General features: G+C 44.8%; 60 protein-coding genes and 1 riboswitch (2 of these 61 running past the window's edge). Of the genes, 7 read left to right on the plus strand and 53 right to left on the minus strand.

Annotated features, from left to right (window positions below):
* From atpF to spoIIR, 20 genes are all read right to left on the minus strand, one after another.
* Window positions 1-249 carry the 5' portion of a F0F1 ATP synthase subunit B gene (gene atpF, locus AC0VYE_RS32210; protein ID WP_076266256.1) on the minus strand. 234 nt of this gene lie to the left of the window's left edge, so only the first 249 of its 483 coding nucleotides appear in the window; its start codon is at window positions 247-249; its stop codon lies off the left edge, out of view.
* An 85-nt stretch (window positions 250-334) separates the two neighbouring features.
* Window positions 335-550, minus strand: a complete 216-nt coding sequence (atpE, locus tag AC0VYE_RS32215) for a F0F1 ATP synthase subunit C (RefSeq protein ID WP_053373757.1) — start codon at window positions 548-550, stop codon at window positions 335-337.
* Window positions 551-626: 76 nt separating this feature from the next.
* Entirely contained in the window at window positions 627-1,391 is a 765-nt protein-coding gene (gene atpB, locus AC0VYE_RS32220) for a F0F1 ATP synthase subunit A (protein WP_076266257.1), read from the minus strand.
* A 22-nt stretch (window positions 1,392-1,413) separates the two neighbouring features.
* Window positions 1,414-1,782 (minus strand): ATP synthase subunit I, encoded by a 369-nt coding sequence (locus AC0VYE_RS32225; protein ID WP_076266258.1) that lies wholly within the window; start codon window positions 1,780-1,782, stop codon window positions 1,414-1,416.
* Entirely contained in the window at window positions 1,775-2,008 is a 234-nt protein-coding gene (locus AC0VYE_RS32230; RefSeq protein ID WP_076266259.1) for an AtpZ/AtpI family protein, read from the minus strand. Before AC0VYE_RS32230 ends, AC0VYE_RS32225 begins: the two co-directional genes overlap by 8 nt.
* A gap of 190 nt (window positions 2,009-2,198) precedes the next feature.
* A complete protein-coding gene (gene wecB / locus AC0VYE_RS32235) occupies window positions 2,199-3,347 on the minus strand; it encodes a non-hydrolyzing UDP-N-acetylglucosamine 2-epimerase (protein WP_054025466.1) in 1,149 nt (382 codons plus the stop codon).
* A gap of 38 nt (window positions 3,348-3,385) precedes the next feature.
* Complete coding sequence (gene upp, locus AC0VYE_RS32240; protein WP_076266260.1) at window positions 3,386-4,015, minus strand: uracil phosphoribosyltransferase; 630 nt, start codon at window positions 4,013-4,015, stop codon at window positions 3,386-3,388.
* A gap of 168 nt (window positions 4,016-4,183) precedes the next feature.
* Window positions 4,184-5,281, minus strand: coding sequence for a glycine-rich domain-containing protein (locus tag AC0VYE_RS32245; protein ID WP_475444874.1), 1,098 nt, complete (start codon window positions 5,279-5,281; stop codon window positions 4,184-4,186).
* A 517-nt stretch (window positions 5,282-5,798) separates the two neighbouring features.
* Window positions 5,799-6,761 (minus strand): ABC transporter ATP-binding protein, encoded by a 963-nt coding sequence (locus tag AC0VYE_RS32250; protein WP_076266262.1) that lies wholly within the window; start codon window positions 6,759-6,761, stop codon window positions 5,799-5,801.
* Complete coding sequence (locus tag AC0VYE_RS32255) at window positions 6,758-7,756, minus strand: ABC transporter ATP-binding protein (RefSeq protein WP_076266263.1); 999 nt, start codon at window positions 7,754-7,756, stop codon at window positions 6,758-6,760. The genes AC0VYE_RS32250 and AC0VYE_RS32255 overlap by 4 nt, the downstream gene beginning before the upstream one ends.
* Window positions 7,757-7,769: 13 nt before the next feature.
* On the minus strand, window positions 7,770-8,693 hold the full coding sequence (locus AC0VYE_RS32260; RefSeq protein WP_076266264.1) for an ABC transporter permease: 924 nt from the start codon (window positions 8,691-8,693) through the stop codon (window positions 7,770-7,772).
* Window positions 8,690-9,625, minus strand: a complete 936-nt coding sequence (locus tag AC0VYE_RS32265; RefSeq protein WP_076266265.1) for an ABC transporter permease — start codon at window positions 9,623-9,625, stop codon at window positions 8,690-8,692. Before AC0VYE_RS32265 ends, AC0VYE_RS32260 begins: the two co-directional genes overlap by 4 nt.
* A gap of 134 nt (window positions 9,626-9,759) precedes the next feature.
* Window positions 9,760-11,442 (minus strand): peptide ABC transporter substrate-binding protein, encoded by a 1,683-nt coding sequence (locus tag AC0VYE_RS32270; protein ID WP_076266266.1) that lies wholly within the window; start codon window positions 11,440-11,442, stop codon window positions 9,760-9,762.
* 721 nt (window positions 11,443-12,163) lie between these two features.
* Window positions 12,164-13,411: a serine hydroxymethyltransferase gene (locus AC0VYE_RS32275; protein ID WP_144376684.1), complete on the minus strand. Its 1,248-nt coding sequence runs from the start codon at window positions 13,409-13,411 to the stop codon at window positions 12,164-12,166.
* Between the two features lie 98 nt (window positions 13,412-13,509).
* Window positions 13,510-14,115 (minus strand): TIGR01440 family protein, encoded by a 606-nt coding sequence (locus AC0VYE_RS32280; protein WP_475444877.1) that lies wholly within the window; start codon window positions 14,113-14,115, stop codon window positions 13,510-13,512.
* Window positions 14,116-14,131: 16 nt separating this feature from the next.
* The gene (rpiB, locus tag AC0VYE_RS32285) at window positions 14,132-14,590 is read right to left on the minus strand and encodes a ribose 5-phosphate isomerase B (protein ID WP_076266268.1); all 459 of its coding nucleotides are present in this window, start codon (window positions 14,588-14,590) and stop codon (window positions 14,132-14,134) included.
* Window positions 14,591-14,688: 98 nt separating this feature from the next.
* A riboswitch (ZMP/ZTP riboswitch) is annotated at window positions 14,689-14,769 on the minus strand.
* Between the two features lie 83 nt (window positions 14,770-14,852).
* Window positions 14,853-15,431 carry a low molecular weight protein arginine phosphatase gene (locus AC0VYE_RS32290; protein ID WP_475444878.1) on the minus strand — a complete coding sequence of 193 codons (579 nt, stop codon included), beginning with the start codon at window positions 15,429-15,431 and terminating at the stop codon, window positions 14,853-14,855.
* A 141-nt stretch (window positions 15,432-15,572) separates the two neighbouring features.
* Window positions 15,573-16,133 (minus strand): manganese efflux pump MntP, encoded by a 561-nt coding sequence (locus AC0VYE_RS32295; RefSeq protein WP_076266270.1) that lies wholly within the window; start codon window positions 16,131-16,133, stop codon window positions 15,573-15,575.
* A 123-nt stretch (window positions 16,134-16,256) separates the two neighbouring features.
* Window positions 16,257-17,318: an L-threonylcarbamoyladenylate synthase gene (locus AC0VYE_RS32300; protein WP_475444880.1), complete on the minus strand. Its 1,062-nt coding sequence runs from the start codon at window positions 17,316-17,318 to the stop codon at window positions 16,257-16,259.
* A 124-nt stretch (window positions 17,319-17,442) separates the two neighbouring features.
* Window positions 17,443-18,207: a stage II sporulation protein R gene (spoIIR, locus tag AC0VYE_RS32305; protein WP_475444882.1), complete on the minus strand. Its 765-nt coding sequence runs from the start codon at window positions 18,205-18,207 to the stop codon at window positions 17,443-17,445.
* A gap of 184 nt (window positions 18,208-18,391) precedes the next feature.
* Between spoIIR and AC0VYE_RS32310 the strand changes: the two genes are divergently transcribed.
* A complete protein-coding gene (locus AC0VYE_RS32310; RefSeq protein ID WP_475444884.1) occupies window positions 18,392-19,264 on the plus strand; it encodes an RNA polymerase sigma-70 factor in 873 nt (290 codons plus the stop codon).
* Window positions 19,265-19,432: 168 nt separating this feature from the next.
* Entirely contained in the window at window positions 19,433-19,870 is a 438-nt protein-coding gene (locus AC0VYE_RS32315) for a carboxymuconolactone decarboxylase family protein (protein ID WP_339205421.1), read from the plus strand.
* A gap of 736 nt (window positions 19,871-20,606) precedes the next feature.
* Here AC0VYE_RS32315 and prmC read toward each other — a convergent pair.
* From prmC to ychF, 3 genes are all read right to left on the minus strand, one after another.
* Window positions 20,607-21,557, minus strand: coding sequence for a peptide chain release factor N(5)-glutamine methyltransferase (gene prmC / locus AC0VYE_RS32320; protein WP_475444885.1), 951 nt, complete (start codon window positions 21,555-21,557; stop codon window positions 20,607-20,609).
* A gap of 239 nt (window positions 21,558-21,796) precedes the next feature.
* On the minus strand, window positions 21,797-22,867 hold the full coding sequence (gene prfA / locus AC0VYE_RS32325) for a peptide chain release factor 1 (RefSeq protein WP_076266276.1): 1,071 nt from the start codon (window positions 22,865-22,867) through the stop codon (window positions 21,797-21,799).
* Window positions 22,868-23,106: 239 nt separating this feature from the next.
* Entirely contained in the window at window positions 23,107-24,207 is a 1,101-nt protein-coding gene (ychF, locus tag AC0VYE_RS32330; protein WP_076266277.1) for a redox-regulated ATPase YchF, read from the minus strand.
* A gap of 351 nt (window positions 24,208-24,558) precedes the next feature.
* Here ychF and AC0VYE_RS32335 point away from each other — a divergent pair, with 351 nt between their 5' ends.
* Window positions 24,559-24,702, plus strand: a complete 144-nt coding sequence (locus AC0VYE_RS32335) for a hypothetical protein (RefSeq protein ID WP_179089742.1) — start codon at window positions 24,559-24,561, stop codon at window positions 24,700-24,702.
* Window positions 24,703-24,795: 93 nt separating this feature from the next.
* On the opposite strand, the gene AC0VYE_RS32340 is transcribed toward AC0VYE_RS32335, so the two are convergent.
* The 7 genes from AC0VYE_RS32340 to AC0VYE_RS32370 all read right to left on the minus strand — a co-directional run bounded on the left by AC0VYE_RS32340 (window position 24,796) and on the right by AC0VYE_RS32370 (window position 31,226).
* On the minus strand, window positions 24,796-27,180 hold the full coding sequence (locus tag AC0VYE_RS32340) for a YcdB/YcdC domain-containing protein (protein WP_475444888.1): 2,385 nt from the start codon (window positions 27,178-27,180) through the stop codon (window positions 24,796-24,798).
* Window positions 27,181-27,319: 139 nt separating this feature from the next.
* On the minus strand, window positions 27,320-28,582 hold the full coding sequence (locus tag AC0VYE_RS32345) for a phospholipid carrier-dependent glycosyltransferase (protein WP_475444890.1): 1,263 nt from the start codon (window positions 28,580-28,582) through the stop codon (window positions 27,320-27,322).
* 32 nt (window positions 28,583-28,614) lie between these two features.
* Window positions 28,615-28,959, minus strand: coding sequence for an EamA family transporter (locus AC0VYE_RS32350; RefSeq protein ID WP_076266280.1), 345 nt, complete (start codon window positions 28,957-28,959; stop codon window positions 28,615-28,617).
* Window positions 28,959-29,303 (minus strand): DUF2304 domain-containing protein, encoded by a 345-nt coding sequence (locus AC0VYE_RS32355; RefSeq protein WP_054025487.1) that lies wholly within the window; start codon window positions 29,301-29,303, stop codon window positions 28,959-28,961. Before AC0VYE_RS32355 ends, AC0VYE_RS32350 begins: the two co-directional genes overlap by 1 nt.
* A 51-nt stretch (window positions 29,304-29,354) precedes the next feature.
* Complete coding sequence (locus AC0VYE_RS32360; protein WP_256710793.1) at window positions 29,355-30,137, minus strand: glycosyltransferase family 2 protein; 783 nt, start codon at window positions 30,135-30,137, stop codon at window positions 29,355-29,357.
* A 284-nt stretch (window positions 30,138-30,421) separates the two neighbouring features.
* Window positions 30,422-30,733 carry a thioredoxin gene (trxA, locus tag AC0VYE_RS32365; RefSeq protein ID WP_054025488.1) on the minus strand — a complete coding sequence of 104 codons (312 nt, stop codon included), beginning with the start codon at window positions 30,731-30,733 and terminating at the stop codon, window positions 30,422-30,424.
* Between the two features lie 73 nt (window positions 30,734-30,806).
* A complete protein-coding gene (locus AC0VYE_RS32370) occupies window positions 30,807-31,226 on the minus strand; it encodes an RrF2 family transcriptional regulator (RefSeq protein ID WP_076266281.1) in 420 nt (139 codons plus the stop codon).
* A 303-nt stretch (window positions 31,227-31,529) separates the two neighbouring features.
* Between AC0VYE_RS32370 and AC0VYE_RS32375 the strand changes: the two genes are divergently transcribed.
* Window positions 31,530-31,739 carry a hypothetical protein gene (locus AC0VYE_RS32375; RefSeq protein ID WP_076266282.1) on the plus strand — a complete coding sequence of 70 codons (210 nt, stop codon included), beginning with the start codon at window positions 31,530-31,532 and terminating at the stop codon, window positions 31,737-31,739.
* A 66-nt stretch (window positions 31,740-31,805) separates the two neighbouring features.
* Here AC0VYE_RS32375 and AC0VYE_RS32380 read toward each other — a convergent pair whose 3' ends face one another.
* The 21 genes from AC0VYE_RS32380 to cls form a co-directional block, all read right to left on the minus strand.
* Complete coding sequence (locus tag AC0VYE_RS32380) at window positions 31,806-32,483, minus strand: serine/threonine-protein kinase (RefSeq protein ID WP_076266283.1); 678 nt, start codon at window positions 32,481-32,483, stop codon at window positions 31,806-31,808.
* Window positions 32,484-32,612: 129 nt separating this feature from the next.
* The gene (locus AC0VYE_RS32385; protein WP_076266284.1) at window positions 32,613-32,936 is read right to left on the minus strand and encodes a DMT family transporter; all 324 of its coding nucleotides are present in this window, start codon (window positions 32,934-32,936) and stop codon (window positions 32,613-32,615) included.
* A gap of 1 nt (window position 32,937) precedes the next feature.
* Window positions 32,938-33,375: a DMT family transporter gene (locus AC0VYE_RS32390; protein ID WP_305953866.1), complete on the minus strand. Its 438-nt coding sequence runs from the start codon at window positions 33,373-33,375 to the stop codon at window positions 32,938-32,940.
* Window positions 33,327-33,932, minus strand: coding sequence for a TetR/AcrR family transcriptional regulator (locus AC0VYE_RS32395; RefSeq protein WP_475444894.1), 606 nt, complete (start codon window positions 33,930-33,932; stop codon window positions 33,327-33,329). Before AC0VYE_RS32395 ends, AC0VYE_RS32390 begins: the two co-directional genes overlap by 49 nt.
* Window positions 33,933-34,088: 156 nt before the next feature.
* The gene (locus AC0VYE_RS32400) at window positions 34,089-34,526 is read right to left on the minus strand and encodes a hypothetical protein (RefSeq protein WP_430056819.1); all 438 of its coding nucleotides are present in this window, start codon (window positions 34,524-34,526) and stop codon (window positions 34,089-34,091) included.
* On the minus strand, window positions 34,526-35,587 hold the full coding sequence (gene hisC, locus AC0VYE_RS32405) for a histidinol-phosphate transaminase (RefSeq protein WP_475444896.1): 1,062 nt from the start codon (window positions 35,585-35,587) through the stop codon (window positions 34,526-34,528). The genes AC0VYE_RS32400 and hisC overlap by 1 nt, the downstream gene beginning before the upstream one ends.
* A gap of 74 nt (window positions 35,588-35,661) precedes the next feature.
* Window positions 35,662-36,114 carry a VanZ family protein gene (locus AC0VYE_RS32410; protein ID WP_475444898.1) on the minus strand — a complete coding sequence of 151 codons (453 nt, stop codon included), beginning with the start codon at window positions 36,112-36,114 and terminating at the stop codon, window positions 35,662-35,664.
* Window positions 36,115-36,117: 3 nt separating this feature from the next.
* Window positions 36,118-36,831 (minus strand): metallophosphoesterase family protein, encoded by a 714-nt coding sequence (locus tag AC0VYE_RS32415; protein WP_339205432.1) that lies wholly within the window; start codon window positions 36,829-36,831, stop codon window positions 36,118-36,120.
* On the minus strand, window positions 36,828-37,334 hold the full coding sequence (locus AC0VYE_RS32420; protein ID WP_076266291.1) for a GNAT family N-acetyltransferase: 507 nt from the start codon (window positions 37,332-37,334) through the stop codon (window positions 36,828-36,830). Before AC0VYE_RS32420 ends, AC0VYE_RS32415 begins: the two co-directional genes overlap by 4 nt.
* 151 nt (window positions 37,335-37,485) lie before the next feature.
* Entirely contained in the window at window positions 37,486-38,088 is a 603-nt protein-coding gene (gene mobA, locus AC0VYE_RS32425) for a molybdenum cofactor guanylyltransferase (RefSeq protein WP_475444900.1), read from the minus strand.
* 77 nt (window positions 38,089-38,165) lie between these two features.
* Window positions 38,166-39,839 carry a glutamine--tRNA ligase/YqeY domain fusion protein gene (locus AC0VYE_RS32430; protein ID WP_475444901.1) on the minus strand — a complete coding sequence of 558 codons (1,674 nt, stop codon included), beginning with the start codon at window positions 39,837-39,839 and terminating at the stop codon, window positions 38,166-38,168.
* 126 nt (window positions 39,840-39,965) lie between these two features.
* Window positions 39,966-41,330: a sodium-dependent transporter gene (locus AC0VYE_RS32435; RefSeq protein ID WP_475444903.1), complete on the minus strand. Its 1,365-nt coding sequence runs from the start codon at window positions 41,328-41,330 to the stop codon at window positions 39,966-39,968.
* Window positions 41,331-42,401: 1,071 nt separating this feature from the next.
* Window positions 42,402-42,947, minus strand: a complete 546-nt coding sequence (locus AC0VYE_RS32440; protein WP_076266295.1) for a glutathione peroxidase — start codon at window positions 42,945-42,947, stop codon at window positions 42,402-42,404.
* A gap of 228 nt (window positions 42,948-43,175) precedes the next feature.
* Window positions 43,176-44,519 carry a DUF2252 domain-containing protein gene (locus AC0VYE_RS32445; protein ID WP_475444906.1) on the minus strand — a complete coding sequence of 448 codons (1,344 nt, stop codon included), beginning with the start codon at window positions 44,517-44,519 and terminating at the stop codon, window positions 43,176-43,178.
* Between the two features lie 19 nt (window positions 44,520-44,538).
* Complete coding sequence (locus AC0VYE_RS32450) at window positions 44,539-45,021, minus strand: CcdC family protein (RefSeq protein ID WP_441874666.1); 483 nt, start codon at window positions 45,019-45,021, stop codon at window positions 44,539-44,541.
* A gap of 262 nt (window positions 45,022-45,283) precedes the next feature.
* Window positions 45,284-45,505, minus strand: coding sequence for a type IV toxin-antitoxin system AbiEi family antitoxin domain-containing protein (locus AC0VYE_RS32455; RefSeq protein WP_475449799.1), 222 nt, complete (start codon window positions 45,503-45,505; stop codon window positions 45,284-45,286).
* 15 nt (window positions 45,506-45,520) lie between these two features.
* Window positions 45,521-46,195, minus strand: coding sequence for a DUF559 domain-containing protein (locus AC0VYE_RS32460; protein ID WP_475444908.1), 675 nt, complete (start codon window positions 46,193-46,195; stop codon window positions 45,521-45,523).
* A gap of 1,125 nt (window positions 46,196-47,320) precedes the next feature.
* Window positions 47,321-48,775 carry a catalase gene (locus AC0VYE_RS32465; protein ID WP_475444909.1) on the minus strand — a complete coding sequence of 485 codons (1,455 nt, stop codon included), beginning with the start codon at window positions 48,773-48,775 and terminating at the stop codon, window positions 47,321-47,323.
* 169 nt (window positions 48,776-48,944) lie between these two features.
* Window positions 48,945-49,778, minus strand: coding sequence for a winged helix-turn-helix transcriptional regulator (locus tag AC0VYE_RS32470; protein ID WP_475444911.1), 834 nt, complete (start codon window positions 49,776-49,778; stop codon window positions 48,945-48,947).
* The gene (locus AC0VYE_RS32475; protein ID WP_076266298.1) at window positions 49,754-50,149 is read right to left on the minus strand and encodes a Fur family transcriptional regulator; all 396 of its coding nucleotides are present in this window, start codon (window positions 50,147-50,149) and stop codon (window positions 49,754-49,756) included. Before AC0VYE_RS32475 ends, AC0VYE_RS32470 begins: the two co-directional genes overlap by 25 nt.
* A 1,344-nt stretch (window positions 50,150-51,493) precedes the next feature.
* The gene (gene cls / locus AC0VYE_RS32480; protein ID WP_076266299.1) at window positions 51,494-52,942 is read right to left on the minus strand and encodes a cardiolipin synthase; all 1,449 of its coding nucleotides are present in this window, start codon (window positions 52,940-52,942) and stop codon (window positions 51,494-51,496) included.
* A gap of 205 nt (window positions 52,943-53,147) precedes the next feature.
* On the opposite strand from cls, the gene AC0VYE_RS32485 reads away from it, so the two are divergent.
* On the plus strand, window positions 53,148-54,464 hold the full coding sequence (locus tag AC0VYE_RS32485) for a deoxyguanosinetriphosphate triphosphohydrolase family protein (RefSeq protein ID WP_076266300.1): 1,317 nt from the start codon (window positions 53,148-53,150) through the stop codon (window positions 54,462-54,464).
* A gap of 163 nt (window positions 54,465-54,627) precedes the next feature.
* On the opposite strand, the gene AC0VYE_RS32490 is transcribed toward AC0VYE_RS32485, so the two are convergent.
* Window positions 54,628-55,593, minus strand: a complete 966-nt coding sequence (locus tag AC0VYE_RS32490) for a nucleoside hydrolase (RefSeq protein ID WP_475444914.1) — start codon at window positions 55,591-55,593, stop codon at window positions 54,628-54,630.
* Between the two features lie 73 nt (window positions 55,594-55,666).
* On the opposite strand from AC0VYE_RS32490, the gene AC0VYE_RS32495 reads away from it, so the two are divergent.
* Window positions 55,667-55,822, plus strand: a complete 156-nt coding sequence (locus AC0VYE_RS32495) for a DUF1540 domain-containing protein (protein WP_076266302.1) — start codon at window positions 55,667-55,669, stop codon at window positions 55,820-55,822.
* 93 nt (window positions 55,823-55,915) lie between these two features.
* Here the strand turns inward: AC0VYE_RS32495 and AC0VYE_RS32500 are convergent, their stop codons facing one another.
* Window positions 55,916-56,812 carry a M15 family metallopeptidase gene (locus tag AC0VYE_RS32500; protein ID WP_475444916.1) on the minus strand — a complete coding sequence of 299 codons (897 nt, stop codon included), beginning with the start codon at window positions 56,810-56,812 and terminating at the stop codon, window positions 55,916-55,918.
* A gap of 340 nt (window positions 56,813-57,152) precedes the next feature.
* On the opposite strand from AC0VYE_RS32500, the gene AC0VYE_RS32505 reads away from it, so the two are divergent.
* Window positions 57,153-57,671 carry the start of an LTA synthase family protein gene (locus AC0VYE_RS32505; RefSeq protein WP_076266304.1) on the plus strand. The gene runs 1,344 nt beyond the window's last position, so 519 of the gene's 1,863 nt are visible here — the first part of the coding sequence; the start codon lies at window positions 57,153-57,155; the stop codon falls past the right edge of the window.

The following is a 57,671-nucleotide window of genomic DNA, read 5'->3' on the forward strand; positions in this document are numbered from 1 at the left end:
CGTTGTTCTGGATTGTTCAATAATTTCGTAAGCTTCTTTGCGAGCTTGTTGGAGTGCAGCCTTCTGCTCTTCCATTTGCTGCTCAGCTGCTTTACGACTGTTCTCAGCTGTATTCATTTGTTCAAGCACAAGCTGTCTGCGCTTCTCCATTACTTCGAATAATGGTCCAAATGCGTACTTACTGAGTAACCAGTACAAAACACCAAATGCAACCATTGCGATTACTGTTGATTCCCAATGCCATGACATAGATGCCGCTCCTTTCTCACCACAATATTGTCTTAATCATAACGAAGGCGAAGAGGGCTAAGGCCTTCCCCGCCAATTTCAGTTATTAAGCTTGGAAGAAAGCCAAGAAGCCGATAACTACGCCGATGATAGGCACAACTTCGACGATACCTACACCGATGAACATTGTTGTTTGCAATTTACCTTGAAGTTCAGGCTGACGAGCGATACCTTCAACTGTTTTACTAACGATCATACCGTTACCTACACCCGCGCCAACTGCACCCAAACCTACTGCCAAAGCTGCTGCTAATAATTCCATTTTTAAAATCCTCCTCGAAAATTGTTGTTTTTTTGTATAACCAACCTCAATGTTGAATTAAGGCATAAAGCGAAAATTAATGTGCTTCCTCTTCATCGTGAATGGCAGCTTGTGAAATATATACCATCGTAAGAATCGTGAACAAGAAAGCTTGAATACCGCCTACAAAAAGACTGAAGCCCTGCCATGCAACCAGGAACGGCGTACCAATCCAGCCCATCATCAGGATTGTTGCAATCAGTACTTCACCTGCGAAGATGTTAGCGAACAACCGAAGCGCAAGTGTTACTGGCTTAGCGATTGTCTCAATAAGGTTAACTGGGAAGAATATTGGGTATGGATGGAAATAATGTTTCAAGTAGTGCTTTCTATTCTGTTTCAGACCAAGGAAATGGACGATTACGAATACGATAAGCGCTAACCCTGCCGTTACTGAAATATCAGCAGTTGGCGATTTCCACCAAGCAAGTTCAATATGACCATGCTTCTCATCCAATAATTCCTGCGTAACACCGATATTTTCATTAACAGTAGTAGTTTCGGTTACGATACCGAAAGGCAAACCGAGCAGGTTGGAGATGAAAATGAACATAATCAGCGTCATTCCTAAAGAAATGAACGGTCTGACTCGTTTTGCAGGCATTGTGCTTGAAATAAAGTTTTGAACGAAATCAACGACCCATTCCAAAAAGTTCTGCATCTTCGAAGGGTTGTCCACCGAAAGGTTGCGAACAGCCAGCTTAGCGATCAAGAACGTCACAATGACTGAAACCACAAGTGCTACCAAGGTCGAAATGTCAATATTAAACGGCCCCAGTGGCATCACCGGAAATTCATGCATCTAAAATTTTCACCCCTTTCCGCTAAGATTGTCGTTTATTGTGAATATATGCTGCTACCAAAAGAATAAACGGCATGACCATACAGCCAGCTAACGCGGCCGGCATGCTGAGATCCTCCGGAAAACGATAGGCGATCATGGCAACCAGCAACACTGTTGCGATGCGGTTTCCTAGACCAAGACCTCTCTTGCGTGGTCCAACCCCCGCTGCTCCTAGGGTGACCATTTCTACTCTGCGTCTTAGTAAAAACGCATTCATGGAACTTGCTGCCAATCCCACAAGAAGACCGAGAGACACCGTACGCCAGTCCGGCAAGAAAGCCCATACAATTAGGCATACCGCCATTGCATAAATAAGCGTACGTAATGCTGTCTTCATTATTTTATCCATCGGCGTCCTCCATAACCTTCTTAACAAGCAGAATGGCTGAGAGTAGTCCGACAGCCAGACCGACCAGTATGCCACCGAGCGTCCATCCCTTCGCGTCCCCAAAACGGTTCCCGAGAGAAGAGCCGATCCAATAGCCTAAAAAGATACATACAGCGACTTGCAATCCGAGTGCGCCGACTAGTCCGGCTGCGAGCAGTGGATTGTCCCTTCTGTCCTTTTTATTCATGGTTCATACCCCTGTCAATCCTCATTTATTTTATCCAAGCCACAACACGTTTGTCAATTGAAATCACTGCAAACTTTTGGTGAATTGATCGACCAAAACCCTTGATACATAAGGTGTTGTGCGTCCCGGAAACCGTACAGTACTACTGTATGCTGTACATTCGCCTCTCAGCTCATCACTCCTGTGTAATCTATGAACGTTCTGTGAACGAAACAGGACGATCCTTTAGTCTGCCAAAATGATGCAAGATCGCATCTACAATACGCTCGGAAGCGGTGCCATCCCCATAAGGGTTAGCAGCTTGACTCATGCGAGAATACAGCTGAGAATCGGTTAGCAGTGCATGAGCTCTGCTATACACCAGCTCCTCATTTGTACCTACCAACTCTAGCGTTCCTGCTTCGATGCCCTCTGGACGCTCTGTCGTATCGCGAAGCACGAGAGTCGGCACGCCAAACGATGGAGCCTCTTCTTGCAAACCGCCGGAATCCGTCATAATCATAAAAGCATGCGGGTAGAAGTTGTGGAACTCGAATACATCCAGCGGATCAATCAAGCGAATACGCGGATGATCGCCCAAAATTTCATTCGCAGGCTCTCTAACCGCTGGATTCGGATGTACCGCATACACGACTACTACATCTTCGTGCTCGTCGGCGATTCGTTTCACCGCTCTGAAAATATTGCGATGCGGTTCTCCTAACGCTTCACGACGATGTGCTGTCATGAGAATCATCCGTTTCCCTTTAGCCCAGTCGATGACCGGATGCGAGAAAGACTCATCCACCGTATATTGGAATACATCAGTAGCGGTGTTCCCAGTCACATAAATGGCAGCATCCGACTTGTTCTCTTTGCGTAAATTGTTCGCCGACCATTCTGTCGGAGCAAAATGCACATCTGAGAGCACGCCGGCAAGCTGCCGATTCATTTCTTCCGGATACGGAGAAAGCTTATTCCAAGTACGAAGCCCCGCCTCAACGTGGCCAACTTTTATTTGCTTAAGAAACGCTGCATAGCTTGCTAGAAACGTTGTCTGTGTATCGCCATGAACAAGCACGATATCAGGCTTCGCTTGCGTTAGAACAGGATCAAGCCCTTCTAGCACGCGAACAGTCGTCTCCGTTAACGTTTGACGATCCTTCATCACATTCAAATCGTAATTTGGATGAATTTCAAAAAAATCGAGTACCTGATCAAGCATCTGGCGATGCTGCGCAGTTACACAAACGATCGATTCGATTTCATCCTCTCGCTTCTGGAGCTCGAGTACGAGCGGCGCCATCTTGACTGCCTCCGGACGTGTTCCAAAAATAGTCATTACCTTCAGTTTAGACAAAAGATTCCACTCCTATTATCATTTCATACGACACTGTGCTAATTTGTTCCGAACATGCGGTCTCCAGCATCGCCTAGACCAGGGATGATGTAGCCTCTTTCATCCAGACGCTCATCGAGTGCGGCGATATAAATATCGACATCAGGATGCGCTTCTTGAACAGCCTTCACGCCCTCCGGAGCAGCAATAAGACACATTAATTTAATTTGATCGCAATTATGATTTTTCAGTGAATTGATCGCTGCGATAGCAGAGCCGCCCGTAGCAAGCATCGGATCGATAACAATAAGCAGACGATTCGGTGCATCTGTAGGCAAATTAATGTAATACTCTTTAGGCTGGAGCGTTTCATGATCTCTCGCTAGACCGATATGCCCTACCTTTGCCGATGGAATCAGCTTCAATATACCGTCAACCATCCCAAGACCAGCGCGCAAAATAGGCACAAGCCCAAGCATTCTTCCGGATACAACCTTCGAATCCGTCTCGGCTACAGGCGTCTGCACCTTAATCGTATCAAGCGGTATTTCTCTCGTAATTTCGTAAGACATCAATGTTGCAACTTCATCAACCAATTCCCGAAAATCTTTTGTATTCGTTTCTTTATTCCGAATAAAAGTCAGCTTATGCTGAATTAACGGATGGTCGCAAATAATTACTTTGCTCATGGAGCGGTATTCCTCCCGTTTGTTGTTGTTATTGTATAGTAGTCTTCACACAATCCCGTATATTATAGCATTGTAAACAAGCCCTTGCATCTCGAGTTTTGTGTTTTCGCAAATAAAGGCCAGTGATTCCAAAAATAGGAGTCACAGGCCGCTGTAAGTATATTCCTTTTAACTGCTGCAGCCTCCGCCGCCGCAGGATGATCCGCCGCCGTCTCCACCGCTCCCGCAGGAGGAATCCCCGCCTGATCCGCTATCTCCGCCGTCACTTGCACACGAATGGTCATCTCTTCCATCATCGGATGAGCCGCTGCAAGCATAAGTGGAATCGCCGCTTCCATTCGCTTTACGTTCCTCTTCATTTTGAGCTTGATCCATCTGCTGGGCAAAATCATTCGGGTGTGATATTGAATTATAAATGAGAAGGCTTGACAATAGGCCGGTTGCTCCTAAAACAGGATCATACCCATAGCTGCTCGCGGAGCTAGGCTCTTTCCCGTAAGGCGCTTTGCCCTTTCCAGCAGCCAAAAGCTGCGATTTGGCTCTATCTATCATGTAGTTAGCTGTCGCTTTCAAATCATAATGTCTCTCTGTCGTACTCACGTTAAACCATTGCTTGCGCAGCTCTTCTGTACTCCAGCCAGCAAGCTCCTCCAGCCGTTGCTCCGACATTTGCGTTCGGTAAAAAGCTCCCCATATTCTGCCGCTAACCGGCGCCTGTCCAAACAGCTCGCCATAAGCCCAGTCGAACATGGCTCTTTCTCCCGGGAGCGGCTGCGCACCTGGCGCATGAGGCGCATGATGAATCATTGCACCTGAGAATTTCATGCAAAATTGTTCATACTCCCTCGTGAACATAAGCATTTCATGCCATACCGCATCAACCTGCTTGCTATACATAGGAACACTGCGCATGATGCCGCACATAAGAAAATATCGCTTCAACTCAAACCAGGTCCAATTCCATTCTTTATCTGATATTTTGGGGAATTCCTTTAATACCCTGTCCTTCACTCGGCTCTCAAAATCGATACCTAGCGCCGACTCCAAGCGTTCCGCCGCGGTTCTCGCAGGGTGCCCATACGGCACGCCAAGTGCAGTCGGCAGCTCGGCATTTGGCCAAGGTGTAAACGCATTGGTACGACCAGCATATTCTCTGCCTCTGCCGCCTGATTGTGCGATAAATTTTGAGGATTTCGAAATTGCAAATACGACGATGATAATCAGTACTATCACAAATATAATTGGAATAATCACTAAACTCCCCATCTCTTCCTCCCACGTCGGTTCGTCTTACCCATATATTAACACATCTCCTAATCGCACGGGTCATCAGGATAATGAAGGTCACACATAAAATCGAGGCTCTCTTCTGAATAGAAGCCTTTATACAGCGCTGTATTGCCCTGTATGTCTGCTTCATCATACGGGAGAGCTTCCCCTCTGTTAACCCCGCAGTGTCCAGTACAATCGCTCTACGAACCTGCTCCTTGCACTTGTATACTCCGAAGCCGCTCTCTTCAAACTTATATAGTGAGCCTTGAATTCAACATGTAAACTTCTATCCACAATCAGTATAAAAATAATTATTTATTTATTGAAAAAACGCTTGAATGATAAACTATCCACATTTTTGATATAAGTTATCCACAATTGTCCACATATTATCAACATTTTTGTGCACAACCTACTAAAAACAAAAAAAGATGAAGCAGGAATCATCCTTGCTCCATCTTTTTTCAAAAACTTATTCACAACTAGCTTTATGCTAGATAATTGATAATGATTAAACTGACGCGTAGTGACAAGCAGCAAAATGCCCTTTTCTCACTTCAAGCAGAGCTGGCTCATCCACCTTGCATTTGTTTGTCGCAATCGGACAACGCGTATGGAACTGGCAGCCTGTAGGCGGATTGATTGGGCTAGGCAAATCGCCAGTCAATACAATACGCTCACGAGTCGCTTCAATTTCCGGGTCTGGAATCGGAATAGCCGAAAGCAGAGCCCTAGTATAAGGGTGAGCAGGGCTCGCATACAGCTCGCTGCTCTCTGCAAGCTCTACGATTTTACCAAGATACATAACCGCTACACGATCGCTTATATGCTTAACCATGGACAAATCATGCGCGATAAACAAGTAAGTTAAACCCATCTTGCGCTGCAGATCCATCATCAAGTTAACAACTTGCGCTTGGATAGATACGTCGAGCGCTGAGATCGGCTCATCTGCAATGATGAAGCGCGGATCAACGGCAAGCGCGCGTGCAATACCAATACGCTGTCTTTGACCGCCAGAGAATTCATGCGGATACCTTGTAGCGTGGTCTGGATTAAGACCTACGACATCCAGCAGGTTCTCAACTCTGTGCTTGCGCTCTTTCTTGCTTGCAACAAGCTTGTGAATATCAAGCGCTTCTCCGATGATGTCCATAACCGTCATACGCGGGTTTAATGATGCGTAAGGATCTTGGAATATCATTTGCATATCACGGCGAAGCTCTTTTAGCTTAGGGCCCTTCAACTTATAAATATCTTGCCCGTCGAAGTTAACACCGCCGCTAGTTGGTTCATACAGCCGCATAATAGTACGACCAGCTGTTGATTTTCCGCAGCCGGACTCACCAACTACGCCGACCGTTTCTCCTTTTTTGATGGAGAAAGATATATCATTAACAGCGTGGAGCGTCGCTCCTCCGCCTAAATTAAACGATTTACGCAAATTATTAATTTCAATTAATGGCGCACTCATACTGACACCTCCCGATTTGCATAAGGATGTGCTAGCCAGCATGCCGACTCATGATTCTCATTGCCATCCACTGGGAGCAATTCGGGATCATTGTCCACGCAAACCCGCATGGCTTCATCACAGCGAGCACAGAAGCTGCAGCCCGTCGGCGGCTTAATCAAATCCGGCGGCATACCGTAAATCGGTACCAACGGCTCTTCCTTCTTCTGGTCAAGACGAGGAAGGGAGCGCAGCAAACCTCTTGTATAAGGATGCTTAGGGTTTTTGAAAATCTCCCATTTCGTACCGGTTTCCACAACCTTGCCTGCATACATAACGATAACGCGATCACACATATCTGCTACAACGCCTAAATCATGCGTAATAAGAATAATAGAAGTGCCAAGCTTTTGCTGCAAGTCCTTCATGACTCGCATAATTTGCGCTTGAATTGTAACGTCTAGTGCCGTTGTTGGCTCATCCGCAATAAGAAGCGATGGGTTGCATGCAAGCGCGATAGCAATCATTGCCCGTTGACGCATGCCTCCAGAGAACTGATGCGGATACTGATTAACTCGCGAAGCAGGGTTCGGAATACCTACAAGATCAAGCATCTCAACCGCGCGCGCAGTCGCTTTTGCACCGCTTATTCCTTGATGCTTAATTAGTCCCTCTGTAATTTGACGGCCAATCGTTAGCGTAGGGTTAAGAGAGGTCATTGGATCCTGAAAGATCATCCCCATCTCTTTACCACGAATGTCCTCCATTTGATTATTGGACATTTTCAAAATTTCTTGGCCTTTAAACATAATCGATCCTTTAGTATCGGCCGGAGGCGATGGAATCAAACGCATGAGCGATTGTGCAGTTACACTTTTGCCGCAACCGGACTCCCCAACGATGGCTACTGCCTCGCCTTTGTTGACGTGAAAATTCACACCGCGAACCGCTTTAACGATACCGCCTCGAACTTTGAAATTAACACGAAGGTCTTTTACTTCAAGTAATTTCTCCATCATTGACCACCTCCTACTTCTTCATTTTCGGATCAAGCGCATCTCTCAGACCATCGCCAAAAATATTAAAGCAAAGCATCGTAACGCTTATAACTGCTGCTGGGAAAATCATTCTCCAAGGATACAGTGTCCATGCTTTAATTGCATCATTTATCATCGTACCCAAAGACGCAGCCGGGGATTGAACACCTAGTCCCAAGAAGCTGAGGAATGCCTCTGCGAAGATCGCACTTGGAACAGTAAGCGTCAACGTTACGATAATCGGACCCATTGCGTTAGGAATAAGATGTCTGAATAGAATACGTGGAGTGCTTGCGCCAAGCGCTTGAGCAGCCATAACGTATTCTTGATTTTTGAGCTGCATGATCTGGCCGCGCACAATCCAAGCCATACTGATCCAACCGGTTATACTAAGCGCAAGCACGATCGTGAACATGCTCGGCTCTAATATGACAATCAAAAGAATGATAATAAGCATGCTTGGAATGGAGTATAGAACTTCACAGAAACGGTTCAATATCTCATCGACACGACCGCCGAAGTAACCCATAATTCCACCGATAATTACACCAAGAACCAAGTCTGCGAGTGCAGCATATATACCAACCTGCAGAGATATCCCTGCCCCCATCCAAGTACGGGTGAAGAGATCCCGCCCAAGATCGTCTGTACCAAACCAATAGGTACCGTTAGGATTCAGGTTCTTTTCCTTCAAGTGATTCGTTTGAAAATCCTGCTCTGATATGATCGGGCCAAAAATCGCCATAAGGGAGACGATAAGCAGCACAATTAAGCTGAACATCGCTATTTTGTTGGAACGCAGACGCAGCCAAGCATCTTTCCATGCCGAGATGCTCTCACGAACAACTACTTCCGTGTGCTTCTCATCTTTGTTCAGCTTCGCGAATTGATCCGGCGTAAAGGTCTTATCCTTCATCCTTTTCCGCCTCCTCTTGTTAGCTTGATACGCGGATCGACAAAGCCATAAGCAACGTCAGTCAAGAAACGCGCAACCATCAGGATAATTCCATAAAATAAAGTAAGCCCCATTATGAGCGTATAGTCGCGGTTAGTAATACTTTGTACAAAATATTTCCCAATTCCACCTATACCAAAAATTTGTTCGACAACGACAGAACCGGTAATAATGTTAGCGGTCATCGGTCCGATATAAGTTACTACTGGCAAAATAGCATTGCGTAGAGCATGACGAACCAAAATAATGCGGCCGCTGAGACCTTTAGCACGAGCGGTCTTAATGTAATCAGCGGATAGTACTTCTAGCATCGTTGAGCGCGTCAGACGCGCGATAAATGCAGCTGGAAGAAACGAAAGCGCAAGAACAGGCATAATAAAATCTGTAGGATCGTTAAGTCCCGATACATTCAGCCAACGCAGCTTGCTGCCTAGGACGAACTGTAAAATTGATGCTGCCAAAAAGTTAGGAATCGATACCCCAAGCACTGCAATAACAATCGTGAAGCTATCCAAAAATTTACGATGATTAAGAGCTGCAACGATGCCCAGAATCAAACCTAACGCTAGCGACACAATAACGGCAAAAAGGCCGATTTGCGCAGAGTAAATAAAGCTTTCTTTAATAATGCGAGTAACGGACATATATTGCTGCTTCATTGACATCCCTAAGTCGCCATGAAGCAAATTGTTCAAATACATCAAATATTGTTTCCATACCGGCTGATCAAGGCCGTACATTTGCAAGAGGTGCTCCCTTATTTTCTCAGGAATAGCCTTCTCCCTAATGAAGGGATCGCCCGGGATAATTTTCATAAGAAAGAACGTAGCGGACGCAAGAACAAACAACGAGACAAACATGGACAGAAACTTCTTGGATACATATTTTATCAACGCAATGGACACCTCCTTACAGAATATAAACAAGAAGTAATGCTAAAAAGTGATAAAGCCTGAATCTGTCAACAAGAAAGGGATATATGCGGACACCCCGCATATATCCCTAGCTTCAGGTGCTGGAAGGACGACTATTTCGCTTCGTAGAAACCTCTTGTGTAGTCGATGTCCCCTTTGTAGTCCAAGAAGATGTTCTTGAATCCAGGTTTAAGCATGTAAACGTTGCTGTAGTAGTAAATTGGCATGATCGGCATGTATTCCATAAGAATTTTTTCCGCCTCAGTCATAGCCGCAATACGTTCAGCTTGATCTCCGCTTGCATTCGCTTTTTTGATCAAAGCGTCGTATTCAGGTGAAGCAAAACCAGTATTATTTTGACCGCCGCCAGTTACGAACATATCCAAGTAAGTCATTGGATCGTTGTAGTCAGCTCCCCAACCTGCACGAGCGATTTGATAGTTCATTGCAGTACGGTTTTTCAATAGAACAGCAAACTCTTGGTTCTCGATACCAACTTCGATACCAAGGTTTTGACGCCACATTTCAACGATTGCTTCAGCAATTTTCTTGTGGCCGTCGCTTGTGTTGAACGTCAATGTTACTTTAGGGAACTTAGCAAGCTTAAGCTCAGCTAGACCTTCAGCAAGCAATGTTTTTGCTTCATCAACATTTTCAGTGAAGAAATCATCTTTTACTTCGTTACGGTAATCTTCTTTCAAACCGATGATGCCTGGTGGTACAAAACCAAACGAAGGAACTTCGCCGGCCATTGTTACGCTCTCAACGATTGCTTGACGATCAATCGCCATTGCAAGTGCTTTACGTACTTTTACGTTGTTGAAAGGAACTTCTTCTGTGTTGAATTGGTAGTAGTACGAGCTAGCGATACCTTTAGTAACGATCTCGTCTTTTTTAGATTCTTTTAGAACCGGAATTTGCTCAGCTGGGATTTCACCAGTTGGTTTACCAGTGTAATCAAGTTTGCCTGTTTCGTAGTTAGCAAGTTCAGTTGCAGATTCAGCGATCATTGTGAAGTCAACGCCTGCAAATTTCACTTGTGCTTTATCGTAGTAGTTTTCGTTAGGAACAAGCTTAATGGAAGTATTGTGCTGCCATTCGCTCATTTTGAAAGGACCGTTACCGATGATTGTTTTAGCATCAGCAGCCCAAGCCTCGTTGTCCTTCACAGAAGGATGAACAGGGTTGTAAACATAGAATGATGTAAGGCTCAAGAAGTATGGTGTAGGTGAAACGAGTTTAACTTCAAGCGTTTGAGCATCAAGAGCTTTGATACCCACAGCGTCTGTGTTTGTCGTTTTGCCTTCGTTATAATCTTGTGCGCCAACGATGTAGTAGAATTGGTACGCGTAAGTTGAACCTACAGCTGGATCAAGCGCGCGCTTCCAAGAGAATTCGTAGTCATTTGCAGTAACAGGGTCGCCGTTACTCCATTTTGCGTCTTTGCGGATTTTAAATGTGTAGGTTTTGCCGTCTTCTGATTTTACCCAGCTTTCAGCTGTTGCAGGAATGGATTCACCATTCTCGTTTTTACGAGTTAGACCCTCGTAGATACCAGTTGCAAGTGTACCTGATACGTTGTCTTCCATAAGTGCCGGGTCAAGTGTCGAAGGCTCAGAGTGAATGTTCATTCTGAAAACTTTCGCTTCGGATGCTCCTCCATTTGTAGCGCCGTTTGTTGCGCCGTTCGTAGCACCGTTGTTGCCTGTTTCTTCTTTAGGCGTACAACCAACAGCGACAATAGCAAGAATGAGTAAAGCAGCAATAAATGATAAAGCAGACTTTCTTGTTCTCATTGTAATCCTCCCGTTTTTTTTCTGCTCAGTTCAACATGGCAAAATCGTCCAACTTACTCACTTTGTACACAAACGTTTGCATCTTCTTCTAGCTTGTCCAATGCAAATATACGTATCCTCTTGAGCAATGCTAAACATTTTCCCCATTTAAACAATGAGTTTAAATATAATAATAAATTTCACTATACAACCATGTTAATTATTTATCAAGAATATGTAAGCTGTAAATTTTTGTTTATAATTACTTTTATACACTGTTCTTTAACACATTAACGCGTTTATTCAATTAATTATTCTGTTGCGTTAATGCTGTACAGCGTTTATTCAGTTAATTATTTTAATAATATTTCACTTTAATATTTTTACAGTCATTTATTTACAAAAATAGCACTAATACTTAAAAATACAGATTAAATTGAAAATCCTTTATATTTCCATATTGTTTTAAAATACATATATATTCCACAAATATATAACGTGTTTTCTCGTACTTATACTATAACATAAATAATAACGACCATTATATTTAATTATTATTTTTCGGTTGTGCAAAATGAACGTTTTTTCATTTCAATATTGACGTTTGCTCATTTATTCCACGTAGCTTCTAACTGTATTATTTTTTTTAGATAAATTATTTATGCACGGCATATAATCAAAAAAAGACCTATTCATGCATATGCACAAATAGGTCTTTTTTTAATTAATAATATATTTAAGATTAGTAAGTCATGCCAGGGTAAAGCGGGAATTGTGCTGTAAGATCACGAACCATGCCGCGCGCTTTGGAGAGCACCTCTTGATCTTGAGGGTTGTTAAGCACAAGTGCAATAACCTCAGCAATAACCTTCATTGCGTTCTCTTCCATGCCGCGAGCTGTCGCTGCAGGTGTACCAATACGAATACCCGATGTTACAAACGGGCTTGTTGGATCAAACGGAATGGCATTTTTGTTAACCGTAATGCCTACTTCATCAAGCACATGTTCTGCTACTTTGCCTGTAATGTTCAGGTTGCGCGTGTCGAGCAGCATCAAGTGATTGTCTGTTCCGCCAGATACGATATTAAAGCCTTTTGCAACAAGCTCTTCCGAAAGAACTTTAGCGTTCTTAACAACTTGTGTTGCGTATTGCTTGAATTCAGGTTGAAGCGCCTCGCCGAAAGCTACTGCTTTTGCAGCGATAATATGCATCAAAGGACCGCCTTGCGAGCCTGGGAAAACCGCTTTATCAATCGCAGCAGCCCAAGGTTGACGACAAAGGATCATACCGCCGCGAGGTCCGCGAAGGGTTTTGTGCGTTGTAGTTGTTACAAAATGCGCATGAGGCACTGGGCTCGGGTGAAGGCCTGCAGCAACCAAACCAGCGATGTGAGCCATATCAACCATAAACAATGCGCCTACATCATTAGCAATTTTGCCAAGCTTCTCGAAATCGATTGTGCGCGGATATGCACTAGCGCCAGCAACGATCAAACGAGGACGGTGCTTGAAAGCAAGCTTGCGAACTTCTTCATAATCAATAGTGAAGGAATCTTCTTGTACGCCATATGCAACAAAGTTATAAAGCAATCCAGATGCATTAACAGGGCTGCCGTGTGTCAAATGTCCGCCATGTGCTAGATTCATACCAAGCACAGTGTCGCCAGGCTGCAAAGCTGCAAGGTAAACAGCCATGTTCGCTTGTGCGCCGGAGTGTGGTTGAACGTTCGCATGCTCAGCGCCAAAAAGCTCTTTCGCACGGTTGCGGGCAATATCCTCAACGATGTCAACATGCTCACAACCGCCATAGAAACGTTTGCTTGGGTAACCTTCTGCATATTTGTTCGTCAAAACGCTTCCCATAGCTTCCAATACCGCTTCGCTAACGATGTTCTCGGATGCGATAAGCTCGATATTGTCACGTTGACGAGTAAGTTCTAGTCCTAGAGCTTTCAATACTTCTGGGTCTTGTTTGCGCAAATTTTCCATGATTAAATTCCTCCTCAAATTAGATGCCCTTTATCAAGCAAAAACGTCTTCGGTGTCCTTTAGACGCTGAAAATCAAAAAATTATGGCTATAAATCAACTATTCGCAAGTTCCAGCAGATTGCTCCGCCGTTATATTCTCGCTAAGCTCGTATACCGCTCGGGAGCCGCCTATTAACTTTGGCCTTGTGATAGCCATCGTGACATGCGCTCCGCCAATTTCACGAATCGTCGGACGAACGGGAACAGCCACCCGCTTCAAATGCATACCGATAAACGTATCACCAATATCGATGCCCGCATGCGCCTGCACCGTTTCCACCAAACAAGGCTCCTTCAGCTGACGATAGGCATAGGCTGCCATGGATCCGCCCGCTTTAGGCACTGGCACTGCACCTACAATATCAAGCCCCAATCGTTCTGCGGAAGCTTGATCAATGACAAGCGCTCGATTTAGATGCTCACAGCATTGATAAACGGGAATAAAGCCAACTTCGCTGCGAACCGCTTCAACGCCTGCGTAAATTTGTGCAGCCGTTTCAATGGTTCCCGAAGTGCCAATGCGATGACCAAGCACCTCACTAGTACTTACACCGATTACTAGCAGCTGACTCATACCAAGCCTGCCTGCCGCTGCCAGTTCCCGAACAATTTGCTCAACCTGTTCTGCAATGCTTCCTAGCTGTACGTTTTCGTCTACGTTCATTGCGAATGCCCCCTAATTAGGACTGGCTGCTGTACTGTTCTTCAATTTGTTTCACTTTACTAACACGACCGACATGACGTTCTCCATTTGAGAACGGCGTTTCAAGCCATATGCGAATAATTTCGAGTGCCACTCCAGGACCGATTACTCGTTCCCCAAGTGCCAAAACATTAGTATCATTATGCTCCCGAGTTGCTTTGGCTGAGAACATATCATTCACAAGCGCACAGCGGATGCCGCGTACTTTATTAGCCGCAATCGACATACCGATACCTGTTCCACAAATGAGTATACCGCGCTCTGCTTTGCCGCTCGTAACAAGGTCGCATACGGGCAATGCATAGTCCGGATAATCGACGGATTGGTCACAGTTGCAACCAAGATCTTCAATTTCATGACCAAGCGATTGAAGAAACGGTACAACTTCATCCTTCAAACGATAACCTGCATGGTCAGCACCAATAGCAATTTTCAACGCAAAAGACCTCCTTAGAAATGAAACATCACAGTGCTAGTATACCTATTTTTGCCCAAAAAGACGAAAAAAGAGCAAGACATGCTTATTAGCATGCTGCTCTTTGCCCAGGCGACCGGCCGTATATTCCGATGCTCCACCGTGGTTACCCACTTCCGTCGCCAGTTACATCGGAAACCGTATATTGTCATTTTATTATATCTTATACAGCTGCAAAAATCAATCGAATGGGAGCAAAAATGACTTCCGCAACCCTAAATGCTTATCTTTTGGCAAGCTTGTCCAGCAGCTTGACGAGCGCGTCCTCTATTTCGTTAGCACTGCTGCTGTATATAGCAAGCGAGCCTCCGAAAGGATCAACGATGTCAAAGCTTGGTATACGACGCTCCAGCTCAAGCAATCGTCTTCTCTCGCCAGTCGTCAGCTGTTGGCCAAGCGCCTGCTTCATATGAAGCTCTGTATAAAGCTGCTCCAGCTCCTCAATATCCGCGAGCACTTGAGCGTCTTGATTGGCATATTCCTTTAACGTATAGATTTTGTCGACCGCTTCGGGATGCCATTGTAGCAAACCACGCTTATGATTGACCGTCATTGTCAAAATAATATCAGCCCAACCAACCGCCTCGCTCGTCAGCGCCAGCGACGTGCTCTTGTGCTCGATGTCCCGCTGCCTAAGCATCTCCACCGCATGAGCTGACACGGGCAGTCCGTCAATTGTAGATATGCCTGCGGAGCGAACAGCTACAGTGATCCCTCTTAGAGCAGCCATTCGGCGAAGCATAGCCTCTGCCATCGGTGAGCGGCATGTATTGCCTGTACATACAAATAAAATACGTTTCACACTGCCAACTCCTTTTGCACATTATTCCAAGCTGTTCAACGATTAAGCGAAAACACCTGCAGCGTTCCTTAGATGTTAAAGCAGCTTTGACTTGAAATTTAAAATAAGACTGCAATATTGTTCTGCTTTCTTACTTATTTTCTAAAAGATAAACAAGATGCCGAACACGAACAAAATTCCTCCGCCTATAGCCTCGCCATATTCGCCAAGCTGACCGCTGACTTTACGCCCCAGCATTAAACCACATATCGACATCAGCCCGCCGAGCAGACCGATAAGTAAAACCGTCATCAACATGTTTGCAGCGAACATCCCAAGCGTAATGCCTACTGAGAACGAATCGATACTGACGCTAAGCGAAAGCACGAGCAAGCCCCAAAAAGATTTATGGTCAAAAGATTGAACCGCCTCGCCTCGCAGCGAGCTATAAATCATATGTCCACCGAGCAGCACTAGCAAAATGCCTGCCGCAGTCGTGGCTACATCTCCAAGCAAGGAGCCCACGTATTGACCTGTAAAAATACCTGCCAGCGGCATGATCATATGAAACAACGCAGTTACAATGCCCAGCTTCAAAATATCTCGCAGCCTTATGCCTTTGAGCCCAATGCCGAGCCCAAGAGAAAATGCGTCTAGACTGAGTGCCACCGCAATAATAAGCAGCGTCAAAAACTGTCCAGCTTGTAATTGTGCTTCAATCACAGCCTATCTCCCCCATGTCCGCTTGTAGTCTTTACCAAACATATGCGGACATGAGGACAAACATACTAGTGCGGTTTCAAGCTAATTTTGTTTCAAAAATGATCGTTCCCCTTGGAGTACTTTCTATACACGAATAATTCGGTTTCCAGCCGCTTTGGCCAACCGATTCATCAGCGCTGCGCCGATCCCATGCTCCGTGCAGCCCTCTGCCCAAATACGCTGAGCGCCTGCCCCGTCAAAATCTCGCAATGCCGCATAAAGCTGGTGCGCTGCTGTGCCAAGCTCCGCCTCGCTGCCTAATGAGAAAACATGATCTGCATCATAGCGATTCAATCTCTCTTCGAAAGCAAGTACGCCAGTTACCTCGCCGCGCTTCTTTGCAGCTTCTACTTGATCTCGAATGTACGCTGCAACAGCTTCAAAATGGCCTTGCACAAGCTCAAGCTCCCCTTGTGGCGCATAATGAGTATATTTCATGCCTGGTGATCGCGGAGCCGACTCCGGTTCTTCTATCGAGGCACTATCAATCAACGCATGGGGTGCCGCTTCTTGAAGCGCTTCGCGCGTAATGCCGCCTGGCCGTAAAATTCGAATGCCATGCTCGCCAGCAAGCTCAATTACAGTAGATTCCAGGCCAACGCCTGTTGCGCCGTCATCAACAAGACCATCGATCCGCCCATCCAAATCCTCCAGCACATGCTCAGCAAGTGTTGGGCTTGGCCTTCCAGAACGATTGGCGCTTGGTGCAGCAATTGGACAATCTGCGATCTCAAGCAGCGCAAGCGCTGTTCTATGATCCGGTATTCGAATACCAACGGTAGACAGTCCTGCCGTTACGAGCGGCGATAACGCATCCTCACGAACGGGCAGTACAATGGTAAGTGGTCCTGGCCAAAACTGTTCCATCAACGATGAAGCCAGCTCAGAATACGGCAGTACCAGCTCATCTAACTGCTTGCGACCCGCAATATGCACAATGAGAGGGTTGTCCGATGGACGTCCCTTTGCGGTGAATATCCGTTCAACAGCCGCTGAGCTGCGAGCATCCGCGCCAAGCCCATAAACCGTCTCTGTAGGGAATGCAATAATTCCGCCTTCTCTTAATTGGCTGGCAGCTTCCGATAATTGTTCCCGCAGCTGAGAATCATGAGCCTTCTTTACGCGCCATACATTTGTTTTAGTCATCTCTATCCTTCAATCCTTGCTCTTAATTGAAATTGTTCATTCATTCGTTATTATAGCATAAGCACCCGCAAACAAGCAGAAACGACAGCTGCACCTTTACATTCAAAGGTGCAGCTGTCGTTTCTTATGAAAACAGTGATTTAATCCAATTGATAAAAGACTCGATCATTTCCCAAATAAAAAATTTTGCTTCCGGCGCTTCGCCTTGGGAAGGAGTATCTACTGGAGCTGCTGCTAAGGAAGCTGTCTTAGTCGCTGCAGTATCCGATTTCACTACTGACGCTTGCTCTGTATCTGCTCCAGCTGCTGCTGATGCTTCACCGCTTACAGCGTCGATAAAACATAACGGCGGGAACAATACGCACCACCAATTTTGTCCGCCGCCTTCGCCAAGTGTAATACGAAGGGCTTCATAGTCGCCAGCGGGGTAAACTTGATTTCCGTACATTTTTGTTGGGAAAGGTACCATTCCAAGCTCTGCGGATGAGCTATATTCAAAGCCGCGGCTCTTTAGCACTTCCGCTGTAATGCGTTCAATTTCAGGCATATTGGCGATAATCGTCTGACGTGCTTCCTCAATCGTCTGAGGTCCCGTCACCCAGCTATTCATCGCTTTAACGATTTCATCCCGGACAAGACGTTTCACGACTTGATCAGCAGGAGTATCGGAATTGGCTAAAATACGAAGGCGAATGGCTTCCTGCGGAATTTCTCCGCCTGCAACCGAAGCATCCATTTGCTGAGCTTCCCAGCTCATAATTAAAATGATAAGTGCAAAAATAATAAAACCATATGATTTGCGATAAACAAATTTATTAGCCTTACCCGAATTAGATTGAGCGGATTTAGAAATATTGGAATAGGAATGAATAGAATAATGGCTGGACATATAACACAAGCTCCTCTCGTCGCACCCGTCAGTGCGTCTGCTTGCGTTCCGGAACGTATCTATCCGTCATTATGTCCGCTATGCTTAATATATAAACCTATCAATCTATCTATTTTTTATCTTATCGCAGACGCTCTTCTAGCAAGTTATAATATTTTCAATAAATGAGAAGGATGGATGAAGAATGGATTTCCAAAAAACTTATGCAGCGTATCGACCGCTGCTCCATTCCATTGCTTATCGGATGCTTGGCACATTCAGCGAGGCCGAGGATTTGGTCCAGGATGTGTTTGCAGACTACAGCCTTTTGGACCCGAGTGAAATTAAAAATGAGAAGGCCTATCTCGTTCGGATGCTCACTAACCGCTCGATCAATCTCAGCCAATCCGCGCGCAAAAGAAAAGAAGTATATGTTGGACAGTGGTTGCCCGAACCAGACGTCAGCACCGTAAAACAAGACCCTGCTGAAATTTTTGCGGAGCATGAAGAGATTTCCTACGCGCTGCTTGTCATGCTTGAGCAGCTTACAGCCGTTGAACGGGCAGTGTTTATTTTGAGAGAATCACTTCAATACGATTATGAGGATATTGCTTCCTGCTTACATAAAACAACAGCAAACTGTCGTAAAATATACAGCCGAGCCAAAGAGAAGCTTCAGGAAGATAGATCGATGCTACCCATAAACACGGATAAAGCCGAAACCCTCGCTGTTGCCTTCATGGAAGCAGCTTCCTCCGGAAATTTCGAGAAATTGATTTCTCTTTTGTCCGAAGAAGCGATTCTTGTCTCCGATGGAGGAGGCAAGGTACGTGCAGCTATTTTCGCTATCATTAGCAGAGAAAGAGTCATTGCCTTTTTGAAGGGTGTTATTCCGAAGACCTTCTTGGGAGATGGCCATCAATTCGCTGAGGTGAACGGACAAGCTGGCGTCATCGTTAAGCAAGCCGGTGTGCCAAGAAGCGTTATCAGCTTTCGGCTCGATGAGGAAGGGCAGAAGGTTGAGCGGATTTATGTCATGTTGAACCCTGATAAGCTGAAGCATGTTCGGATCGAATGACAAACTGAAAATTTACGAACCGCCAATAGTGAACACAGGATGACTAAATAAGGACGACTAAACAAGAACGAATAAAAAAAATTTTTTAACCTTCTGTCACAACCGTTAACTGTGTTTTGTCTTAGAGGATGAAAGCAAATAATTAGAACATAGAGGAGAATGAGGAACATGACAGAAAGAGTCCAAATAGCTAAAGAAATACCTGCTGCATATCAGGCAATGAGCGGATTGGAAAAATACCTAGGCACTACGAGCATCGACAAGCAGCTGCTAGAATTGATTAAAATTCGCGCATCGCAAATAAATGGCTGTGCTTTCTGCATTAATATGCACACGAAGGACGCTAGAAGCTTGGGCGAGACTGAGCAGCGGATTTATGCATTGAGCGCTTGGCGCGATACGCCTTACTTTACGAAGGAGGAGCGAGCGGTACTCGCTTTGACGGAGGCTGTCACAGTCATTACGAAGGAACATGTGCCCGATGCGGTATATGAAGAAGTTGCCCGGTATTTCGAGAGCAAACAAGTCGGCGAGATTATTATGGCTATTATTACGATCAACGGGTGGAACCGTCTTGCGATAAGCACCGGTATGATGCCGGAATAAGTGTGAGCGGCTAAATCGGAAAATAGCGGTAAGTGGTGGGTTACAGCGGAAATGGATCTAGAATTTAGGCTTATGTTTGCTCATGAGCTATAAAAAAGCACTAAATTATGTGTTCCAGTGAAAATAAGACTAAAATATAGGCTTATTTCCGTCAAAGGAACCCTTTTATCGAAAATAGAACTAGAATTTAGGCTTATTCTGCTCATGAGCTACAAAAAAGCGGTAAATGATGCTTTCGAGCGAAAATAAGACTAAAAAGTAGGCTTATTTTCGTCAAAGGAGCCGTTTTCTCGAAAATAGAGCTAGAATTTAGGCTTATGTTTGCGCGTCACATACAAAAAAGCGGTAAATGGTGCGTTCCAGTGAAAATAAGACTTAAAAACAGGCTTATTTCCGTCAAAGGAACCCTTTTCTCGAAAATAGAGCTAGAATGTAGGCTTATTTTTGCGCGTCACATACAAAAAAGCGGTAAATGGTGCGTTCCAGTGAAAATAAGACTTAAAAACAGGCTTATTTCCGTCAAAGGAACCCTTTTCTCGAAAATAGAGCTAGAATGTAGGCTTATTTTTGCGCATCGCATACAAAAACGCGCTAAATGATGTGTTCGAGCGAAAATAAATCTAGGAAATAGATTTATTTTGCTGAGCCCAGTCAGGCCGCTGCTTGAAATGAAATAGAGGCTTTCCCGAAGTAGATAAATCTACTTTTGGGGAAGCCTCTTTTGCTGCAAGCGAAGTTAACTCCTCGTTGCAATGACATGCCGCTCGATTCCAGCGTAGTCACTGATGATTCGAATGTCGTCCCATTGCGACATTTCGCGCATCATGTCTGCAACGATGCGAGGCTGGCCCATGCCGAGCTCGAATGCGACGATGCGAGGCATCTGCGCGAGCAGCGGAAGCTGCTCCAGCATACGCCGGTACGGGATCAACCCGTCCGGCCCGCCTTCCAGCGCGAGATGCGGCTCATAGTCGCGAACTTCGCGCTGCAGCTCTAACATATCCGCCGCCGGTATATACGGCGGATTAGATACAAGCACGTCGATGCGAAGCTCGCCGTGCTGCAGTTCACCCTGCTCATGCCCATGTACAAATGGCATGAGCAGGTCGCCCTGCACGAATGTCAACCGATCCGCCGTCTCATGGCGGATCGCGTTCGTGCGGGCGACTGCCAGCGCGTCCGGCGATAGATCGGACGCGCATACGCGCCATGCGTGACGCTGCGAAGCTAGCGTCACGGCGATGGCGCCGCTGCCTGTGCCGACGTCGACAATAGTCGGCGGCTGCAAATCCCCTGCAATCAGCCCAGGGGGCCAAATAAGATCAGCTGCCTCAAGCACAGCCTCGACGAGCAGCTCTGTTTCCGGACGCGGAATGAGCACGGCAGGCGAGACTGTAAATGGCCGCCCATAAAACCATTGCTCACCAATAATATATTGAACAGGCTCCCCTGCAGCCTTACGACGTATGAGGCTTTCCCATTCTGCTAACCGCTCTGCAGGAAATAACTCACTTCCATCACGCAGCAATGCCGCTCGATCCATATTCAGCAAATGCATGAGCAAAAGCTCTGCATTGTTGCGCGGCTCTTCCACCGCTTCCGATTGCAAAATCGCTGTCGCTTGCATGCAAGCTTGCCGCAATGTTAATGGCGCAACAAACCATTGCTCCTCCGAATGCTTGCTCATCCCTGTATCGCCCTTCCCACTTTAAAGTAACTTCCTTCTCTTTCATGCAGCAACTATAGCCAATCTATTGCCATTACTGCCTCACAGCTAGCAGAACATTCGACAATAATTCACTGCCATGTCCGATCTATTTATGTGCTCCACACAACCACTTGCCTCGCTTTCGCTTCCCCAAACCGAACAAAACGCCAGACCGCTGATTGCTTATTGTAAGCAACCAGCGACCCAGCGCAAATTTGTTAAGCCATTTCACGTTCCATAAGATCAGCTTGCTCTGCAATCGTCAGGGAGGAAATAACCTCTGTCAAATCGCCGTTCATCACTGAATCCAGCTTATGAAGCGTTAATCCGATACGGTGATCCGTTACACGGCTTTGCGGGAAATTGTATGTGCGAATACGTTCGCTGCGATCTCCCGTTCCAACCTTGCTCTTACGCTCGCCCGCATACTTTGCTTCTTCTTCTTGACGGCGAACATCAGAGATACGTGCACGAAGCACAGCAAGTGCCTTCGCTTTGTTCTCATTCTGTGATTTGCCATCTTGGCAAGTCGCCATAATGCCGGTTGGAACGTGCAATACACGTACCGCGGATTTCGTCGTATTAACGGATTGACCGCCCGCTCCACTGGAGCAGAACGTATCCACGCGGATATCCTTGTCGAAAATTTCAATCTCCACATCTTCAACCTCAGGCATAACAGCTACCGTAGATGTTGATGTATGAATACGGCCGCCTGATTCCGTTACTGGAATCCGTTGTACGCGATGAGCGCCGCTTTCGAATTTCATCTTGCTGTACGCGCCTTTGCCCGTAATCATAAAGATTACCTCTTTAAATCCGCCAACGTCGTTCTCGCTGAAATCCATTAGCTCTACACGCCAGCCTTGTGCATCAGCAAACTTTGTATACATACGATATAACTCATATGCGAACAATGCTGCTTCGTCTCCACCAGCCGCACCACGAATTTCGACAATAACGTTCTTGTCATCATTAGGGTCCTTCGGCAATAGAACGATACGAATTTGCTCATCAAGCTCAGCTTGGCGTTTGCTCAATTCGTCGATTTCCATTTTAACCATTTCACGCATTTCGTCATCGAGTTTCTCAGCTTGCATCAGCTTAGCGTCGTCCAGCTGCTCGGTAACTTGTTTATATTCCGTAAAGGCATCATATGCCTCTTGTAAATCCGACTGCTCCTTGGAAAGCTCTCTAAGCCGCTTGGGATCACTGGATACATCTGGATCACACAATAGCTCACTCAGCTTCTCATACCGGTCTGCGAGTGCTTGTAAACGGTCAAACACGATCATTCACCTCTGTTTATTCCATTAGGATAATGTTCATTATACCATATCATCGAGTTTCTATCGACTGCTGGTTTCGATTTACAGCCAGCTAATCATGCCCATTTTTACGAACCGCCTCAATCTTCATATGCCAGGCAACCGCCATTGGTTACTGAGCATCCAGCATGAATACTGATTGCAACAAAACCCTGTAAGCGCAAAGCTGCACTTACAGGGCTCTATTATTCCCCTAATATTTACACGTTAAAACGGAAATGGATAACATCGCCGTCACGAACGACATATTCTTTGCCCTCAAGACGAACTTGTCCCTTCTCACGAGCCGCTACCATCGAACCCGCAGCTGCAAGATCTGTAAAGGAAACAACCTCAGCACGAATGAATCCACGTTCGAAATCGGTATGAATAACGCCAGCCGCCTGCGGCGCTTTTGTTCCACTGCGAATCGTCCATGCGCGAACCTCTTGTACACCTGCTGTGAAGTAAGTGTATAGGCCAAGCAGTTTGTAAGCTGCACTGATCAAACGGTTCAAGCCCGACTCCGACATGCCAAGCTCCTCAAGGAACATTTCTTTGTCTTCGCCTTCAAGCTCAGCAATCTCAGCTTCAACCTTCGCGCTGATTGGCACAACTTCAGCACCTTCAGCAGCTGCGAATTCGCGTACTTTTTGTACGTACTCATTGCCGTCTGAATTTGAAACCTCGTCTTCGCTCACGTTAGCGGCATACAAAACCGTCTTCATTGTCAGCAAATGCAAATCACGAACAAGCAGCTTCTCATCATCGCTCAGCTCTAGGCTGCGTGCAGGCTTATCGTTGTACAACGCTTCCTTGATGCGTTCAAGCACTTCGATTTCTTGAGCAACTTTTTTGTCTCCGCCCTTAAGGTTTTTACGGGAGCGTTCAATCTTTTTATCAACCGAATCAATATCCGCCAAAATAAGCTCCAAATTAATCGTTTGAATATCGCTAATTGGATCTACCTTGCCAGATACATGCGTAATGTTGTCATCTTGGAAGCAGCGAACCACATGAACAATGGCGTCTACCTCGCGGATATGCGCCAAAAACTTATTGCCCAATCCTTCGCCTTTGCTCGCACCAGCAACCAAGCCGGCAATATCGACAAACTCAAACGCTGTAGGCACGATGCTCTTAGGAACAACGAGCTCAACCAGCTTGTCCAAACGCTCATCCGGTACTTCAACAACACCAACGTTAGGATCTATTGTACAAAAAGGATAATTGGCAGATTCTGCTCCTGCTTGCGTAATTGCGTTAAACAATGTTGATTTGCCGACGTTGGGCAAACCTACTATTCCTGCTTTCAATGCCATGCTATAAGACACCCCTATTTTCCCGAAAGTAAACAACTCCAGCTATTATACCCCAGCGTCACCTACTTTGAAAGTGCCATCCGTTAAGCCTAAACGGCATTTGATGGCTTCCTTGGCAAATGAAGACGGTTTTCTGAACAATAAAAGCATTGTAAGTTGTGAAAACCTATAAAACCCTGCATTTGAACAGTCGTTTGTTTTTAACCCGTTTTATACCCCTAAACGGTATCTTATTTGTGCCTCGCCGCAAGTTAGTCACTGCTGAGAATGATAAGCCGCGCTGCGGAAATACTATGTTGGCGCTGGCTTAAGCTGTGCACACAAGCACCTAAAATTTGAGGAGGCAAGCTTATGGAAAATCAGACTCATAAGGGTAATTACAAAGGAACGACGAATATGAAAGCCAAAAATCAAGATATGGCATTCGTAAACGATACCATTGAGGATACAAAATCTGTAACAAATTTTACCTCGAAAAAGAAGAAAACAGATTAAAGGATAACTTCCGAGCCCTTATCTATAAAAAACCTGGGTTCTGCAAGCGTATCATCCACTTGTAGAATCCAGGTTTCTTGTATTAAGAATACATTACATCCGAAGCGGCGCTTCTTGCAGCTCTGCGCGCGATTGAAGGTAACGGAAAAACGCTACCGATGCTTCGCCTCGCGTCACTTGTTTCTTAGGCAAAAACTTGCCATCGGATAAGCTCATAATTTTGAGACCGACAACAATGGCTGCCTGCCCCTTATTCTGGATCTGATCCGAGTCTTTAAACGAGGCTTTAAATATATGATCATAATTCGCAAGCGCATTATAACCAAGTGCCCGCACGATCAGCTCAGCCATCTCATCACGGGATACTTTACCGCTAGGGTTAAAGGAGCCATCCCCAACATCTATCAAATTTTGTTCCAATGCACTTTCAACATAAACGAAATAGCTGGAATCTGCAGCTACATCATTAAATGAGGCTTTACCACCGAGCTGATTACTGAAGGACATCGAGAGCGGCGATACTCCGCTGCTGCGCGCTAGTACCAGCATTTTAATCAGCTCTCCGCGTGTAACCGCCTCATTGGGACGCACAAGACCATCTTTCACATCAAGCGCTTTGTATGCAACCATTAGTTCAAGCTGACGCTGTGCAAAATGTCCTTCAATATCCTTAGCCTTCGGCTTCTCGAGCTGTGTGACATCACCTGTTTCCCGATTTCGCCAGCCGCCCGTCACTGCATCGAGGAACACTGACTCATCCATAAGCTTAGGCACTAATTGGTAAACTAGTTCTGCCTCTGTCTTTCTATCCACTTCGTCGCCTCTTATTTCGCCTGAAGCAATCATCAACTTATATTTTTCAATTGGAATTGGCTGCCCGTTCCATGCGAAGCTTTGCACAAGCCGATACGTAAGCTGTGTTCGGTAATAATTCAGCCAGCTGTCAACTGCCTGCTCCTTCTTAATCAAGGCAGGAGCCTCAGCTGGATATTCAAAGTTCGACAAATTAGCATCGTAATTTACAACTTCCCCAGTACTTGAATGAATCGATAAGCTAATGTTGTCGTATTCAACCACTGCGCCATAGATTTTGTGTACAAAATTGAAATAGTATTGACTAGGTTGCCCTGCGACAATCCCCTCATATTGCTTCGGATCAGGTTTGACCAAATATAGCTCATCCGTTAGCCATGGCAGACGTTTCTTAATCGCTTCTACCGCTGCTGTTGACGCTTGCTCTAGCGTCACCTTTGTCCCGCCTGATTGACTTTGTTCGTTATACATATACGTATTGAAATGGCGAACCTCTCCAGTGCGACCGTTAACGGAAGCTGAAGCTGAGCCCACTTCCTTGCCATCCTTTTTCACTGTCCAATTCAGCTGCCAATAGGCTTCGGTTTCACCTGTGCTCTCATTGCTATTTTCACTGTAATTGGAACCATTAAGCTCCACCCCTGCCGGCAGCGCAAAAGCAGCTTTTACCGCATCTATCGCTTGCTTCTCGGTAACTGCCCCCGCCTTCGGCTCTTCGCCTAAAGGTTTCTCGGATATAGGAGTTTCCGATATCGTTCCCGCTCTAAAATAATTGTCTCTCGACTGATCCTTTAACTGGCCAGTCACCGCATCGATTGATATAGGCTGAAGCTCGTAACTAAGCAAAGGTTTCCTTTTCCCCTGCATATTGTAAGGCACGATATAAGCTAACAGTGGAGCTGCTGCTGCTCTCAGCTTTTCATTTGCCTCTGCTGCCGACAGCTTTGCATCTACTTTTGGAAAAATTATTGTATCATCCCACTGCAAGGAAAATCTTCGGACATGCCCCTCACTATCCACTTCAAGCTCTATGTAGTTATCTACATAGGGTATGTCATTCACCAACCGATCATAACGAATGGAATGCACAACCTCACCCGTTAGCGGTGGACGCAGTTGAACACCATAGTCAGGATTGTATTGAATTTGTCCTTTATAATCAGCTGCGATTTTATCTATGAATTGGAGCGCAATCTGCTGAGCGGCATCACGTTCAACCTTAAGCGGATACGTTGGTTTGGCAGATGGGTTATCGGTATAAGAGTTGAACTCAAGAAGCTGACCTTTATCCGCATGAATACGAACATAGATGCTTCCCAAATGCTTGCCGTTCACCTTCTTCACGAAATCCAGTCCCCAAGCATTACGTTTGCCGCTAGCCATCACTTCCATATTAAGACTAGCTCCTTGGAGGACATACTCCTTCGGAATGCTTACATACTGCCTCGCTAGTGCTTCCGCTTTTTCCTTCGTAATTGCTACATCAACTGGAGCTGCAAATCCTTCTTTCATGATGTCTCCTTCCGACGATGGCACGGCTTTTGCTGCTGCATTCGTCACTGCTGGCTTGTTTGAGCTCTCAGCAAATGCCGTTGCTGGCAACATACTCATAAGCATCGCTGTTGATAGCACTACCGCAAGCCTCTTTCGATGATTGATCCTCACTGCTTCACCCTCCAATGCTTTTCCAATTTATTCATAAATTAGACGCGCCATACATTGTGGAAGTTGCACAATAAGCGAAAAAAGACTGCCCAAGGCGCTTGTCCTTTAGGCAGTCTTTGATAATATACAGTTAAAACTGCTACGCCGTTTTTCTACGTTCAATATATGCCCATATTTTTTGCAAAATATAAATACCGAGCCAAGAGAACAGTATAATAAACAGGGGCATAACGGTAAAGTTATATCGATATTCCGGTACGAATACAAGTCTAATCATCGTCATGACGAAGATGACCACCGCCAGCATGGCTGCAGGATGTCTCCATCTCCATATCAGGGCAAGCAGAGGAATAATCGTGCTGTATATAATCAGTACATGTAAGTATGCTACCTTCGGATAGGCATGGTACATAGGAGAATGTCCTGAGCCGAAGAACATATGCGTATAAGTATATTTAAGCTTTCCTACCGTATACCATTTTACATATTTCCAGGTTTGCTGCGTGAATCCAGCCTTGATGCGCGCCCATGCAACCTCATCCTGCGTCAATCCCGTTGGATCAACGATCTTGTCTGTATAATCTTTATTCGGATAAGTACCCGCTTTGAACGGATTGGACTGGGAAGCAGTCAATACAAATTCATTTAATGAAACGACATTTCTTATCCACCAAGGAAGCATCGTAGCCGATAAGCACAGTCCAGTGATAACACCCATTAATAAAACTTTTTTGAAAATAGCCCATTTGGATATAACCTCGGTCTGCACACCCGATTTCTTCTTGAACCATTTCTGCAGCAAAAACACTCCGTACAAAGGAACAAAAATCGGTAAAAATTCCGCCCTAACAAGTACTGTCAGGCCTAACAAGATACCCGCAAACGCAGCATCGCGCTTTCGTTCGGTACGAAAGGCATATAACTGCATAGACAGATAGGCCATTAAGAGAAATAATGCGAGCGTTTCTGTGAGAACCGCTCCATTTGCCCAAATGAAGGGATGATAAATTGCACTAATAAAAAACGCTACAATTGCAACCCATTTGTTTCTTGTTGCCTGCATCGCAATCATATAAATGATAATGAGTGTAGCCATGCTAATTAACACCTGTACCCAACGAATAAGCGGGAACGGCTCTACGCCGATTTGATCAGCCACCAAATACATACCCGTCATAAAAAGTGGATAACCCGGTGTTACCCTTGCATTTGAAACCTCTTCCTTGTAGGCGTAAATGCCTTCATCAAGCAACCGGTGCACCATCTCATCGTAATACTTCGAATCATGTGAAATGTTATGTTTGACCGATGTAAGAAAATCAACCCTCAGCCAAAAGGCAAGCATAAAAATAAGAACGATCGCTATCGTCCATGCTTTGTTTTTCCTAACCCATTCCACCACGTAAATTGATCCTCCCCAATGTTGAAAGCGGCTTATTTCCAAGCGAGTACGATTACACCCGCCAAAATAATAGCTGCGCCTATCCAGCGCTGCAGCGGTACCGATTCGTTAAATATAAATACAGCTGCAACCAGCGCTATTACATAAGCCAAGCTTTGCAGCGGATAGGCAAGGCTAAGCGGCAGCTTCTTAAGTACGTACAACCAAAGAACGGTAGCAATTCCGTACAAAACAAGTCCTGACCATATATGAGGCGACCACAATAACGATACCCATGTGTCGCCTTTCGCCGTATCCATTTTGTTCATTCCTGTTTTCCACAATAATTGGCCAGAAACAAGCAGCAAAATATTAAAAAACAATATGATATATGCCATTATGAATCCGACCTTTTGCGTTCATGCAGCTCGTGATGTAAAATTCCAAGCTCTTGTGTAAGACGAATAACCTTCTCTGACAATTTGGATACAATGACTGTAAGATGCAAAATAAGCATAATACAAAATAAAATTCCGACTAGGAAAAGCAGCGCCGGGGCATAAGCAATACCAATCGCGTGGGCCAGCGTATCAATAATCTGGACGCGCACGGACAATATCAGCATCACTACACCAAACAAAAGCCAGAGCATTGAATACTGCTCACGGAGCAATCTCCGGTTAATCAACATAATCAGCACGAACAAAAAAACCACACTTGTGATAATCCACAAGGCTTGCATGGTGTATCCTCCTTAAAGTTTGCAGAGCAAACTCTCATCGTAAGCATTTTTCTAAGATTGAACCTCGACTGGCTTCGTTGCTTTCAAGCTGCGAATGAATAGCGACAATGTTACCTTAACCATATAATAAACCGAACGCATCGCATTTATTGATGACGTACCGCCTGTACGTGCTTCCATAACGACTGCCACCTCGCTTGTACGCAATCCGCTGCGATGAATAAGCACGATGGAATCCACTTCTGGATAGTCTGTCGCATAATCGCTTTGGAATACAGCAATCGCACGTTTATTTGCAGCGCGGAACCCTGAGGTTACGTCCAGCACACGCTTGCGTGTCATTGCAGTAACAATAGTAGATAAAATCTTGATACCAACTCTACGCGTTGCAGAGGACAAGAAGCCGGTTTGTTCAATAAAACGTGAACCAATCGCCAAATCCGCTTTCCCGCTTAGCACGGGATCCAAAATCAAATGAAGCTGCTCCGCCTTATGCTGACCGTCTCCGTCCACTTGAACGGCTACATCATAGTCATAACGGTGGGCATAACGATATCCCGTCTGCATAGCTCCGCCGATGCCCAAATTGGTCGGAAGTGTAATAACAGAAGCACCGTTCGCTTCAGCCACTTCACGTGTACGGTCTTTGGAGCCATCATTAATGACCAGAATATGAGCAGTTGGGCAATGTGTCTTCACATCATGTATCACATGGCTTATGCTGTGTTCTTCATTATAAGCCGGTATAATGATCAAAATTTTTGAAGATGTCATACCTTGCCGCAGGGACTCACCGGTAACCGTTTTGTCCTTTTTCGTACTGACTGCGTTCACTACATCACCACTCCATAAATCAAAGTTAGGGCACGCTGCTGCGTACAATTATTTTTAATTCTACTAACTAAATTAGTATAAAGCAACAGATAAGGTTGGTATAAACGCTTATTATTTCCTTAACATTTGCTTAATTAGGTCGAATTTTACATTCACACTTACTCCCTTTTATACCAATATTATCTTATTGAAAATGAGAGTTTCCAGAAAAAAAATATCGCCTGACACCAGTTGCTCACTGATACCAGACGATATTAAGACGGTTATTTATTACAAAATGTTGCTTACATTTGGCCGGAAATTTTTGCTTTCAAAGCATCTTTGGATTGTACGCCAACCATTTTGTCAACGGGTTGACCGTCTTTGAACAAAATCAATGTTGGGATACTCATAACGCCGAATTGTGAAGCAAGTTCTGGCTGCTCGTCAACGTTAATTTTAGCAATTACTGCTTGGCCTTCCAGCTCAGCGGAAAGCTCCTCAACGATTGGTAGCTGCATTTTGCAAGGTCCACACCAAGGTGCCCAGAAATCTACAAGGGAAACGCCGTTTTGAATGGACTCGTTAAAGTTTTCTTTCGTCAATGCTACTGCCATTTCAATCATCCTCTCCAAACAATGTGTATGATAAAGGGAATACCCGTCTCACCGTTAAATGAAACATCATTTGCTAACCGCATGCGTGAATTTGCTTCAACACATCCTGAATCGTAATCGCGCTAAAATGACTTTCCAGCTGCTTCTCCGCTGTACAAAATATGCCGAACATCACTTGATTCATATTCGACCCAACAACACAATCCATCTCTGGGTTGCCCGAGCACCAGCTCGGAATTAGCGAGCCTTGTGCCATCACGCGATAGATATCGGCAAGTGTTACCACATTCGGGTCAATCGTCAGCCTATAGCCGCCTCCTGAGCCTTCACGGGTATCTACATATCCACTGCGGCGCAAACCACCCATTACCTTGCGAACACGAGCAGAATGTGTGCCGACATTCTCGGCGATCATATCGCTGCTAGCCATTCTTTCCGGTAAATAAGCCAAGTAAACGAGACTGTGTACGGCAATCGTAAATTCGCTGTTCACTGTTTAAGGGCCTCCCTGCTTTATACTGTAATTTTATCCGTTACAGTTAAGTTTGTCAATAGGTCAGGTCGCCATCTCGCTTTCTTAGGATACGGCAGGAGCAATCACGTTATTCCCCAACAGATTTTGGATTAAAGGCAAATGTTTTTTTAGGTTTTCTGTCATGTTTGAAGGCTTCTGCTGAATAAATATGAAAGGTGCATCCTTATTTGATTTGAACGTATAAGAAAACATTCAAATCCAATGGGCACATGGCTTCCTACACTAGTTTTACAATGTAAAACTTTAAGGAGGTGACGCATAATGGCGTTATTTTGGAATCGATGGGTAGTCATTCGTACGGAAGGGGGTTCTAGATCGGAGCTCATAGACCGATTGGAAGCTCATTTCAAAACTAATGGATTGAAAACCAAAATCACCATTGAGGGCAATTCCTTGAAACGGATTCATGTGCTTAAAAAGGATGCCGATCTCGCCAAGACGCTGCTGGACGCGTTTGACGAGGAGCATTAAGATGTGCGGCAAAGCTTTGCCAAGCAGCGGCACCCTTGCAGGGCAGCCGCTGCTTGTGCTGCTTCCCTAGGACGAGCGTCCCACTACGGAAGAATTCCTCATAAAACGATAGCCCTTACGAACACCGTTCAGCACCCATTCGGGAACCGGAATCGGTTTTTTGGATAGAAAAGGCATGTAGATACGATTGTAGGCTTTCTTCAAATCATCCCACATCGTGCACGGCTCTTCCTTCAAAAAATCTGAAATATCAAGCACGATGCCTCTTCCATCCTTGATCATTACATTTTTTCCATGCACATCATGCGGGAACAAACCGCGGGATCTTGCATACTCCAGCGCTTGATCAATATCTTCTATCGCCTTTTTTGGTATTGCTGCCCCATCAATGATGCACTGATATAAGGTCTTTCCCTTTAATCGCTTTAAAATCAAATAATAATGGCCTTTATATTCTCCGGCATGATAACAAGTTGAAAAGGCAGGATGCGTGCCAATTCGCCGGTAAACCTCGCACTCACTCTCCCAGCCGTCTCGGCCTGGCGCATAAACCTTCACAGCTATATCTGAATAATCCTGATGTGTAAATACGCCAGCGTAATTGCCCGCCCCAAGCAGTCTCCAACCGCGCGGCGTCTCCGCTACTCGGATTGGATTTGTGGGGTCAACGCTATCAAGCACAAGCTCCGAGAGCAATGACTGCTCCATAAGAGCAATAAACGTATTCAGCTGCTTCTCCTCCATAGTAAGTACTCCTCTTCTCCCTATCTACATACATGCTTTCCTTTCATTGTAAGACCAGTAGCTGCAAAAATAAAGACCGCACCAAAAAGCTTTACAGCCCTTTTGCACGGTCTCGCTTCAAACTTGATCCTAATGGCCTCCACTTACTACTTTCAGCCCGATAACGCCTGATATAATCATAGAGAGAAACAGCATCTTGCGCCAATTTCTCGACTCTCCAAAAATGACCATACCCAGCACTACGCTGCCTATCGAGCCGATTCCGGTCCATATCCCATATGCCGTACTAATTGGAATCGTCTGTAACGCTTTAGATAAGAAGAAAAAGCTCACGAAACCAGCCCCAATCGCCCCTACCGTCCCCTTCCAGCGTTTAAAGCCATCAGAGAGCTTCATGAAAGTAACACCGGCGACCTCACCGAAGCCTGATATGATTAAAAAGACCCATGCCATTTTATGAACCCACCTTATCTTGTTCTATGTTGGTTACAGCCTTTGGTGCTTTGTCAGGAGCTGGCTTGTCATTTGACACAAGCTTAAGTCCAACTATGCCCCCTACAAGCAATGCGATAAAGAACAAACGCCAAAAATCAGCCGGTTCATTCAGTATAATAATACCTGCGAGAACAGTGCCTACTGTTCCAATTCCCGTAAACATAGCATAGGCAACGCCAATCTCAATCGTACGCATTGCGCGGGCAAACAGCATAAAGCTTATGACAAGCAGCACCACTGTTATTATGCTTGGAACAAGCACTGTAAAGCCCTCCGAATATTTGAGGCCAAACGTCCAGCCTACCTCAAGAAACCCTGCTAATAATAAAAAGACCCATTGCATTTTTTTCAATCCTCTCTCGCTGTCATCGTCCAAATCTGCCATAATGATTGCCACACCATTTGCTTCCTTTTCTCAAGCAGCTCTTTTCCATATATTTGATTCTCAACAAGGATGCCATCTACACATACATAGAAGGTAGCAATTAACCGTTCCGTCTCTTCCAGGTTAAACAACCCTTGTGACGCTCCCTTTTCCAGCACGCTAATAATTCCCTTGTTCAGTTCATACTCATAGCGCAATAAATCTTGATTGAGCTGTTCGCGCAAATGGCGCGGCGGTACAAGCATCGTTTTCTTCAAGAAAGCTTGACCTGTCGTTAAATGAGTGAGATCGGTAAAAAAAGTAAACAGTCGATGCACTTGTTCCTTAATCGGCGCCTGATCCATATCTTGAAGAAGCTCTATAAACTGATTATGCTCTTCAACAATCATTTCCTGAATGAGCTGCAAGAACAGTTGTTCTTTCGATTTATAATGCGCATATATGGATGGCGTCTTAATGCCCACTACCTTGGCAATTTCTGACAAGGATGCCCCCTCATAGCCTGATTCTGCAAACATCGCCAGCGCCGCCAGCTTTATTCGTTCCGACGTTGTTAATTCAGCACTCATGTCATTCCCTCCGATCCGCTTTCGTTCCCCTGCCTAACGAACGTTAGTTTTTACAAATTTTAAAATGAAATAATCATTTAGTCAAGATGAAAATAACGATCATCAAATAAAGCCATGCACGCTCCCCTTCATAGGAGATCATACATGGCTTTATTGTTATTGCTTTGAGGCTTGGCTATATTTCTTCCAAAGCGTAGATCCTCCATTAAAGATCATGCCCAGTGTAATGCCAAGCAGCGTAACGATAACGTTCAAAATAAGGCAGTAAACAAGCAGCAGTCCAAAATCGACCGTATTGTCCGATAGAGGAAGCACTTGGCTTAGTATAAATGCGAGAAGCACGCTAAACGGGATCCAGAACAAAAATATGAAGATCGGAAAGTACCAATGCTGATTTCGAAAAAACTTTACGATCGGCAAAGCGAACGCAATAATCATAATCATGCAAATGATGTAGCTCTGCTCCACAATCCCGCTATAATAATAAGCTGTATATAGAAACACATTACTCACTGCAGCATAGATGGCACTTAAAACTAGTACCAACCGCATCGACCGCCGAAACAACAATTGCTCCTTCGTAACCTCTTCCATTACTCGCCTACGATTTCTTGGAGTGCCCGAATAAAGGCTTCCATTTCTTCATCCGTTCCGATGCTCACCCGCAAATATTCATTAATCCGAGGTTGATCGAAATACCGGACCAGCACGCCCTTATCGCGCAACTGCACAAAGATGTCCTTAGCTGCTATCGTTTTATGCGAAATGAAGACGAAGTTTGCCTTCGAGTCTGTTGCAGCAAAGCCGAGCTCCTTCACCTGCTCCGTTACACGTTCTCGTGTAGCAATGACCTTATCCGTCGTATCTCGGAAATAAGCATCATCTTCAAGTGCAGCAATGGCGCCTGCCAAAGCAAGCCGATCCATCGTATAGGAATTAAATGAATTTTTGATTCGATTCAATCCATCAATTAACTCCTCGCTGCCAAAAGCAAAACCAACGCGAAGCCCAGCGAGCGAACGGGATTTCGAGAGTGTTTGAACGACAAGCAAATTCGGATAGTCGTGAATAAGCTCCACTGCTGATTGTCCGCCGAAGTCAATATAAGCCTCGTCGATGATAACAACCTGGTCGGGATTGCTTGCAAGCAATGTACGAATATCCTCGAGCGGAAGCAATTGAGCCGTTGGCGCATTCGGGTTCGGTATGATGATACCACCGTTATCCGAATGGAAAGCTTCGACTTGAACGTTAAACTGCTCGTCCAATGCGATAAGCTCTGTTTGCAAGCCATATAACTTCGCATACACCTTATAGAAGCTGTAAGTGATATCAGGGAACAGTACCGTCTTAGCCGGATCAAAAAAAGCTGCGAACGCAAAAGCTAAAATTTCATCAGAACCGTTGCCCGCAAACACTTGCTCAGCCCGCAATCCGTAATAGGAAGCAGCCGCTTTCACAAGTCCCTCGCAAGTAGGATCGGGATAAAGCCGCAAATCAGCATTAGCTGCACCTTTGATCGCATCAATTACCTTCGGAGATGGCGGGTACGGATTTTCATTCGTATTCAGTTTGATATATGTCTTATCCTTTGGCTGCTCGCCTGGGACATACGGCACCAGTGAAGCAGTGAGCGGACTCCAAAATTTACTCAATGACAATTCTTCCTTTCGTAATCGATATTTCTATCGCTTCTTTTCAATTATTTTAACATTAAAGGATGTGTTAATTACAGAGTCCGACGAACGACAAGCCTAGTCATCAGCAGTCCAAGCAGCGCGCCAAACGTATTAAGAATAATATCGTCAATGTCGAAGCTGCCCACCCGCGTCAACATTTGAGTAAGCTCAACGGCTGTAATCAACATAATCGTGGCCATTGTCAGTCTAAATACTTTCAAGTACTTCTTATTTAATAAGGGCAGGAATATGCCGATCGGTATGAATAAGACAATGTTTCCGAATAAGTTTTTGAACCAAATGTCAGGATTGAAATGATCATAATGGATGATATATTTTTTTATCGTATAAAGCGGTACCAGATTATAGTTATACCCCTCGCCAAAATAACGGCCACGATGAAATAAAAGCCAGCACATGATCAAGGTGTAGAACAAAGCAATTACGGTAATCAACATATTCAGCAGAGAGCTTTTGAATATGGCTTTCGAATACCCGCGCATCCCTTACAATCTCCAAGGGACAGAATACACGTTAAACTCTGCCGCTCCTGTAATCGCTAGTCCGTTAAGCTGATGTCCTGTTGCACATCCTCCGTCAACGCCAATCTTCCCTGCGCCAAACCAAACATCTGGTTTTCCATGAATATCGATGGTTTTTGTATGGCCGAAAATAACCGTTTTGTTTACATTGGTCGGCCTCTCAAGGAATGGTTGTTTTATGTAAAGAAAATCTCTGGCAGGCTGCTCTTTCCAATTCAAGTAATTCGGATTCAGACCCGCATGTACATATATAAAGTGTTCATCCTCATGATAATAGGGCAGGTTGTCCAGAAAAGTCATATGATGCGCATAACGCTCTTGAACAGCTATTTTGGCTTGATCGATAACATACTCAATCGGACCTTGCTTAATGCCAGCATAGCTCTCTGCGGTTTGCCTGCCGCCATGGCCGGTAAACTTAAGCAGCGCCTGCTCGCTTCGCTCCAGCATAACATCAACGAGCCTCTCGTCGTGATTGCCTTGAATGGCAATTGCTCCATCCTTTTGGACTAAGCCGATGACCTGCTCTACCACTTCTCTGCTTTGCGGCCCCCTATCAACGAAATCACCAAGCAGCATAAGCTGATCCTCGCCGGGACAATAATTCATACGTTCAAGCAAATCATTAAAAGGTGTATAACATCCATGAATATCACTAATCACAAGCGTTCGCTTCATATACGCCTCCCCGAGATCACCAGATCTCTTTCTACACCGTCCAGTACCGCTACCTTAGGCAAATGACCCCAAACCTCAAATCCAAACTTACGAAGCAGAGCGAGGCTCGGCTCATTATGTCCAAATACAAAACCAAGCAGCGTATTTATCCCCAAGCCCGGACTTGCCTCTATCGCTTTCTGAATCAGTACCGTTCCAAGACCAAGCTTGCGGTATTCTTCCGCTATATAAATGCTTATCTCGGCAGTTGCATTGTAAGCGGGCCTGCCATAAAATGATTGGAAACTAAACCAAGCTGCGATTTCCCCTTCAATCGTTAATACCCATAGCGGCCTGAAATCAGGAGAATGGTCATCAAACCACGCTTTTTTGCTAGCTACAGTAGCTGGCTCAAGATCAGCCGTCACCATTCTGCTTGCAATTGTTGAATTATAAATATCAACAATACGCCCCAGATCACTTAGCTGCGCATCGATAATTTCATATTTGAGTTCTTTGGTCATACTTGCCACCTCTTACCCTTCTACGTCTAGATGGATGCTGCTTTAAATAGGCCTATTACAACTTTGACAAATTATATCACATCGCTGAATGTTTAAGCATCTATGCTGCATGGTAGATTCCGTCTAATTCGCCTATAAAGGGCGAGCTTCTTCAGTCCCCTTGTCCCTGCCTATACTTGTTATAATCTTCAGGCGTGTTGAGATTCGTAAAAACAGATACACCATGCTGCTCTAGCAGAGAAACCTCGATGGTCTGAAGCCGGCGCAATAGACCCATGAGACGATAATCTTGCTCCTTTAGCGCTTCTTCTATTTGAATGGCAATGCTAGCATGATAGAGTGCATGAAAAGGCTGGTCAGACGCATGGATTACGTCTACCCCTTTTTCCACATGAGTCATTAGCTCAGCCAGCAATCCTTCGGACAACTGTGGCATATCACACGCCATAACAAATACATAACCCTCTGCAATCATGGACAAGCCCGCGTGCATTCCCGATAACGGGCCGCATTTTGGATAATGATCCGTCACGATGCTTACCGTTTCTCCTAATTCTTCAAGGCTTTTACGATAAAGCTCTTCACGCTCAGGCGATCCTACTGAGACAACTACATGCTGCACAAGCTCTGTTAGCTGTTGTACGAGACGATATAGCAGCGGTTTGCCTTCAATAAGCAGCAGCGCTTTGTCGGCTCCCATTCTCGTGCTTAAGCCCCCAGCTAGTATTAAGCCATAAATATCATGCTTCGCCATCTTCTCATCCCCCTCCAAACAGAAAGAAAGCCTGCCGAGCACTCAGGCAAGGCAGGCTTGTATTATTTTTGACGGGTTTACGCCTTGGACGGATCGAATGAGCTCTTTAATGAAACGATTCGATTGAAGGCAAGCTTCTCACTTGTTGTATCCTTCGGATCTACATTAAAGTAGCCGTGACGGAAAAATTGGAATTTATCGCCGCCGACAGCGTCTTTCATATTAGGCTCAACAAAGCCTTGCAATACTTCAAGTGAATTCGGGTTGATACATTCCATGAAAGGTTTGCCTTCATCTTCCGCTTCGCTCGTAATGAGCGGTTCAAACAAACGGAACTCAGCAGCTATCGCCTGAGAAGCTTCTATCCAGTGGATGGTGCCTTTCACTTTACGTTCATTAAAGCCGGATCCGCTCTTCGTCTTCACATCATAGGTACAGCGCAGCTCAATCACATTGCCCTCTGCATCCTTGATCGCCTCTTGGCATGTAATGAAGTAAGCATGTTTTAGACGCACTTCATTGCCAGGGAACAGACGAAAATATTTGTTCGGAGGATTTTCCATGAAATCATCCTGTTCAATGTAGATCTCACGCGAAAACGGAATTTGACGGATTCCCATCTCTTCGTTTTCCGCATTATTTTCGGCATCAAGCAGCTCAGTTTGACCTTCTGGATAGTTTGTAATGACCACTTTAAGCGGACGCAATACAGCCATCGTACGAAGCGCCTTCAGCTTCAGGTCTTCTCTTATAAAATGCTCCAGGTTGCGCTCATCCACTAGGCTGTTGCTCTTCGATACACCGATCTCACGGCAGAAAGCACGCAGCGATTCCGGTGTATAGCCTTTGCGGCGCAAACCGCTGATCGTTGGCATACGCGGATCATCCCAGCCATCTACAGCCCCTTCATCCACCAATTGCTTCAGCTTGCGCTTGCTCATAACGGTGTTCGTTACGTTCAAGCGGGCAAATTCATATTGATGCGGTGTGGAAGCCATCTCACATTCAGCTATCGTCCAATCATAGAGTGGACGGTGGTCCTCAAATTCCAGCGTACAGATCGAATGCGTGATGCCTTCAATGGCATCGCTTAGCGGGTGAGCATAGTCATACATCGGATAGATGCACCAAGCATCTCCCGTGCGGTGATGATGCGTATGCGCAATGCGATACAACACAGGATCACGCAATGTGATGTTCGTTGAGGCCATATCAATTTTTGCACGCAGCACCTTTTCGCCGTCCTTAAATTCACCTGCGCGCATGCGTGCGAACAAATCAAGGTTTTCCTCTACTGTACGGTTCCGATACGGGCTTTCCTTGCCTGGCTCAGTCAAAGTGCCGCGGTATTCGCGCATTTGCTCAGCTGTCAGATCACATACATATGCTTTGCCCTTTTGAATAAGAAACACCGCACGATTGTAAAGCTCTTCAAAATAATCGGAAGCAAAGCGAAGGTCGTCCCACTCGAAGCCAAGCCAGCGAACATCCTCTTGGATGGACTCTACATACTCAGTATCTTCTTTTAACGGATTCGTATCGTCAAAACGCAAGTTTGTCTTGCCCTTGAATTCATCAGCCAGCTCAAAGTTCAAGCAAATCGACTTGGCATGTCCAATATGCAAATAGCCATTTGGCTCTGGCGGAAAACGAGTGACGATTTCTTTCACTTGGCCGCTCTTCAAATCTTCGACTACGATGCTTTTTATAAAATTCGAGGATGAGGACTTGTTATCTACTGCATTCTCCATCTGCGACCAACCTTTCCCACGGAAAATATTTATCCTCTTATAATACACAAATTCCCGTCAAATTATAATACTTAGTATGTATCAGCCACTTTCAGAGCATGCTCCCGAGCCTAGCAAACCAGTGCACTAGAACGAAATAATGCCGGAAGAATAAAGAAATACGAGCAATACCAGAATAGGCGCCACATAACGCAGCATGAATAACCATACTCGCAGCCACCATCCAGACAAGCCTGACTCCTTAGCTCCGCCTTTCCATACATACCCGACAAATATAGTAACGACTAGTCCGCCAAGCGGCAGAACGATGTTCGTGCATACGAAATCAACCCAGTCAAAAAACGACTTCCCGCCAAACGTAAGCCAAGGTATTTTGTCACCAAGCGATAAAGCCGATGGCACCCCAATAACGAAGCAAAGAATGGATAACAAAATAACTGAAAAGCTGCGGCTCCAGCCAAATTTCTCGCGAACGAAAGCAACCGGCACCTCAAGCAGTGAGATGGTTGAAGTAAGCGAAGCAAAGGCGATCATCACGAAGAACAGCCCTCCAAACAGCCACCCTAAGGGCATCGCTGAGAACGCTGCAGGCAAGGCTACGAATACGAGACCAGGGCCTTGCGAAGCCTCGAGTCCAAATGCGAAGGTAGTAGGGAAAATAATCAGTCCTGCAAGAAGTGCATAAACAATATTGCCTGTACCTACTGCTGCTGTTGCTAGAGAAAGCGACTGCCGTTTATCCACATACGCCCCATAAGTAATAATGGTACCCATGCCAAGTGAAAGGGATAGGAAGGCATGGCCAAGCGCTACGAATGCCGATTCCGCTGTCAGCTTGCTAAAGTCAGGCTTTAGGAAAAAAGCTGCGCCTTCGCCGGCTCCATCCAAAAACATTACACGCACACAAAGTACAATGAGCAATACAAGCAGCCCTGGAATAAAAATTTTATTAACCTTTTCAATACCTGCCGATACACCTCGAATAATGATGAGGCCCGTTAGAAGCAAGACGATGAATTGCCAGAATACCGGCATCCAGCTTCCATTAAGATCACTGAACTGCTGCGCAAAATCATTATTTTCAAACAGCTGCCCTGTAAAAGACAGCATCGCATAATGCAAAGTCCAGCCTGCGACTATCGCATAGAACGACAATATAACGAACGCTCCCAAAATGATAATAACGCCGAAGCCGCTCCACAGCTTATGCGCGCCCAGCCGAGTGAACGAAGAGGACGCATTGCCGCGGCCGCCTCGACCAACTGATAGTTCCGCTAGCAGCACCGGCAGTCCCACTAACAGCATGCATATAAAAAATAGAAGAAAAAAGGCCGCTCCTCCATATTTACCTGTAATATACGGGAACCTCCACATGTTGCCGAGTCCGACCGCACTGCCTATTGCCGCCAAAATAAATCCTGAGGACGTAAACCGCTCCCCTGTACCGCTCTCCCCGCTTTGCGAGGCTCCTTCGTGTTTTTGATCCTTCATAAGCCATTCCTCCTGTAGTAATCTAAGCTGTCTGCGACTTATCTATTGCTCCGATGGGTAGTATAACCTTTTTCAAAAAATATATCTGCAAGCGCACGGTCTGAGCCGGTATAGTTTCATCTGAAAAACCCATAAACCAATTGGCTGGAATATGTATTGACGATGGTTACTTCGTACTTTGCCAATCATCAGAATGGTGGTAAGAACAGTATCATAAATCAACATATTTCACACTGCTTCATTGCAGCTCCGTTTTCGCTTCTATTTATTCATTTGATCCTAGTTAACAGGACTGAATGAATTATTAATTTGCATATATAAACCTTTTAAAACTTCGAATTGCTCAGGTACACGTAATGAATAAATCCCTATATACTAAGGTGATATGTTGATTGCGTAAAAAGTTTCTTTTGAATATAATTGCATATTTACAACTTTAATTTTAGATAGAAAAATACTCAAATATCGAATTTCAAGATACTTAATACCATCAAAAAATGGACAGAAACGATTAATCGTTTCTGTCCATTTTCAACTTCTATCTTATATTAATTGAATAGAGTGTAAGTACGATATTTTCATAAGAATTGCAGGATCGATAGGCCAGTATGAAGTGTATGATGAGCCCAACAATTAACTCTTAAACTGAGGTTACGCCGATCACATTTTGCTTAATATACGATGTGTGAACGTGTAGTCGCATCCGTTGTTATCTTAATTAAAAACCCGTCTATTGCTCGTTGTTCACTCTATCAAAGCCTCAGCAATTCCTCGTTGATTTTACGGCATTGCGATAGCATATTGATCAAGCCTCGCACATCTCGTTGTCCATAATGATCCTACTTTATTCGATATCACTTCTATGAACCATCCGGTTCAAGTATATAGAAGTAAGTTCTACATTCACTTCCAAAGGTCGAAGTATAGACCTCCATATCGAAGAATGTATGGTTATAAGGAAGCTATTCGTCATTAGACGCTAGTCTTACCTACAAAACGACTAAAACAACCATTAAATGGGCTTTTTTTCGCCCGGAAGCCGCATGTATTTCATTTTTAAGTGAGGGAGCACTATAGCAGCTGCTCGATATTAGCCTTCATTTCGGAAGGTTCATCGGTCGATTCGAACCGTTTTACGACATTGCCTTCACGGTCAATTAGAAATTTAGTAAAGTTCCATTTGACTGAGTTGCCTTCGAGGTAATGAGGCAGCTTCTCCGAAAGGAAAGCATTGAGCATTTTACCGCTAGGGTTGCTTGTGTCAAAACCTTGGAAAGGTGCATCTTCCGTTAGCTGCTTGAAAAGAGGATGAGCGGTTTCGTCCCGTACATCGGTTTTCTCAAAAAGAGGGAATGTCACTCCATAGTTCAACTGGCAAAAGCTTTGAACATCAGAGTTTGCACCCGGCTCCTGCTCGCCAAATTGATTACTTGGAAAACCAAGAATCTCAAGACCTTGATCTTTATACTGTTCATATAGTTTTTGCAAATCCGCGTATTGTGGTGTAAAGCCGCATTTGCTTGCTGTGTTGACGACAATTAGCACCTTACCTTTATATTGTTCCATGCTTTGTTGTTTACCATTAATGCTTTGCAACTCATGTGAGTAAATGCTCATTGTTTATTGCCTCCTCTAAAATATGTGAGTTATAATAAATTAAATTGTACACAATTTAATTATTACATAGAATACCATGCGAAACAAATGAATGTCAAACCTAAAGCCTATATAGGAAAAGCGAAGCATGGTTATAAAGTCGATAATCCAGCGCTATATATAATCCCCTGCGTTTTTTATAGCTGCTATGCAAAAAAAGACTGCACCGAAGTGCAGTCCCATTATTTATCATTGCAATTGCTTCTTTCTACCACCCAGCCATTCCGTGAACAAAGCATAATCCTGCTCCACTTGATCTGCGTAGGAAAGCGCCCAATTGGCAATTGACGTGCAAAAAGCATCCTCGTCATTGCCCATCGCCTTCACAATCTCAATCTCACTGTGATACGCTAGAATACCTTGCGCTACATCGGCATCCGCCCTCGCATGCATTTTTGCAGTCAGCCTGCCCATGCTCGTCGTAACCGACAGCAAATCTCCAGCCGTATCAAGCGCTTCTAGCTTAAGCCGCTTCTTATATGGTGATCGCTCACGCACATAAAACTGCCGCTCTCCAATGGATAACCATCCAAGATACGGGTCCGCCTCATGGTGCATCGCTCTCTGAGTCATGGTGACGCGCTGTCCCTGATGCTCAAACATAGACCAAAATGTCTCATCATAAGGCATAAAATAAGCTGGAACTGGAACGCGCACTTCCTTTACCTCAAGCACGATATCGTCCTCGCCTTGTGCATCTTCGCCTGCTTCAATCAGTACATAGTATCTATCGAGCCCAATAGATGCTGTACCTGAGCCATGCTTCACTGCAATATCCTTTACCTGAAAATGACGCAATTCTTCTGAGTCATCGGCTTTGACGGTATCTAAATACATCGGCCATGCTTGCAATAAAGCCTCACGTTCGTCGTCAGTCGGAGATACAATTTCATCTGTCGTTGCAAACTGCCTATGCTCCTGTACGAGCGCCGTAACCTTTTCGAGGAAGTGCTGATCCTTGCGTTTTTGCAGTTTTTTGAGCAGCTTCTTGACGGGACCTTCCGCACGCTCAATATCAATCACATAAGTGCCAGGATCATCCTTGCCTTTTGCGAATCGGCGCATCTGCTTGGAATAGGCCTGTAGATAAGCTTCAACCGCGCTAACCTGATTAGCATGGGTTTGTCCTTTAAGCCTGCCGACGAGCGCTATACTTACCGACATTCGCATCAAATCATACAAATACGAGCCCAGATAACCTTCGTCAAAATCATTCACATCATAGACGAGCGTACCTTGCTCATTGCGGAAAGCACCAAAATTCTCAAAGTGCAGATCGCCTTGAACCCAAGTGGGACGCCCCTCTGGCGTATGATAGGGAAACCAAATTCGTGATGCGTCAAAATAAAACAAATAAGCGCTGCCGCGAAAAAAAGAAAATGGCGTTTCCGACATTTTAAGATACTTTTCTTCACGTTTGCCGCGCTCAAGCTTCATTATTTTTTGATCAAATTCTTGAAAAATCGCAGATAGTGTCCGTCTTCTAAGTTTGCTCTGGGTCAGCTTCACTCGTTCTGTCAGCTTCGAATCCATACATTCTCCCCCATTCAACTTACATTTCTACTTTTTGCAGTCTCATATAATCACTAATCATAGCCAAGCGCCATGGTAGAATCATGCCAAAAGCGAGCAAATAGAAAACCGCCCCGGTTTGCGGAATCGACATATATTGCTCTACGACACTATGTAGAGAAAGCCTGATTATGAATAGCGTCAGCATAATAAATACAAACGCCTTAGATCGTCTTACATAGATTTCCGACTTCACGCGTTCCAAACGGGTCGTGACGATTAGTGGGAAAGCAAAGATCAGCATGCCTGTCAAAAAAGCGGCTAACCCCCAAAACCATGGAATATGCGTCTGGGAAAATGCAAACATGACGAAGCCTGTTGCCATGCCTAACGGCGGTATGATGATTTTGCGCAATGAGGTCGGCCGTTTACCAGCGCGCATACGCAGGACAATAAGTGTAAGACCGGCCAGAGCTGATATGACGATGGAACCAACTTGAATCGCTTGCGTTGACAGCAGCACCGCTAATTACCCCCGTTTTCATGGTGTGGATGCCCTATTTTTATAATCGCGAAAATGCTCTTAATCCTTTACAAGGCAGCAATAAATTACTCTTTATTCCATCGTACTTCAAAACCATAAACATCGCAAACATACGCTATTTTTTTAAACCTGTGATCGTCTATGGAGGGTTTTCCTCTGATCCAAAAGTTCCTCATTTTCATCTAGCTTCATGGAAGCTGCGATGTAAGAAAGAAACTCGCAGTAATAACGAGGCGAACCATTAATTCAGAAAGTTAACAAAATCATGAGGGAGCTCATACCCTACGACTCGTTGTCGATTGCCACGATAAAGAGGGATAAGCCCTCCTTTTGAGCATAACTTTTTCAATAAATTTACTGCTGTTTTATGATCAATACCAAAATGACGCTCCACATCCCTCGGCCTGATCAAACGAGCTTGTTGAACAGCAAGCCGTATAATTTCTTTCTCTATAAGTTCAATTAATAAATTGAACTATTAGTCCAGAAAATTAATAAAATCATGAGCGAGCTCATACCCTACGACTCGTTGTCGATTGCCACGATAAAGAGGGATAAGCCCTCCTTTTGAGCATAACTTTTTCAATAAATTTACTGCTGTTTTATGATCAATACCAAAATGACGCTCCACATCCTTCGGCCTGATCAAACGAGCCTGTTGAACTGCAAGCCGTATAATTTCTTTCTCTGCTAGTTGAATTCGTGTTATTGGTGCTCGCCTAGCCTGGTACCTGCTCATCACCATTTTAAGCATAGTCATACATACCACAGGGTTTTTCTCAACATCATCGTAAGCAAATGAGATGACCGGGTAACCCATCGCATGCAAAAAGGTTTCGCGGTTTAGTTCATGGCAATATTTTTGCCTATCCATGTCTCTAACATGAGATGCAAATCCTTTGATCTCAATAATGAGCTTTACGGTACCCGAGAGCCAAGCAAAATCAGCAAAATAGGATCTGCCACGCCAATCCATCACTTCATACTCGGGATGCAGATTTCGAAAATCTCCACAGAGAGGCCACCAGACGTTACGCAAAAATTTCGATTCCGCCTGTCCATGCCCTCTTTCCAGTCTGCCGCGACGTTCCCCTGCCCTTTTATCTAAATGGTATTGAATAAATGTGTGATGCGCCTCCTCATAAGTCACCATCAATCATCCTCTCTGAAAAATAGAAAACGTCCCGTCACCACTCAAGAGTGAGTGGTAACGGGACGTTCTTCGTCTCTTGCCTTTGATTATAAGATATCTGGAATAATAAGAATAGTGTTGTTCTTGCATTCTTTTTAGCGTTATATCAAACTTATCCGTTGCCTGAAAGTCCAACCTTATCCACCTCATATAAACGATCAGTTGGCATGAAACGCAACTAAATTGCTTCTTCAACTTGTCTCCTCAAAAGAAAAGTAACTTAGCTGGAGTATGTACCGCTATTTCACCCTTTTTACGGAAAATAATAATTTAACAGGAATTTCTCCTGTTAATTTAGTTCATTTCAGCGGAATTTGCTGATATCCAACAAATTAACGGGAGGCTTTCCTTCTAAATGACTAAAATCAGCCGAATTAGTAAAATTAGATGGAGGTTTTCCTGTTAGAGTTAATTGATGTTGAGTGATTTGGTTAAAATGAACATATCCTTCGCATAAGAAATGTAACCTACTTGCCTCCATAACTTGTCTCCTCAAAGAAAAGCAGCTTAACTGGAATTTCTACCGCTAATTCACACTTTTTTACGGAAAATATTAATTTAAGAGGAATTTCTCCTGTTAATACTGTCCATCTCAGCTGAATTTGCTAATATCCAACAAATTAACGGGAGATATTCCTTCTAAGTGAGCAAAATCAGCTGGATTAACATAATTAGCCGGAGGTTTTCCTGTTAGTGTTAGTTGATATTGGAAGAATAGGTTAGTTTGTTCGTGGGTTCGTGGGTTCGTGGGTTCGTGGGTTCGTGGGTTCGTGGGTTCGTGGGTTCGTCAATACAACGGTTCATCAGTTCTCGGGTTCGTGGGTTCGTCGATACGTGGGTTCAATAGTTCGTAGATTGTTGAGTAGAGTACTAGGTGGTTAAAAGTTTCTTCATTCTTGGTTAAATCGTTCGTCTTGAACGGGATATCTTTTAAAGTTTGATTTGACCAATTGTGATTTCTCACAGCTGGACGTTGCTTTTACGCTTACTCATGGCTTCTAGTGGATTTAAGAATATGTAGATGGGAAACCCAGAAACACGCATATTCAGCGTGCTTCTGTCATCATGTTCCCATTTGCTTCTGAATTAGCTCTGCGGTACAAACTTGCGGATATCAACGCCCAGTTCTTGCGAAAGCTTCATGCCTAATTCGCGATCAGCCCGGAAGAAGTTGCAGATGGCGCGGAGTCTTATATCATCATTGGTTTGCTCCAGCTCACCCGTCAAATTGGCGATTAGGTTTGCTTGTTGTTCTTCAGGCAGTGAGCGATAGCGTTCGCCCGCTTGAGTGAAATCGTCAGTTTTATCGATTTTTTGGCGGGCAGCCTGTCCCTGAAGAGGTGCGTAAGAATCAGCATAAGCCTTTGCTTCCTTCGGACTCTCTGATGAGCTATTAGGTTCGTAATTCACTGGAGAAGGATTTGCATGCATTGTCATTGCACCATCTCGTTGATAGTTGCGAACAGGTGCATACGGACAATTTACCGGAATATGCAGGTAGTTCGCTCCAAGGCGGTAGCGCTGAGTATCCGGATAAGAGAACAGTCGGCCTTGCAGCAATTTATCCTCCGATGGCTCGATTCCTGGTACAAGTGTGCTTGGCGAGAAAGCCGATTGCTCAACCTCAGCAAAATAGTTAACTGGGTTGCGATTCAACGTCATTTTGCCTACCTTTTGCAACGGATACATATCCTCCGGCCAAACCTTCGTTGGATCTAGCGGATCAAACGAATACCGTTCCACATGATCGACAGGCATAAGCTGCACATGAAGCTCCCATTCTGGGAAGTTGCCGAGTTCAATCGCATCATGTAAATCACGAGTCGCATGGTTAAAGTCTTTGCCTTGCATCACGCTAGCTTCCGCTGCTGTAAAGTTTCGTACTCCTTGCAGCGACTTCCAATGGTATTTAACATAGGTCGGCTTACCATCATCATTAATCCACTTGAAGGCATGAACGCCGAATCCGTCCATTTCACGATAAGTAGCAGGCGTTCCGTCATCGGAGAACAACCAAGTGAGCATATGCGTCGATTCTGGGGAGAGCGTCATGAAATCCCAGTAGCGCGCAGGCTCTTGGACATTCGTATTCGGCGCCGGCTTGAGGGAATGCACCATATCAGGAAATTTCATCGCATCTCGAATGAAAAATACCGGCAAATGGTTTCCAACAAGATCATAGTTTCCTTCCTGCGTATAAAACTTTACCGCAAAGCCGCGTGGGTCGCGCGCCGTCTCCGGCGAGCCTGTTCCGTTAATAACCGTTGAAAAGCGTACAAATACAGGCGTCTCTACTCCCGGCTCCTGCATAAAAAGAGCCTTCGTGTGATCCTTCATACTAACTTCCGTACGAAATACTCCATGTGCGCCTGCTCCACGGGCATGCACGACGCGCTCTGGAATACGCTCCCGATCAAAATGCGCAAGCTTCTCAAGCAAATGGTAATCCTCTATTAGTGTTGGTCCACGCTGCCCCGCTGTGCGCGAGTTTTGATTATCGTCAACCGGCGTGCCTTGGTTCGTTGTCATATAGTTTTCCATGATAGCACCTCATCGATCATTTTATATATTTAGACTTGATCTAAATCCATAAAACAATCTTATCGAATCAAGGCTCAACTGTCATGAAAGCCTAATGAATGAAAAATGAATATTTCATGAACCGCAGCATGCTGGTGAAATTCATTACCTAAAATGATGCACATACTCCTTAGTCGCGGATATCCGCTATCCGGTAACCTACACCACGCACGGTAACTATATATTTTGGCGCTACGGCGCTATCCTTTAGTTTTTTGCGCAAGCTCTTAATATGAGCATCCACCAAGTTGCTGCCTCCATAGAAATGCAGCCCCCAAACGGTATCGAGCAAAGATTCACGCGTTAGAACGGAGCCGTCCGATGTCATGAAATGCAGAAGCAAATCATATTCCGTCTTCGTAAGCTCAATTCGCTGCCCCGCTCGATCAACGGTCATTTTTTTGAGGTCAACTGCAATATCCTTAAACACACGAATGTCGCTATCTGCCTTCGCAGCTGCTGCTGGTTTATTCAAAAGCATACGGTTGATTTGTTTTATCGCTTGCTCAGGTTTAGCCGGCCAAACTAGCAGCTCAGATGCGCCAAGGGCAAAAGTTTCACGGCTATCATACGATTTTTGATCCATTAAAATGAGGACAGGAACCGCATGCAGCTCAGCCGCTTCTACCAGTTCTGCTCCTGCTTGCAGCGTATGGCTCGCGGCAGCTTGAGCTACAGGAATCGCATCAAATACGAGCAGCTCCGGCTGCAAGCTTTGGAGCATGCTTTTATTGAAATCATGCAGTGAAAACACATCAAAGCATTCGGATGAAAGCGCGACGAGCAGGCTTTTGACCCTCTCTGGGAACGGACTAATAATCATGACCCGCTTCGTGATCGAGCAAAGCATCCCATTTTGCAGCAGCTCTTCCTCTGAATAGCCAGTGGCTGAGGCAGCATTCTGGTCGAGTGGCATCCCCTCGTTCAAATAATCGTTGTTTATTGTGGTTGTTTCGTCGCGCATTGATCACAAACCCCCTCTAATACAACTTGCACATGCTCGATCTTGTATTTCGTCTCCAAAGCCACCTTCTCCATCCACTCACTCGGCAAGTCGGTCAATACTTCATCCACACGACCGCATACAGTACACACAATATGCTGATGTTCATCCGTCCGAGCATCATAGCGGCTAACCGTTTCTCCAAGCTTTAATTCTCTAATGAGACCCACGTCTGTCAAATAACGCAATGAGTTGTACACGGTGCCGTAAGCGAAGTTGAAGCCTTTGCCCCGAAGCCGTTCAATGACATCGGCCGCCGTCGGGTGATCATGGGCTTGCTGCACAACTTCAAAGATGGCCTTGCGCTGTATCGTTAAGTTAATTTTATTCATAAAAAGATCATTCCTTTTACTACTGATTTTAGACTAAGTATAAATTTAAGGTCGAAAACGGTCAACCTCATGAGCTTTCCTTTATCCTCCTTATTCCAAAAGGCGGCTCAAAGCCACAACCAATACTAGACGAAACAAAATGGAAGTTCATTAACTTTACACAGAAGCCACACGCTATCTACAAAAGCACCTCGCGAAAAGTTGCAACGAACTCCAGAAGTCTTATTTGCTTCAATTCCACACACTTACAAACGTAACGAACTCAGATAACCCTATTAGCCTCAAATATCAATGATTTAACTCATTTTTGAGCATATAGCGCTCTCTAAGTTCGTTAAAATTCAGATTATGCCTAAATCATTATAATAACGACTTCTGAGTTCGTTAGAGGCAAGCATGAACTCCACTCACAATTACTTCGACTTCTACGCCCGTTACAACACAGCTTGAGCTCCAATCGCGACAGAACATTGATTTCTACTATTACCCGCCAGCGTTCACCCTGAACTTGATACACCTCAAACAGCAACTTTGCATCCATCACCATCCAGACTGTAATTCACAAGTTTCGAACACCATTACTTCAACTCCTACGTCTATCGCAATTTAGTCAGCATCCCGTCACCTTTACTCAAACCTCTACGTCCATTACCAACCGACCCGCGCTCCATCCACCATTAATCCGATCCTTCACACTCCCGCCTAACCTACATTCACCATAAGCAACCATTTCTGCGTCCACCACCATCCCGCCTACTTCCATTCACCATAAACAGCAGCAGCTTATACTACCTTAAGATGCAAACCCGCCCCACCCCACACGCAAAATCACACCTAAAAAATCAACACAAATTTTTTTGTCGAATTAAATAATCTGAATATTTACAAAATTCAAATAAAGGTGTATACTAAGCCTATCTTAAACGAGAGGGGATAGCCCATTGAAGTAGGTTAGCGATGCATGTCTCATAATCTCGGGAAGGAGCATTCAATCACTGCCGGACATGCTGGGACAATAGCGAAGACGGATGTAGTCGACCATTTGGATGAGAAGTACTTACAAGCAACAAGGATTTGAAACAAATCGAAAGGAAGTTGATCGAGGTCAATAAAATTAGGATCGAAGTCGATAGGGTTTGTAACAAATTCGAAAGGACGAAGAAGAGGCAAACAGCGGATTGGAGCGTTAGAATAAATTGAATAGTTCTCTACCAAGCACGTGAAGGGCTTCTGGTTATCTTAGATAAGCAGAAGCCCTTCTTATGTGCGTCTATAGGATCGGACTGATTTGCGTCTATTGGATTAGACTCATGTCACGTCTATTGAATTTGACTGATGTCGCGTCTATAAGATTGGACTAAGCAGCCTGGAAATCGATTCTTTCAATCGATTGATGATTGGACGATTAGCATAAACTTGTTCCGTTAATTGCGTGCAATGTTTGACATCTTCTTCAAAAATACGTTGCAGCTTTGCCGATGTCTGCGTATCATAGATAAACGCATTCATCTCGAAATTAAGCTTAAAGCTGCGAATATCGACATTGGCTGTTCCAACGGACGCCACCTTGCCGTCGATGACAAGCGTTTTTGCATGAAGAAACCCTTTCTCGTACATATAACATTTCACTCCGCCTGCGAGAAGTTCTCCCAAATAAGAATGAGTTGCCCAATATACAAAGAAATGATCCGGCTTGCTCGGCAGCATAATACGTACATCTACCCCGGACAGGGCAGCGATCTTCAGCGCGGTCATCAAGCTTTCATCCGGTACAAAATATGGCGTTTGCAAGCTGATTGTTTTCCGAGCCGAATAAATCATTTTGATATAGCCATTTTTAATTTGCTGATATTGCGTATCCGGACCACTCGCTACAAGCTGCATGCCAATCGTTCCCGTATCATCGCTCATAATTGGGAAATACAGCTCGTTAAGCTCAATTCGACCGGAAGCCGCTAAATTCCAATCCATCAGAAACTGCGCCTGCATCTGCAGCACGGCATTGCCGCGAACTCTAAGATGTGTATCCCGCCATTCGCCGAAATGCTCGTTTAATCCTAAATATTCGTCCCCGATGTTGAAGCCGCCGATATAACCGACTTGTCCGTCAACGATAACGAGCTTGCGGTGATTGCGATAATTGATTTTTAAATTCAAATAAGGAATGCGCGATGGGAAAAACGCCGCTTCCCTGCCGCCTGCTGCAATCAACTCCGCGAAATAACGCTTCGGCAAGCTTGAGCTTCCTATATGATCGTACAAAAACTTGACTTCTACGCCCTCCGCCGCTTTCGCTGCCAGCGCCTTAACTAATCTTCTGCCAAGCTCATCGTCTCGGACGATATAATAAACGAGATGAATATGATGCTGGGCTGATTCTATATCTTTAAGCAGAGCATCAAACTTCTGATTGCCCTCCGTGTAGATCTCAACCGCATTATTGCTCGTATATACCGCGTAGCTCGTTTTCAGACTCATATAGATCATGTCTTGATAACTTCGCATCGCTGGATCATTATATACAATTTCATCTTCTCGCAGCTGGCGCATTTGCCTCTCGACCGTATGCTCGATAATGCGCTGACTATCGCCCAACAGCTTATACAGCTTTCTTTTACGTACCTTCTGCCCTAATATTAAATACAAAACAAAGCCGAAAACGGGGATGAAAAAAAGAATCATCAGCCATGCCCAAGTCGTACTTGCGCTGCGCCTCTCTAGAAAGATAACCGTAATCGCCAAAAAAATGTTTAGCAGCATAATAATTGCAGATGCATTTTGCATTATGACCATCCGTATTATAGCACCTCAGTTTTATGTTAAAGCTAATGCGATCATACTCCAAGCACGGTGTATGTTCAAGCCTCATTATATGCTACAATTCAAGCAACAAAGCATTTTTCCTAATTTAAGACGTAAAAAAACCTATCTACAACATGTACTAGATGAGCTAATATATTTCAATAATACCCGCATAAACGGCACTGGAGGACTTACGATGGACATACGCAAGCTTAGATTGGACGAGAAAGCGCTCGGTACTTTAAGCGAGGAGCGAGATGAGTATGAACGAGATTATGCGAGACTCATTCAATCTCCCGCCTTTCGCCGCCTGCAAGGTAAATCACAAGTATTTGGCGCAGGTACGGGCGATTACTATAGAACAAGGCTAACTCACTCTCTCGAAGTGTCGCAGATTGCACGCGAGGTTGCTCGCAAGTTAGGCAAACAATATGATTTCCTTGCACGCAAGGAGCATCCGGGGCTCATATTAGATCCCGCTGTCGTCGAGATTGCCGCGATCGCGCATGATTTGGGTCATCCTCCTTTTGGACATAAAGGTGAAGAAGTGCTCAACCATTTGCTCATGGAGGAGTATGGCATACCATACGAGGGCAATGCGCAAAATTTTCGAATATTGATGTTTTTAGAGAAAAGGGCAGGAAGCGGAAGCGGCCTTGATTTAACTGCAGCTGTCTTGCTTGCTATTAATAAATACCCTTTTAGTCTCAGTGAGCCTGGCCGTCTAAAAGGGCTTTACAGCACCGAGTGGGGAGAGATTGAACAGCTACGCCATTTATGGAAAATTCCAGAAGGCTGCTCAACTTTGGAAGCACAGCTCATGGATTTATGTGATGACATCGCTTATTCCACACATGACATCGAAGACGGCATACGTGCTGGTAAAATCCAAATGAACCGTACTTTCTTCGAAGACAGCAGACTTATCGACCATGTTGTTCAGGAAATTGTCGAGGATAAAGGCAACACCGGAATCGGCTGGGGTGAGGTCGATATCCCTGCGATGGTGAAGCGTGTACTCGTCTCCTATTTCGAGCAGTGGCAGGAGCTGTATGCAAGCTGTGATCGCGAAGCCTCGCGCACAAGGCGGGAGATGAAAGCGCGCTGGGTCAGCTTGTTTGCAGGCAAAGTCGGCATTATAGACGATACATCGCGCAGCTGGAAAAAGGTCACGTTCGTCAACAATGGGCAACAGGATATCGAGTTGCTCCGCACAATGGAGATTTTGAAGAAGCTTGCATGGGTAACCCTCATTAAGGATTTCCGTGTTCAGCGCTTGCAAATGCGCAGTGAAATTATGATAAGACGGTTATGGGACAGCTTCAAGGTTCAAGAATCTGGTCGCCTTATCATACCGCCAGACTGGATAGAAAATTACGAGATCCATAAGAACAAATGGAGCTGGCCGCGATTTGTTGCGGATTATATTTCGGGTATGACCGATGCTTACGCCGAGAAGGTGTACGCCGAGCTTTATGCCAGCAAATCAGGTTCGATTTATGAAATGGATTAAACAAGCTAAAACGCCTTCGGCGTCCTTCTGGCGCTGAAGCAGCTTAGACGGTGAAATATAAGATAAGTATGAGAAAATAATATACTTTCTTATATTTTAAAAAAAGCGCAGCTTTGGATGAGTGTAACTCATTCAAAGCTGCGCTTTTTGTTATGGTTTAGTCTTACTTGACATTGTAGCTAACCGCACTTGCAGAAAGGTCAGTAATATAATCGAAGAATCGAACAGGATCAACATCATACACAAGGCTGACCGGGCGACCGCCTTCCACTTCCACCGTACGGCCTTGGCTAGGTCCATCCTTAATCACGCCGCTGTGTACCGTCTTAATTTCCACGAGATCCGGATTGCCGACAACAGCTGTCGTAAGCACATCCCACAAATAATATGTCGAGTTCGTCTCCATATAAACAAGTGGAGGACATGCAGCATAACATTGACCTACAAAATCTAGTCCCTCATGCTTGCGAAGCGATGCCCAGCGGTTGCGTACATCCATCGTAAGAGGTACTTTGTTCGTGCTCTCAAGCGCAACAAGCAAAATCGGAATGCTGCTTGCCCATACGCGGTGCATAGATTCAGGATCCCAGAAGGCATTCCATTCTGCGGTTCCGTCATGCTCAGGCTCTTGAACATTGCCCTTCTCATTAAACGTGCCGCCCATCCATACAAGCTTCTCAATCTTCGCTTCCACATCCGGAGCTTCATCCAGCGCTCTTGCTAGGTCAGTAAGCGGACCTGTAAACAGCAATGTCACCTTCTCATCCGATTTGCGAAGCTGTTCAATCATATGTTGATGCGCTGGCAGCGCAGATACTTTCGTGTTAATCGTTCCCGATTCATTCAAAATAGGCAGCGCGTCCACAAAAAACGTATGCATGCGCCATTCAGCAGGGAATGGGTTTACACCGCGTGAATTTGATCTAGCCACTTCAAGCGATTTATTTTTGACAGGGTCGCCAAAGCGGTCAATGATTTTGCTGCTGGCTTTGATGCCAGGCTCCAAATAGCCGTCGGCTGGAATAACGGATACTCCAAGCAGTTCAACATCTTTCATTTGCAAAAGAAGAAAAAGCGATACCAGGTCGTCTACACCGGCGTCATGATTAAAATAAAGCTTAACTCCCATATCTATCCATCCTTCCTGAGTATAAAACGATATATCGTTTGTCCATCCTATATAGAGAGGAGGTGAATTGTCAATGGCTAAGGATGTACTGTGCGAAGTGAATTCATGCAAGTTCTGGGCAGCAGGTAATCACTGCGGCGCCTCTTCTATTTATGTGGTCAGCAATCGCGGCAAGCAAGCAAGCAACTCCGAAGAAACAGATTGCAAAACGTTTGAAGCAAAGATCTAACGAAGGGCATTACCAATAGTAAGCAGCGCAAGCGACTATCCTTTATGAGCAATAAGGCTTGTCCGAATACAGCTTGCGCTGCGCTATTGCATCTTATTTTGTGACAGGAACCGCGTCAAAATACTCTTCCAGCACTTCTCCGCTCTTCGCCATCTCAGTAGCTACATCCACACCTACATACCGCAAATGCCAAGGCTCATATTGATAGCCTGTAATCTTTTCTTTGCCTTCCAAGTAACGAATGATAAATCCGTACTCATGCGCATACTTCTCAAGCCACTGCGCTTCCTTTGTATCTGCAAAACAATCGGCAGCCGCACACTTGCCGTCACTACCCGACACATCGATCGCTAGTCCCGTTTCATGCTCGCTTGTACCAGGTAGAGCGCTATAAGTTCTTGCCTTTTCTAGTCCATCCCTCTTCACATAGCGATCAAAGAGCGTTGTTTGCGTCTTATGCGAACGATAAGCGGATACACCGGCCAATTGGATGTTGTCTTCCTCAGCGGCTGCAAACAGCTTCTCAAGCGCTGTAGCTGCATCCTGTCTCATCATGCGTTTTTCAATTTTCTCAGCAAATATAAACCGAACGTCAGGATAAACTAAATCCGTGGGATTGTATTCCTCCGGAAGCTTGTGCTGCTTATTCACAAGCACCGCGATATCCTCTGGTTTGGCAATAACGACCATTCCATCCTCAGTCTGCTCTGCTTTTCCTGTGCCCGAGCCCTTGCCTCCATTACCGTTATTGCTTGAACCGGGCTTATCCGTAGCTGTTGGCTGTCCATCTGTTGGAGTTCCGCCGCTCGGCTTATCCGTAGGCTCAGAACCTATGCTGCCCGACACTTCCCCGCCGTTAGTGGAACCATCAGCGGAAGCTTGCTTTGGCGGAATCGTGGTTGTCTCATCCTTATTAAATAAAGAGTAACCAAACACCATTCCTGCGCATACAATAATAAACAGCAGCAGCCTTCTTCTTCTTTTTTTCATGATAAGCCTCCAACATAATTTTTTACATATATTTCATGTAATTATACTTGTAATCATGGTTTGTCTAATAGCATCTAATTAATAGACTACTAAATCAGCAATAATGTTTCAATCTAATAGCTTGGAAATGTTGTAATGAATAGGAATAATCAAAAATCCTTATAAATGTGTTATTTACAATAAATTATGATTGGACATGGAGGAGCCTTTTGCCTTTTGACATTCGACTATAATTAGGAGCATAATGGATAAGAATTTACAGAACGAACGTATATTATGATTAGCGGCCTGGCTGCCTCTGTGAGATGGCCAGTTTTTGCTGTGAAAGGTAGGCGGTTATATGACATTTTTAACTCCAAAACGATTATTAAGCACTCGTCCCATCCTTTTCTTTTCATTTATCATGCTTCTCAAAAGCTATCTGGCTTGGATGGTCATTTTCGAGGATGGTTTTTCGTGGACTACTATTTTAAAAGAAATTCCGTTTGTCCTCATTGTTTATTGTCTCATAGAGTGGTTCGCTTCGAAACGTAAACTTATTTACTATTTAATAGCAAATCTAGTAATGACACTCATATTATTTGCCGTCATTATGTATTACAAGTATTACGGTGTAATTGTAACCTATCTCGCTCTAGAGCAGGTAAACCAAGTCACCGCGGTAAAAAATAGCGTATTTTCACTGATGGACCCTTACTACTTGCTCATCTTTATCGACATTATCATTATGGCTGTGCTGTTGTTTAGACCTAAGAAAGCCGTGAATTGGAAGAAACAAAGCTCCGTTAAGGAAAGCAAACGACTTGTCCTTGCCTTGTTCAGTATTTCAATCGCGCTTTGCTTGTTCAACATTTTGCCT

The organism is Pristimantibacillus sp. Z349TD_6 (genome assembly GCF_056173205.1).

What these genes read in the sequence shown, in the direction of transcription:
- AC0VYE_RS32385 (WP_076266284.1), bottom strand. Translation starts at nt 32,936, where the DNA reads ATGGCATGGGTCTTTTTAATCATATCAGGCTTCGGTGAGGTCGCCGGT.
- trxA (WP_054025488.1), bottom strand. Translation starts at nt 30,733, where the DNA reads ATGGCAGTAGCATTGACGAAAGAAAACTTTAACGAGTCCATTCAAAAC.
- AC0VYE_RS32470 (WP_475444911.1), bottom strand. Translation starts at nt 49,778, where the DNA reads ATGCGCGACGAAACAACCACAATAAACAACGATTATTTGAACGAGGGG.
- AC0VYE_RS32260 (WP_076266264.1), bottom strand. Translation starts at nt 8,693, where the DNA reads ATGAAGGATAAGACCTTTACGCCGGATCAATTCGCGAAGCTGAACAAA.
- AC0VYE_RS32395 (WP_475444894.1), bottom strand. Translation starts at nt 33,932, where the DNA reads ATGAGTGCTGAATTAACAACGTCGGAACGAATAAAGCTGGCGGCGCTG.
- AC0VYE_RS32275 (WP_144376684.1), bottom strand. Translation starts at nt 13,411, where the DNA reads ATGGAAAATTTGCGCAAACAAGACCCAGAAGTATTGAAAGCTCTAGGA.
- AC0VYE_RS32400 (WP_430056819.1), bottom strand. Translation starts at nt 34,526, where the DNA reads ATGGAAGAGGTTACGAAGGAGCAATTGTTGTTTCGGCGGTCGATGCGG.
- AC0VYE_RS32335 (WP_179089742.1), top strand. Translation starts at nt 24,559, where the DNA reads ATGGAAAATCAGACTCATAAGGGTAATTACAAAGGAACGACGAATATG.
- upp (WP_076266260.1), bottom strand. Translation starts at nt 4,015, where the DNA reads ATGAGCAAAGTAATTATTTGCGACCATCCGTTAATTCAGCATAAGCTG.
- ychF (WP_076266277.1), bottom strand. Translation starts at nt 24,207, where the DNA reads ATGGCATTGAAAGCAGGAATAGTAGGTTTGCCCAACGTCGGCAAATCA.
- AC0VYE_RS32355 (WP_054025487.1), bottom strand. Translation starts at nt 29,303, where the DNA reads ATGCAAGCCTTGTGGATTATCACAAGTGTGGTTTTTTTGTTCGTGCTG.
- AC0VYE_RS32350 (WP_076266280.1), bottom strand. Translation starts at nt 28,959, where the DNA reads ATGGCATATATCATATTGTTTTTTAATATTTTGCTGCTTGTTTCTGGC.
- AC0VYE_RS32270 (WP_076266266.1), bottom strand. Translation starts at nt 11,442, where the DNA reads ATGAGAACAAGAAAGTCTGCTTTATCATTTATTGCTGCTTTACTCATT.
- AC0VYE_RS32465 (WP_475444909.1), bottom strand. Translation starts at nt 48,775, where the DNA reads ATGGAAAACTATATGACAACGAACCAAGGCACGCCGGTTGACGATAAT.
- AC0VYE_RS32440 (WP_076266295.1), bottom strand. Translation starts at nt 42,947, where the DNA reads ATGAGCATTTACTCACATGAGTTGCAAAGCATTAATGGTAAACAACAA.
- spoIIR (WP_475444882.1), bottom strand. Translation starts at nt 18,207, where the DNA reads ATGTCCAGCCATTATTCTATTCATTCCTATTCCAATATTTCTAAATCC.
- AC0VYE_RS32415 (WP_339205432.1), bottom strand. Translation starts at nt 36,831, where the DNA reads ATGAAGCGAACGCTTGTGATTAGTGATATTCATGGATGTTATACACCT.
- AC0VYE_RS32280 (WP_475444877.1), bottom strand. Translation starts at nt 14,115, where the DNA reads ATGAACGTAGACGAAAACGTACAGCTAGGAAGCATTGCAGAACAGGTT.
- mobA (WP_475444900.1), bottom strand. Translation starts at nt 38,088, where the DNA reads ATGGCGAAGCATGATATTTATGGCTTAATACTAGCTGGGGGCTTAAGC.
- AC0VYE_RS32490 (WP_475444914.1), bottom strand. Translation starts at nt 55,593, where the DNA reads ATGGGAGTTAAGCTTTATTTTAATCATGACGCCGGTGTAGACGACCTG.
- AC0VYE_RS32430 (WP_475444901.1), bottom strand. Translation starts at nt 39,839, where the DNA reads ATGGAGAATGCAGTAGATAACAAGTCCTCATCCTCGAATTTTATAAAA.
- AC0VYE_RS32300 (WP_475444880.1), bottom strand. Translation starts at nt 17,318, where the DNA reads ATGACTAAAACAAATGTATGGCGCGTAAAGAAGGCTCATGATTCTCAG.
- cls (WP_076266299.1), bottom strand. Translation starts at nt 52,942, where the DNA reads ATGGTCATAATGCAAAATGCATCTGCAATTATTATGCTGCTAAACATT.
- atpB (WP_076266257.1), bottom strand. Translation starts at nt 1,391, where the DNA reads ATGCATGAATTTCCGGTGATGCCACTGGGGCCGTTTAATATTGACATT.
- AC0VYE_RS32255 (WP_076266263.1), bottom strand. Translation starts at nt 7,756, where the DNA reads ATGGAGAAATTACTTGAAGTAAAAGACCTTCGTGTTAATTTCAAAGTT.
- atpE (WP_053373757.1), bottom strand. Translation starts at nt 550, where the DNA reads ATGGAATTATTAGCAGCAGCTTTGGCAGTAGGTTTGGGTGCAGTTGGC.
- AC0VYE_RS32380 (WP_076266283.1), bottom strand. Translation starts at nt 32,483, where the DNA reads ATGGAGGAGAAGCAGCTGAATACGTTTATTGCTCTTATGGAGCAGTCA.
- AC0VYE_RS32225 (WP_076266258.1), bottom strand. Translation starts at nt 1,782, where the DNA reads ATGGATAAAATAATGAAGACAGCATTACGTACGCTTATTTATGCAATG.
- AC0VYE_RS32245 (WP_475444874.1), bottom strand. Translation starts at nt 5,281, where the DNA reads ATGGGGAGTTTAGTGATTATTCCAATTATATTTGTGATAGTACTGATT.
- AC0VYE_RS32500 (WP_475444916.1), bottom strand. Translation starts at nt 56,812, where the DNA reads ATGAAAAAAAGAAGAAGAAGGCTGCTGCTGTTTATTATTGTATGCGCA.
- AC0VYE_RS32315 (WP_339205421.1), top strand. Translation starts at nt 19,433, where the DNA reads ATGACAGAAAGAGTCCAAATAGCTAAAGAAATACCTGCTGCATATCAG.
- AC0VYE_RS32410 (WP_475444898.1), bottom strand. Translation starts at nt 36,114, where the DNA reads ATGCGCGGGTATTCGAAAGCCATATTCAAAAGCTCTCTGCTGAATATG.
- AC0VYE_RS32375 (WP_076266282.1), top strand. Translation starts at nt 31,530, where the DNA reads ATGGCGTTATTTTGGAATCGATGGGTAGTCATTCGTACGGAAGGGGGT.
- AC0VYE_RS32250 (WP_076266262.1), bottom strand. Translation starts at nt 6,761, where the DNA reads ATGAGTGCGCCATTAATTGAAATTAATAATTTGCGTAAATCGTTTAAT.
- AC0VYE_RS32485 (WP_076266300.1), top strand. Translation starts at nt 53,148, where the DNA reads ATGGACATACGCAAGCTTAGATTGGACGAGAAAGCGCTCGGTACTTTA.
- AC0VYE_RS32460 (WP_475444908.1), bottom strand. Translation starts at nt 46,195, where the DNA reads ATGGTGACTTATGAGGAGGCGCATCACACATTTATTCAATACCATTTA.
- AC0VYE_RS32495 (WP_076266302.1), top strand. Translation starts at nt 55,667, where the DNA reads ATGGCTAAGGATGTACTGTGCGAAGTGAATTCATGCAAGTTCTGGGCA.
- AC0VYE_RS32420 (WP_076266291.1), bottom strand. Translation starts at nt 37,334, where the DNA reads ATGACCAAAGAACTCAAATATGAAATTATCGATGCGCAGCTAAGTGAT.
- AC0VYE_RS32435 (WP_475444903.1), bottom strand. Translation starts at nt 41,330, where the DNA reads ATGAAGGATCAAAAACACGAAGGAGCCTCGCAAAGCGGGGAGAGCGGT.
- AC0VYE_RS32445 (WP_475444906.1), bottom strand. Translation starts at nt 44,519, where the DNA reads ATGGATTCGAAGCTGACAGAACGAGTGAAGCTGACCCAGAGCAAACTT.
- AC0VYE_RS32310 (WP_475444884.1), top strand. Translation starts at nt 18,392, where the DNA reads ATGGATTTCCAAAAAACTTATGCAGCGTATCGACCGCTGCTCCATTCC.
- prmC (WP_475444885.1), bottom strand. Translation starts at nt 21,557, where the DNA reads ATGAGCAAGCATTCGGAGGAGCAATGGTTTGTTGCGCCATTAACATTG.
- AC0VYE_RS32230 (WP_076266259.1), bottom strand. Translation starts at nt 2,008, where the DNA reads ATGAATAAAAAGGACAGAAGGGACAATCCACTGCTCGCAGCCGGACTA.
- AC0VYE_RS32475 (WP_076266298.1), bottom strand. Translation starts at nt 50,149, where the DNA reads ATGAATAAAATTAACTTAACGATACAGCGCAAGGCCATCTTTGAAGTT.